The following is a 57,671-nucleotide window of genomic DNA, read 5'->3' as shown; positions in this document are numbered from 1 at the left end:
CGGACGCTGCGCCATCAGGGTGTAGCCGATGCGCACCGTCAGCGCCTTGTCGGCGGCCAGCCTGGCGATCGCCTGATAGTGCTCGGGGTAGTTCTGGCCGCCGCCGCCGGCGTCGATCAGGCTGGTCATGCCGAGCCGGTTCAGCTCGCGCATCATGTGCCGGGTCGAGGTGATCTGATCCTCGGGCGACAGCTTCGGCACCTTGGCGAACACCGACAGCAGACTGACCAGGCTGGTGGTGGCGATGACGAGCCCGGTCGGCATGCCGCTGCCGTCGCGGGCGATCACGCCGCCGAACGGATCGGGCGTCTCGGCCGTCCAGCCGAGCGCGCGCAGGCCGGCCTTGTTGACGAATCCGCGGTCGTAGAGATGCATCACGAAGCACGGCACGTCGCCGGTCGCGGCGTTGATCTCGGACAGCGTCGGCAGACGCTTCTCCTTGAACTGGTGCGGCGTCCAGCCGCCCATCACCTGCACCCAGTGCGGCGCCGGGGTGCGGGCCGCCTGCTCCTTCAGCATCTGCAGGGCGAGCGCCAGCGACGGCACGCCGTCCCAGCGGACCTCCTGCGAGTAGGTGAGGCCGCCGCGGATGAAATGCGTGTGGGCGTCGTTGAGGCCCGGGATCACGGTGCGGCCGCCGGCGTCGACGATCCGGGTCGAGGCGCCACGGAACGACTCCAGATCACGCCGCGCCCCGACGCCGACGATCTTGTCGCCGGCGATGGCGATCGCCTCGGCGCGCGGCGTCTTCGGGTCGAGCGTCACCACCTTGGCGTTCTCGATGATGATGTCGGCCTTGCCGTCCTGCGCCAGCGCGGCGACCGGCTCCAGCGTCCGGGCGGCGGCATAGAGACCGCCGATCGCGGCCGCGCCGCCCATGAAACGACGCCGCGACAGCGACGATGCCGTGAATCCGAACGGTTTTGTTCCGCAGAACAAGCACATGCGTTTCTCTCCCGAGCAGTTCTCGTTGCACGGACGCCGATGCGGGGAGCGTCCGAATTCGTTTGTTGGCCGGGAGAGTGCGTGACCGCGCCGACGCGGTCAACCGTCACGACGTCGCGACGTGAGAGATCGCGCCCACGCGGGACGACAGTGCTGGATCGTGAAACGCGTCCGGCCCGCCGCGCGGGGGCGACGGGCCGGATCGGATCCGACGGATGCGCGCGGCGCGATCAGCCGGAGGTCTTCAGCACGTAATCGGCGATCTCCTCGCGGGTCGCGACATGGACGTCATCGCGGCCCATGACGGTCTTCACGATCGCCTCGTAGGCCCAGGCGCCGTTCGGACGGCCGAACACGTGGCAGTGCGCCGTCACGTCGATGATCACCGACTCCTCCTCGGCGGCGAGCACGTTGGCGAGCAGGTCGTCGAACAATGTAACAAAATCGCGCGGCGAGCGGCCGAACCGCATGGCGTGCGGGAGATCGTTGATCTCCATGGTGAGCGGGATGGCGACGATGCGGCCGTTCTCGCAGGTTTGAATATAAGGCCGCTCGTCGTCGAACACGTCGCCCTGCCACAGATAGCCGGCGTCGATCAGCAGCCGCGAGCCGTCACGCGACGGCGTGCCGCGCGGGCTGATCCAGCCGACCGGCCGCTTGCCCGAGACGGACTCGATCGCCTGGGTGGTGCGGTCGATGTCGGACTTCACCTGCTCCAGCGTCAGGGTCGCCGGGATCACGTCCTGGGCCCAGCTGTGGGCGACGATCTCGTGGCCGGCGTCGACCATGCGCTTGAGCACGGCCGGGGTACGCTCGGCGAGCACGCCCGAGGTCATCACGCTGGCGCGCGCCTGATGGCGGTCGAGCTTGCGCAGCAGGCGGTCGATGCCGCGGGCGACGCCGTAATGGCCCCAGGAGAGCGCGTTGGTGTCGAAGGCGCCGGCCGGCAGCGGGTTGCCCATCGGACCGACGCCCGGGGCCTTGCCGTCCGACCACGCCTCGTAGGCGAGGTTGAGAATCACCGCGACGTGGCGGCCGCCGGGCCAGCGGAACGCGCGGTCGAGGCGCTTTACGCGCGTGTCGCGCGCGACGAAGTCGAGCTCACCTGACATGGAGTCTCTCGGAAGCGAGGGTTCTGGGCGGCGCGACTATAGAGAAGCCCGGTCGGCCGTCCACCCCGCGCCGCGCATGCCGCCTCGCCGCGGCCCGACGGCCGGTGCGCCATCCGAAACGGTGTCGCGATCGTCATCGCGACCACGCCGGGCCCGGAATTCCGCGCATTCCCGCGAAAGCGGGACTCCAGAACCACGCGTCGTTGCCGCCCCTTCGCGGGGACGAGCGGACTGGACGGCGATCTGCCGTCGCGTCGCCTCTCAGCTGCGCACCAGCGCGTGCACGGCGAACCACCTCTCGGGGTCCGTCCAGGTCTCGGCGAGGCGCCAGCCGGCGCCGGTGGCCAGCGTGCGGAACAGCTCCGCCGTGTACTTGTAGCTGCTCTCGGTGTGGATGGTCTCGCCGCGGCGGAACTCGAAGCAGCGGCCGTCGACACGCACGCGCTGGCGGGTGCGGCTGGCGAGATGCATCTCGATGCGGAGCTGCTCGCGGTTGTAGACGGCGCGGTGCCAGAAGGCGCCGAGATCGAAATTGCCGCCGAGCTCGCGATTGATCCGGCGCAGCAGGTTGAGGTTGAACTCGGCCGTGACGCCGGCGGCGTCGTTGTAGGCGCGGGTGAGGACGTCCGGATCCTTCACCAGGTCGACACCGATGATCATCCGGGCGCCGGGGCCGAGCAGCGCGCCGGCGTGGCGCAGGAAGGCCGCCGCCTCGTGCGGCTCGAAATTGCCGAGCGTCGAGCCCGGGAAGAAGCCGACCTTGGGCAGCGCGGCGATCTCGGCCGGCAGCGCGAACGGCGCCGTGAAGTCGGCCGGCACCGGCACCACCCGCAGGCCGGGGATCTCACGCGACAGCCGCTGCGCCGCGTCCTGCAGGAACGCGCTGGAGATGTCGACCGGCACGAAGGTCTTCACCGGCGCGGCGCCGAGCAGAAGGCGGACCTTGGTCAGCGACCCGGCGCCGAACTCGACGAGCGCGGCGTCCTTCGGCACGAAGGCGGCGATGGCGCCGGCCTCGGCGGTCAGGATGCCGGTCTCGGTGCGGGTCGGATAGTATTCGGGCGTGCGGGTGATCGCCTCGAACAGCTGCGAGCCGCGCTCGTCGTAGAAGTATTTCGGCGGAATCCGCTTCGGATCGGCCGAGAGGCCGTCGATCACGTCGACCAGAAAGGCGTGGCGCGCCGTGTCGTCGGGAGCGATCGTACGCGGCAGGCGAACATGAGCAGTCATCGGGGGTCCTCGTCGCTCGATACGCGGATCGGCGCGGCCGCGTCAGGACGGAAAGCTCGCCAGCCGCACGCCGGTGAACTGCCAGCGCGCCGAGGGCGGGAAGAAGTTGCGGTAGGTGGTGCGGGCGTGGCCCGGCGGGGTGGCGAGCGACGAGCCGCGCAGGACCATCTGGTTCACCATGAACTTGCCGTTGTACTCGCCGAGCGCACCGTCGGCCGCGCGATAGCCCGGATAGGGCGCGTAGGCGCTGCGGGTCCACTGCCAGACAACGCCGAACGCATCGGCGAGTTCTCCGCTGCGGACGCCGACCTCCCATTCCGATTCAGCGGGCAGATGGCGGCCGGCCCAGCGCGCGAAGGCGTCGGCCTCGTAGTAGCTGACGTGGCAGACCGGCGCGGCGGGATCGACCGGCTGCAGGCCGCCCAGCGTCATCACCTCCCAGCGGCCGTCCTGCTCGCGCCAGTAGCCGGGCGCCCGCCAGCCCTCCTGCTGCACGGCGGCGAAGCCGTCGGAGAGCCACAGGGCGGCGTTGGCGTAGCCGCCGTCCCGCATGAAGGCGAGCCAGTCGCCATTGGTGACGAGGCCGCGCGCGATCGCCACCGGGCCGACCAGGGCGCGGTGGGCCGGCCCCTCGTTGTCGTAGGAGAAGCCGTCGCCCTGGTGGCCGATGGTGTGGATGCCCTCGGGAATCGACAGGGTGCCGGGCGCCCGGGCCGCCGCGCGCCAGCGCCACTCGGGATCGTAGGCCGGCGCGATCGGGTTCTCGGAGAAGGCGTGCAGGATGTCGGTGAGGATCAGCTCCTGATGCTGCTGCTCGTGGTTGAGCCCGATCTCGACGATGCCGGCGATCCCGGGAGGCAGCGCCGTCTCGTCTGCCAGCAGGGCGTCGACCGCGGCGTCCACATGGGCCCGGTAGGCCGCGACGGTGGCGCCGTCGGGCCGGGTGATCAGGCCGCGCTTGGGCCGGGCGTGCCGCGGTCCGGCCGCCACGTAGTAGGAGTTGTAGAGATAGGCGAGCCGCTCGTCGAAGCGCCGGTAGCCCGGCACGTGCGGCTCCAGCAGGAACTGCTCGAAGAACCACGTCGTGTGGGCGCGGTGCCACTTGGTCGGGCTCGCGTCCGGCATCGACTGGATCACCTGGTCCTCGGCCGACAGCGGCCCCGCCAGTGCCCCGGTATGGGCCCGCACGCTGCGGAAGGCGGCGCGCAGGCCGACCGCCCGCGTCGCCGCCGCGGGCGACGGTTCCCGCCCCGATGGGTCCGAAGGCGGGGAGGCGCCGCGGCGCGGCGTCAGGGCCGTGATGCTCATGCTGGTTCCGCTGGTCGGGGTCGAAGCGGCCGCCCGGGCCCCCCTGAGGCGAACCCGATACCGGCCGTTCATCGAGAACCGGCTGGCAGCGCCCGGGTTCCCGCCCACGGGGCGGCAGCGCCGCCGTCGGGGTCGACCACCATCTAGAACGGGAGCGGCGGCGCGTCACCGCCCGTCGCGTTCACGGGCGGACACGAGACGGTGAACGGCGGTCGCAATTGGTCGCAGGCTCAGATGCCGGCGCCCCCCGACACGTCCGCCTCCAGGTCCGCCCGCACGGCGCGGGCGACGTGCTGGAGGCCGGGATCGGTGCGCCGCCGCGGATGCGGTGCCGTGATCACGTGGGTGGCGGCGATGCGGCCCGGCGTGCCGGCCAGCACCACGACCCGGTCGGCGAGATACGTCGCCTCGTCGATGTCGTGGGTGACGAACAGAATGGTCTTGCCGGTCTTCTCGCGGATGCGGATCAGCTCGTCCTGCAGGGTTTCGCGCGTGATCGCGTCGAGCGCCGAGAACGGCTCGTCCATCAGCAGCACGGCCGGATCGACGGCCAGCGCGCGGGCGAGGGCGATGCGCTGGCGCTGGCCGCCGGAGAGCTGGTGCGGCCAGCGCCGCGCGAGATCGGCGAGGCCGACCACGTCCAGCGCCGCCACCGCGCGCCGGCGTCGCTCGGCGCGCGGCACGTCGCGATGCTCGAGCCCGAAGGCGACGTTGTCGATCACGCGCCGCCACGGCATCAGCCGGGCGTCCTGGAACACCAGCGCGACCGGTCGCCGCCCAGGACCCGCGCCCGCCACCGCCACGGTGCCGGCGGAGGGCTTCGCAAGGTCGGCGACGACGCGCAGCAGCGTCGACTTTCCCACCCCCGACGGACCGACAATGGCCAAAAGCTCGCCGCGGCGGACGTCGAGATCGACGGTCTGCAGCACCTCGGTGTCGACGCCGTCGCGCGAGAAGGTCAGCGACAGGCCGCGCAGCGCGATCACGCTCTCCATCGCAGCACCCATCCCTGCAGGGCCACGAAGGCACTGTCGACCAGGCCGTAGAGGCCCGCCATGGTGAGCATGTAGACGACGACGATGTCGGTCGCGAGCAGGCTCGACGCCTGCATCATCCGCTGACCGAGCCCGAACACGCCGAAGATCTCCGCCGCCACCACGGCCATCCAGGCCTGGCCGAGCGCGGTGCGCAGGCCGACCAGGATGCCGGGCGTCGCGGCCGGCAGCAGCACCTTGACGAGACGCTGCGGTCCGGAGCGGAACCCGAAGGCGTCGGCGAGCTCGATCAGATCACGATCGACGGCGCGCACCGCGCCGTGCGCCGCGAAGTAGACGATCCAGAACACCCCGACCGCGATGATGAACACGGCGGCCGAGGGCGCGACGCCGAACCAGATGATGGCGAACGGCACCCAGGCGAGGCCCGGCACGGGGCGCAGCACGCGCACGATCCACGCCGAAACGTGCTCCGCGCCGCGATACATGCCGGTGAGCACACCGAGCGCGACGCCGAGTGCCGCGCCGACCACGAGGCCGATGGCGTAGTGGCCGAGGCTGGAGGCGATCGCCGAGGCCCAGACGCCGGACGCGAGCTCGCGCATGAACGCCGCCGGGATGACGCTCGGCGGCGGCAGGAACGCGGGGTTGACGAGCCCGAGCCGCGGCACGGCTTCCCACAGCGCCAAGAACGCCGCGAGGCCGAGGGGCGGGAGGAGATACTTGGAGAGGCGGACCGGAAAGCCCACGTCGAGAATTCCATCGCCGCACATGCAGTCTTCGTCATGGCCGGGCTCGTCCCGGCCATCCACGACCTTGCGGGCGGCAGATGCTGCAGGCGTGGATGCCCGGCACGAGGCCGGGCATGACGGGTGTGGAAGTTCGCCGCTGTCCGCTCGCTACTGGCTCGCCGCCGCCTTCAGGACGTATCCGGGCTCGAACAGGCCATCGAGCGGCAGCTCCTTGTCGAGCGAGCCGAGCGTCACCTGATAACGCTGCATGGCCGCGGTCGCGTCGACGATGGCACGCGGATCGGCGACGAACCTGGAGGCCGGCGAGGCGAGCGCCTTGCGGATGGTGGCGACGTCGGTGATGCCCTTGCCGAGCGCCGCCTCGATGTGCGGCGCGGCGCGGGCCGGCTCCTCCTGGATCAGCCGAACGGCCTTGACGATCGCGTCGACCAGGCCCTGCGCCTGCGTCGGGTGCTTGTCGAGGAACGCGCCGGTCGCCGCCACCACGGTGCCGGGCTGCCCCGGGAACATCTCGCCGCCGAGGGCCACGAGCTTGATGCCCGGATCGCGACCCTGGATGATGGTGACGGCGGGCTCGCGCACCGTCGCGCCCTCGACGGCGCCGACCAGCACGGCCTGCTGGGTGGCGTCGATGCCCATCGGCACCACGGTGACGTCGGCCCTGTCGACCTTGCCGACCTCCCACAGCCAGTGCTGCAGCGTGGTGTTGGGCACCGAGCCGGCCGGCTGGGTGGCGAGCCGGGCCGGCGCGCCGGCGGCCGCCCGATGGCGCCTGAACGCCTCGGCCGTGGAGACGCCCGGCGCGAAATGGCGGGCGAGCCTGCCGGTGGCGACGAAGGTCATCTCCTCCACGGCCGTCGCGGTGACGACCCGCACGTCGATGCCGCGCGAGCGGGCGACGATCAGCGGCGCGACGCCGGCCACATAGACGTCGATGGTGCCGGAGGCGAGCGCCTGGATCATGTTGGGGCCGGACTCGAAGATCGTGAAGGTCGCGTCGAGACCGGCCCGCTTCAGCCAGCCCTCCTTGTCGGCGACGAAGATCGGCGCGGCGCCGAGAATCGGGATGACGCCGATGCGCAGCTTCACGGGCGCGGCCTGGGCGGAGGCGGGCCCGGACCGCCCCGCCGTGACGGACAGGGCCGCAGCGGACAGTCCGGCCAGCAGGGCGCGGCGGGACACGGCGCCCGATCGGGCGAAGGGCGACGGGGCAGCGGACATGGGGGGCTCCGATGGAGGGCTCGGGACGTCTCCCCGCGGAGAAAGATACTTTTTCTACGCAGCGCAATATCGGCGACGAAATTCGCAAAGAGGTTCTATCCGGGGCCGAGACAGAAGAAATTCCTTGCGCCTCGCCACGGGCGGGGAGAACGCCTCGGGAGCCGGCGGCCACCGCCCGGGCCCTGGTCGCGGCCGCCCGCATGTGCTCTATGGCGGCGAACCGGCCGTCGCGTTCCGCGCCGCGGCCGCCCCCTCCCCCGGCCCCGGTCCCCCGACGCCCCGGCCAGACGAAATCCGCATCCGATGCTCGACAGCAAAGCCCAGCCGCCCGGCCCGCCCGCGCCGGACGCCCATCTCCATCCCGAGACCCGCCTGGTCCATGGCGGCATCCTGCGCTCGCAGTTCGGCGAGACGTCGGAGGCGCTGTTCCTGACCCAGGGCTTCGTCTACGACCGCGCCGAGACCTGCGAGGCGCGCTTCAAGAACGAGGATCCGGGCTACCAGTACACGCGCTACGGCAATCCGACGATCTCGATGTTCGAGGACCGGCTGGCGATGCTGGAGGGCGCCGAGGCGTGCCGCGCCGTCGCCACCGGCATGGCGGCCGTCAACGGCGCCCTGATGGGCCTCGTCAAGGCCGGCGACCACGTGGTGGCGCCGCGCGCCATGTTCGGCTCGTGCCGCTGGATCATCGAGGAGATGCTGCCGCGCTTCGGCGTGACCTCGACGCTGGTCGACGGCACCGACCTCGACCAGTGGCGCAAGGCCGCGGCGACCCCGAACACCACGGTGTTCTTCCTGGAGACGCCGTGCAACCCGACCCTCGAGGTGCTGGACATCGCGGCGATCGCGGCGATCGCGCACGAGGCCGGTGCGCTGCTGATCGTCGACAACGTGTTCGCGACGCCGCTCTACCAGCGGCCGCTGGCGCTCGGCGCCGACGTCGTCGTCTACTCGGCGACCAAGCACATCGACGGCCAGGGCCGCTGCATGGGCGGCGCGATCCTCGCCTCCAAGGCGCTGATCGAAGAGCGCATCCAGCTCTATCTGCGGATGACCGGACCGTCGATCTCGCCGTTCAACGCCTGGGTGCTGCTGAAGAGCCTGGAGCTGATGCCGGTGCGCATCGCCCGCCAGGCCGAGACCGCCGGCAGGCTCGCCGACGCGATGCTCGGCATTCCGGGCGTCACCAAGGTGATCTATCCGGGGCGCGAGGACCACCCGCAGGCCGACGTGATCGCGCGGCAGATGAGCGGCCCGTCGACCCTGATCGCCTTCGAGGTGACGGGCGGCAAGGACGGCGCGTTCCGCTTCCAGAACGCCCTGACGCTCGTCTCGATCTCAAACAATCTCGGCGACGTGAAGAGCCTGATCACCCATCCGGCGACGACCACGCATTCGCGCTTCAAGCCGGAGGAGCGCGCCGCTCTCGGCATCACCGACGGCACGCTGCGCCTCTCGGTCGGCCTGGAGCACATCGACGATCTGGTGGCGGATCTGAAGCAGGCCGCCGCGGTGCTGTAGCCTTCGTCATTCCGGGCCGCGGCAAAGCCGCGAACCCGGAATCCAGCCAGAATCTCGTTGCGGGCCGCTGGATTCCGGGTTCGCGCGTTGTCGCGCGCGCCCCGGAATGACCGGCTCTTCTACCCCGCCAGGCACCCGCGCAGGCCCGCCGTGACGGCCTCGCGGTCGAGCTTCTTGCCGATCAGCACGATGCGCGAGGAGCGCGGCTGCTTGCCCCACGGGTCGGCGGAGCGGATCTCCATCAGGCGGTGGACGCCCTGGATGACGTGGCGGCGCGGGTCGCCGGCCATCGCGACGATGCCCTTGAGCCGGAACACGTCGTCGCCGTGCGCGGCCAGGAACGCCCGCAGCCACGCCTCGAGCTTCTCCCGATCGAACGCGCCCGGATCGACGAACGACATCGTCTCCAGCCCGGGGTCGTGCTCGTGGTGATGATGGTGGACGTCGAGGAACTGCTCGTCGGCGGCGAGCGTCTTCGACAGGTCGAAGGCGCCGATGCCGAGAATCTTCTCCAGCTCCACCTTGGCGTAGCTGGAGCGGATGATCTCGGCCGTGGCGTTGAGGCCGCGCATGCGCGTCTCGATCGACTGCAGCTCGGGCTCGTCGACGAGGTCGACCTTGTTGACGATCAGCCGGTCGGCGGCGACGATCTGATCGACCGCCTGGTTGTCGACGCCGTGCAGGTCCGGGTCGTCGAGATGCCGGCCGATATGCATCGCATCGACCAGCGTGACGATGCCGTCGAGGCTCACCTGCCTCGCCACCTCGGCGTCGACGAAGAAGGCGGCGGCGACCGGGGTCGGATCGGCGATGCCGGTGGTCTCGACCAGGATGTGATCGAACTTCTCGCGACGCGCCATCAGCTTCTGCAGCACCTCGATGAGGTCCTGGCGGACGCTCGCCGTGCAGCAGATGCAGCCGTTGGTCATCTCGTAGATCTCCTCCTCCGAGGTGAGGACGAGACCGGAATCGATGTTCACCTCGCCGAACTCGTTCTCGATCACGGCGATGCGGTGGCCGTGCCGCTCGGTGAGGATGTAGTTCAGGAGCGTCGTCTTGCCGGCGCCGAGAAAGCCCGTGAGGATCGTGACGGGCACGGGGGTCGTGTTGGTCGCTTCGGTCATTGTCTCACCCGGCAGGGCTGGAAATCGATCGTTCCTGACTCAGAGCCCCGTCCTGAGATGCTCGACTGCAGGTCGAGCCTCGAAGGATGCGGCCCCGGATCGGCGGGCCGTCGCCCTTCGAGGCCCGGCTGCGCCGGGCACCTCAGGGTGACGGAGAGAGATCGTCACGCCGCCTGCGCCTCGTCCTTGTCCGCGAGGGCGGCGAGAATCTGCTCCGGCGTGATCGGGTAGTGGCGGAAGCGCACGCCGATCGCGTCGTAGATCGCATTGGCGATGGCGGGGCCGATGGCGATAATCGGGTCCTCGCCGACGCCCTTGGCGCCGAACGGCCCGCCGTCGGACGGCGCCGTCTCCAGGATGATGGTCCGGATCGGCGGCATGTCCATGGCGAGCGGCATCTTGTAGTCGACGAAGCTCGCATTGAGCGGGCGACCGTCGCGCTGGTCGACGACGAAGTCTTCGCTCAGCGTGTGGCCGATGCCCTGCTGGATGCCGCCCTCGATCTGCCCGGCCGCCGCGATCGGATGGATGATCTTTCCGATTTCGTGCACGGGCACGACCTGAAGAACTGAAACCTGCCCGGTCTCGGTGTCGACCTCGACCTCGACGAAATGCGCCGCGAAGGAATACGACTTGGTCGGGTGGTAGCTGCCCTCGCCGAGGAGCTGCGGTGCCGGGATGCCCTTCTCGGCCGCGATCGCGTCGCGCACCGTCATCGACATGCCGGGCACGCCCTTCACGGTGATGACGCTGTCGCGGATGTCGAGGTCGGCCGCCGACACTTCCAGCCGGTCGGCGGCGCGGGCCAGGACCTTGGCCTTCACCTGCGCGGCCGCCATCTGACAGGCGCGGCCGGCCATGAAGGTGGTGTGGCTGGCGAAGGCGCCGATGTCCCACGGCACCACATCAGTGTCGCCGTGCACCACGGCGACGTCCTCGAACTTCACGCCGAGCTCCTCGGCCGTGATCTGGGCGAGCGCCGTGTGGGCGCCGGTGCCGAGGCCGGTGGTGCCGGTCATCAGCGTCACCGAGCCGTCCTCGTTCATGCGGACGACGGCGTTGCCCTGCTCCTTGATGCCCGGATAGGCGGAGGAGCCGTGCATCTCGCAGCCCATGCCCCAACCGCGCCGCAGCCGGCCCGTCTGCTTCGCCGGCGGGCGCGACCCACGGGCGGCCCAGCCGGTCTCCTCGATGCCGCGGCGGATGCAGTCCTCCAGGCCGTGGCCGGTGATCGGATGATTGGAGGGCGCGATGTCGCCCTCGCGCACCGCGTTGAGGAGCTTCAGCGCGGCCGGATCCATGCCGAGCGTCTCGGCCGCCTCGTCCATCAGGATGTCGAGCGCGTAATAGGTCTGCACGACGCCGTAGCCCCGGAAGGCGCCGGCGATCGGCGTGTTGGTGTAGACGCAGCGGCCTTCGAGGCGGACGTTCTCGCAGCGGTACAGCGAGGTGAGCGCCGCGGTGCCGACCGCCGTCACGCCCGGACCGTGCGAGCCGTAGGCGCCGCTGTTGAACACCACCCGGGCCTCGCGCGCCGTGATGGTGCCGTCGCGCCGGAACCCTTGTCTGATCCAGACCGTGCCGGGATGCCGGGTGCGGCCGCCCAGGAAGGTTTCCTTCCGGGTGAACTCCATGCGCACCGGGCGCCGCGTGCGTTGCGCCAGGAGCGCGCACAGGAACTCGTGCTGGAAGAGATCCTGCTTGGCGCCGAAGCCGCCACCCATGTGGTCGACCAGCACCCGCACCTTGTTGAGGGGCAGGCCCAGCACCTCGGCGAGCGTGCCGCGGACCATGAAGGGGCTCTGGGTCGAGGTCCAGATGGTGAGCTTGCCGAGCGGATCCCACTGGCAGACGCAGACGTTCGGCTCCATGTAGGCCGGCGTCGGCCGGCCCATGCCGTACTCGCCCTCGACGATCAGGTCGGCCTCGGCGAATCCCTTCTCCGGGTCGCCGCGCGTGATCACGAAGGGATCGAGCACCAGGTTGCCGCCGGGGCCGACGTCGTGGATCGACGGCGCGCCGGGCTTCAGCGCGTCCTCGACCGTTAACACGGCCGGCAGCGGCTCGTACGCGACCTCGATCAGCTCGCAGGCGAGCTCGGCGATCTCCTCGGACGTGGCGGCGACCGCGGCGACGCCTTCCCCGTAGTATCGGACCTTGGTGTCGAGGATGTACTGGTCCTGCGTCACCGAGGCGGAGCGCGGATGCGGCGAGCCGTAGTGCAGCACCCGCGGCACGTCGGCATGGGTGAGGATCGCCTTGACCCCGGGCAGCGCCAGCGCCTTGCCGACGTCGATCGACTCGATCCGCGCGTGCGCGACCGTCGCGCGCTTCGTCTTCCCGTGCAGCATGCCGGGCAGCACCACGTCGCCGGCATAGACGGCCCCGCCCGTCACCTTGCCGAGCGTGTCGGTGCGCTTGACGCTCTTGCCGATCACGGAAGTCATGGCATCATCCTCGGTAACCTCGCCTGCGGCGCCCCGACCCTCTCCCGGAGGGAGAGGGTCGGGTGCGCACGCCAGTGCGCGCCCGGGGTGAAGGGTCAGGACGCCGATGGAGACCTCGGCACCCCCTCACCCGGCCCGCTCCGCGGTCCGACCTCTCCCCGCTGGGGAGAGGTGAGCCCGAGACCGGACGCGCGCATCCGACAATCACATTCTCACAGCTTCCGGTCCGCCGCCGGCGGCAGGTACTTGTTGGTGAACACGTCGATGGCGAACGGCTTGTTCTTGTACGTGTAGGTGACGCCGATCTGCTCGACCGACTTGGCGAGACGGGCCGGATCGACGTCGCCGACGCCGTTCTGCTTCACCCACGGGGTGACGATGTGCTCGCGCAGCACCAGCTCGAGGCGCTCGCGCTCCGTCTTCTCGTCGCCGGTCTCGTAGCGCTTCATCACCGACTTCACCGCCGCGGCCGGATCCTTCACGGTGTCCTGCAGGCCCTTGATGGTGGCGCGGATGAAGCCCTTCACGGCCTCCGGATTGTTCTTCAGGAAGTCCGGATTGACGATGATGCCGTTGCCGTAGAGCGACAGGCCGTGGTCCGACATCACCAGCATCCGGATCTGGTCGGCCGGAATGCCCTTCTGCAGCAGGTTGAAGTGCATCGAGAAGGTGAAGCCCGTGATGGCGTCGACCTTTCCGTCGGCCAGCATCGGCTCGCGCACCGGGAAGCCGACGTTCTCGATCTTCACCTTCGACTCGTCGATGCCGTTCTCCTGGACGAAGGCCTTCCACTGCGCGAAGGCGCCGTCGGCGGCCGGCGCACCGAGAATCTTGCCTTCCAGGTCCTTCGGCTTGGCGATGCCGGTCTTCTTCAGCGTCCCGATCGCGAAGGGCGGGCGGTCGTACAGCATCATCACGACCTTGATGTCCTTCTCGGGATTCTGGTCGCGGAAGCGGACGACGGAGTTGAGGTCGAAGAAGCCGAGCTGATGCGTGCCCACCGCGACGCGCGGAATGCCCGAGACCGAGCCCGCGCCGGTGTCGATGGTGACGTTGAGCCCTTCGGCCTTGTAGTAGCCCTTGTCGATGGCGACGAAGTACGGCGCCGTCGGTCCCTCGAACTTCCAGTCCAGGGCGAACTTGATGTCGGTGTCGGCGGCTGCGGGCACGGCCGACGCGGCGGCGGCCAGCGCGGCGAAGGCTCCGGCAAGAACTGATTTCATCATGTCTCACGCTCTCCCGAGGATCCCGACGGGGATCCGCTGCCGCGTTTGCAGGCAAGCGACATGCCATTGTTCACGACGCAGACTACCCGGATTCACGGGCCTTCACGAGCCGCGCCGGCGCATGGCGCGGCATCGAATCGCGGCGTCTGCATCGAATTCAGGCAGGCTTCCCGGCGTCCGCGGCCATCTGCCGCGCCGTCACCTGGATGGCCTCGACGATCTTGGTGTAGCCGGTGCACCGGCAGATGTTCCCGGCGAGGCCGAAGCGGATCTCCTCCTCGGTCGGGTTCGGATTCCGGTCGAGCAGCGCCTTGGCCATCACGATGATGCCGGGCGTGCAGAAGCCGCACTGCGAGGCGCCGAGCGCCATGAAGTTCTCCTGCAGCGGGTGGAGCCGGTCGGGATCCGGAGCGATGCCTTCGATCGTGGTCACGCGGCGCCCGTTCGCCTCCACGGCGAGCACCAGACAGGAGTTCACCGGCACGTCGTCGAGCAGCACCGTGCAGGCGCCGCAATCGCCGACGTCGCAGCCCTTCTTGGTCCCGGTCAGGCCGGCCTCGTTGCGCAGCACGTCGAGCAGGGTGCGGGAGGGCGCGACGCCGAGCTCGCGCGGCTCGCCGTTGATCGTGATGGTGACCGGGACGGTCGCGGTGGTCATGGCTGGATCTCCCGGCCGGTTCGCTCCCACGCGGCGGCGACGGCGCGGCGCGTCAGCACCGCCACCATGGCGCGGCGGTAGTCGGCGCTCGCCCTCACGTTGCTGATCGGCCGGGCCTCGTCGCGGGCGGCGCGGCCGGCGGCCGCGACCGTCGCCTCGTCCGGCGCCACGCCTTCGAGCAGGGCCTCGGCGGCGCGCGCCCGGATCGGCGTCGGCGCGACGGCGCCGAGCACGATGCGCAGGTCGCGGCAGACGTCGCCGTCGCGGCGCAGCGAGACGGCGACCCCGACGGTCGCGAGCTCCATGGCGCGACGACGGCCGTGCTTGATGTAGTCGGAGCCGGCCTGCGCGGCCGGCGGCGGCAGCACGATCGCGGTCACCACCTCGTCGGCGCCGAGCGCGGTCTTGCCGGGACCGGTGAAGAAGGCCTCGAGCGGCAGGCTGCGCGTCCCGGCCGGGCCGACCATCTCGACATGCGCGCCGAACGCGATCAGCGGCGGCAGCGTGTCGGCGGAGGGCGAGGCGCGGCAGACATTGCCGACGACGGTGGCGCGGTTGCGGATCTGGATCGACCCGATCTCTCGCGCGGCCCCGGCGAGCGCGGGATAGAGCCGCTGCACGGCGGGCGACGTCTCGATGGTACGGACCGTGACCAGGGCGCCGATGCGCAGGCCCGTCGCGGCGTCACAGGCGAGCTCCGCGAGCCCGGGAATCGTCTTGAGATTGATGACGGCGGCGGGCCGGCGGATGTGCTCCTTGATCTCGACCAGGAGATCGGTGCCGCCCGCCATCAGATCGGCCGCGCGGCCGTGCTGCGACAGGAGCGCGATCGTCTCGTCGAGGGTCTTCGGCTCGAAATAGGCGAAGGGATGCATGGGGCGGCGCGCCGGACAGGGAGACGGCGGGCGAGGATGTCCCCTCGTCCGCCGCCTGGACAGGAATCAAGAATCAGGCCGGAACCGGCCGGGGCTCGACCATGGCGTAGGTGTCCTTCAGACGCGCCAGCGCCTCCTCCTGGGTGCGCGGCGGCGGCGTCGTCGGGATGCCGCAGATGCGGGCGATGTTGTTGCCCATGTAGTCCTCGAGGCCGTCCTCGTCGAGATTCATGCCGTGGGGCGGCGGCGAGCACAGCACCTCGAGCTCGCGCAGCCACATGCCGGGCTCGTTCGGCGGCGAGTCGGTGCCGAACACCAGCTTGTGGCGCGGCAGCTCGTTGGCGAACTCGACGATGCGCGACTGGAAGCACCAGCCGGTCTCGCAGACGACGTTCGGCGTGTCCATCGCCATCCAGAACGCCTCGAACGAGTAGTTGCCGCCGGTCTGGATGCCGAAGTGGCCGATGATGAAGTTCACCATCGGGAACTCGCGGATCACCGGATAAAACATGGTCGGGATCGTGTACGGGCCGTCGCCGGTGTGGATCAGCACCACGACGCCGAGCTCGGCGCACTTCTTCATCGCGGGCCGCAGCCAGTCGAGCGCGCGGTCGGGCCGGTAGCCGTGCATGTTGGCGTGCAGCTTCAGCATCTTGAAGCCGTACTCCTTCACGTGGAACTCGAGCTCGGCGGCGCCGTTCTCCGGGCCCCAGCGCGGGTTGAACGTGAAGTTGCCGATGAAGCGGTCCGGATACTTCTGGCACAGCTCCGCGATGTAGCTCATGTAGTCGCGGATGCCCTCGCGACCCATGCGGTTGCCGTCGCGATAGCCGGTGTTGCCGGGCGGCGGCTGGATGAAGCCCATGTCGATCCGGCGCGGCTTGCCGTTGATCATGTAGGGGCCGTCCATCATCTTCAGCAGGCGCTCGCCCGTGAAGGGCGTGCCGGTGTGGCGCCACGCCTCGTCGACCAGGTTGGTGGGATGCAGGTGGGTGTCGATGATCATCGGGCTCTCTCCGGAATTGGTCAGGCCGCTTCGCGCTGCTTGCAGGCGGCGAGGTAGGCCTCGGCCTCCTCGCGGGTGCGCGGCGGCGCGGTCGGCTCGAGCCCGATCATCCGGGCGACGTTGTTGCCGAAATAGTCCTCGAGCGTCTCCTCGTCGAGGTTGAGGCCCTGCGGCGGCTCGGTGCACAGCACCTCGAGATGACGCAGCCACATGCCGGGCTCGTTGGGCGGCGTGTCGGTGCCGAACAGGATCTTGTTCTTGGGCAGATCCTTGGAGAACTCGACGATGCGCGACTGCAGGCACCAGCCCGATTCGCAGAAGATGTTCGGGTTGTCCATGGCGAGCTGGAACGGCTCGAAGCAGTAGACGCCGCCGGTCTGCACGCCGAAATGCGCCATGATGAAGTTCACGGTCTTGAACTCGTACATGATCGGCGTCCACTCGTTGGGGATCGAGTAGGGGCCGTCGCCGGTGTGCACCTTCACCAGCACGCCGAGCTCGGCGCACTTCTCCATCGCCGGGCGCAGCCAGTCCTTGGCGCGGTCGGGGCGGTAGCAGTGCATGTTCGCCTGGAACTGCACCATCTTGAAGCCGTGCTGCTTGACGTAGCGCTCGATCGCCTCGACGCCGTTCTTGACCCCGTAGCGCGGGTTGTAGACGAAGCAGCCGATGAACCGGTCCGGATACTTGCGGGTCAGCTCGAGCGTGTAGGCCATGTACTCGTCGATGCCCTCGCGCCCGGCCTTCTCGAGCACGCCGTCGGTGTAGAGCGTGTTGCCCTGGGGCGGCTGGATGAAGGCCTTGTCGACGCGGCGCGGCTTGCCGTTCACCCAGTACGGGCCGTCCATCATCTTCAGCAGGCGCTCGCCCGTGAACGGCTCGCCGTCGTGCCGCCAGGCGAGGTCGACGAGATTCGTCGGGTAGCAGCTGATATCGATGATCATCAGATCACTCCTTGCGGATCGCAGGGTCGCAGGCGGGACGGGACACGGGCCGAGTCGCGGCGGCGCCGCGCGGCGTCCGGGCGGACGCACGGCACGCGGGCACGCAGCACGCGACGATCACGAACCTTGATGGACGGCACGGCGAGCGTCCGGTCGAGACGGGTTGCGACGAGATCGGAACTCGCAGCTGCGAATTCCACGTGTCTGTCAGCAATCTCCGACTGAACCGTCACTGGCGCTCGGGAGGCGCAAGTGTTATAATGTTCAGCTGACCGCTTCTACCGACGTTCGCGTTGCATAGACGATCGCCCCGAACCGGTCAAGAACACGCGGCCGGATCGCGCCGCGTCGCTTCCGGACGACCGGCACCAGATCGCGCGCCGTCGTGAGTCACCGGTCCGTGTCGTGAGACGATCCGCCGTCGTCACGACAAGGCGAGACCGACGTGAGGAGCGACGTGAGAAGGACGATGGGCGCGACGGGTTCCGGAACCGCGCGCGGACGTGAGAAGAATCGTCGCGCCGAAAGCGACCGCGCGTGACAATCGTGTGTTGATCGGCCTCGGTGGTCTCACGGATACCGGGAGTTACGTCTTTCCTGTATCCCGACACTCGCAGGATGCTATCGGCTCCTGCGGTTTTTTTGTGCAGATGTGACGTGAATTGTGCGCTGCGGCCGGGCCGCGACGCACGATGCGATCCGAAGGATCGCGGGACGATCGGTGCCGAGGGCGAGCGCGGTCCGGATGCGGATCGCCCGAGCCGCAGTGGAGCAGCGCGACGGCCGAGACGCATCGGCTGTTGCACGGTGCGAGACGGGACGGCGACGGACCGACGGATCAGCAGGGCAAGAAGCCGGACCCCTGCGACGGTGACGCATGGACATGACGGACGCGCGATGTGCGCCGCCGTGTCGTGCTCGTCGCCGCTCCGTGCCCCGGGCCGGAGTTCGTCACGGCTCGGCACGGCACCTTTGTGTCAGGGGGCGGGTACCGCCGAACGCGGCGGCGATCCGACCGGGCGGCGCGACCGGCGACGGTCCGGGCCGCACCGAATGCCGACATAGGAGGACACGTGGAACATCTCCGGCCCAACTATCTGCGCGACGTCGCCTACATCTCCCGCGACTGGATCGAGCATCACGGCCTGCATCCGGCCGTCGGCGTGGCCATCGAGGTCGCGGCGGAAATCGAGCTCCCCGAAGACCGCTCGCCGAGCCAGATCGTCGAGGCGCCGACCGCGGAGGAGCGCGTCATCATCGAGCGCCTGGTGCGCGCCTACATCGCCAGCGGCGTCTTCCCGCCGTCCGAGGGCAACACCTACGGCTTCGCCGACTGGGAGTTCACGATCGAGCGGTGAGGCCGGACGGCGGCACCCGCCGCGCGGCCATCCGATGCGGCGGACATCGCGGGCGCACCGGCAGCAGCCGGCGCACCCGCGAAGCTGTCGTCGCACGCGCCCGCGCGGGCGGACCCGCGGGGCCCGGGCGTCCGGTGGTCAGCCGGCGCGCCGATAGGACTCGTAGCGCGGCTCCCACATCTGATCCTTCACCGCCTCCTCGGCCCGGCCCGGGTCGAAGCCGGGGGCGAGCCCTTCCTTGTAGGCCTGCAGCGCGACCGCGACGCCGACCTTGGCCGAGACCTCGCGCAGCGCATCGACCGGCGGCAGCAGCGTGCCGTTCGGATCGGTGCGGGCCGGCGACATGTCGGCGAGCGCCCGGGCGGCGGCCAGGAACATGGTGTCGGTGACGCGGCGCGCCCGCGCCGTGACGATGCCGAGCCCCATGCCCGGGAAGATGTAGGAGTTGTTGACCTGGTCGATGTGGACGGCGCGGCCGTTCACCGGCACGGGCGCGAACGGGCTGCCGGTGCCGATCACGGCACGCCCCTCGGTCCAGGCCATCACGTCGGCCGGCACCGCCTCGCTCTGCGAGGTGGGATTCGACAGCGGGAACACCACCGGCCGGGCGACGTGCTTCGCCATCTCGCGGACGACGCCTTCGCTGAACAGGCCGGTCTGGCCGCTGGTGCCGATCAGCATGGTCGGCTTCACGTGACGGACCACCTCCTCGAGGCTGATCGCCTCGCGGCTCTCGACCGTCCAGCCGGCGACGTGCTCGCGGGTGTGGGCGAACGGCGCCTGGTAGGGCTGCAGCCGGTTGCTGCCTTCGAGCAGCAGGCCGCGGCTGCCGAGCAGATAGAAGCGCCGCCGCGCCTCGTCCTCGGGCATGCCGTCCTCGACCATCGCCTTGACCAGCAGCGCGGCGATGCCGGAGCCGGCGCCGCCGGAGCCAGCCATCACGATGCGCTGCTCCTTCAGCGTCTGACCGGCGGCCCGCACGGCCGACAAGAGCGCTCCGCAGACCACCGCGGCGGTGCCCTGGATGTCGTCGTTGAAGGTGCACAGCCGGTCCCGATAGCGCTCCAGCAGGCGGGCGGCGTTGGGGCCGGCGAAGTCCTCCCACTGAAGCAGCACGTGCGGCCAGCGATTCGCCACGGCGTCGACGAAGGTCTCGACGAAGTCGTCGTAGTCCGGGCCGCGCAGGCGCTCGTGGCGCCAGCCGATGTAGAGCGGATCCTCGCGCCGCGCCTGGTTGTCGGTGCCGACGTCGAGCATGATCGGCAGCGTCCGCGAGGGATCGATACCGCCGGCCGCCGTGTAGAGCGACAGCTTGCCGATCGGGATGCCCATGCCGCCGGCGCCCTGGTCGCCGAGGCCGAGAATGCGCTCGCCGTCCGTCACCACGATAACCTGGACGTTGTCGAAGCGGCGCTGGCCGAGGATCTTGCCGATCTGATCCTTGTAGGGCGGGCTGAGGAAGAGGCCGCGCGGACGCCGGAACACCTGGCTGAACTTCTGACAGCCGAGCCCGACCGTCGGCGTGTAGACGATCGGCAGCATCTCCTCGAGATGCCGGGTCAAGAGCGCGTAGTGCAGCGTCTCGTTGATGTCCTGCAGGCCGCGCAGGAAGACGTAGCGGGCGAGGTCGTCCGGCAGCTCGCGGAACGCCGCGATGCGACGCTGGACCTGCTGGTCGAGGCTCGCGACGTGCGGCGGCAGCAGGCCGTGCAGCTCGAACACGTCGCGCTCGTGCTCGGTGAAGGCCGTCCCCTTGTTGAGGATCGGATTCGTCAACAGCTCGTAACCGGATCGATCGACCATGCGCATGTGTCCTCCTGCCCGCTCGCGTCGTGACTGGTGGGGGTGCGTCACGGTCGACGCAGGCTGCCGCGACCGTGAGCCGGCGCGGCGATGTCCGCGACCCCTGTCGCGGTCGGACCTGCACCGAACGTCCTGCCGCAGCCTTGCTTGGGGACGCGGCAGCACCCGCGTACGTCGCGCCGACGCCGCGTCGTGTCAACTCCTTCGGGTCGGCGCGGACATGAGTTTCGGGAAGGGCACGCCGCGGCGGCGCCGCGGCGCGGTCCTGATCAGAACGGTTCCGGATCCGCGGCGCGCGGCCCGGGGCGACCGCGGCGACCAGGACGAAATCCCCGGAAACACGCACGATCCTCGCGTCGGCCGGCGCGGCGCGCGTGCGGCCGGCCGGCCCGAATCACGTCGGATGGAGGACGAGACCGGCGGCACGCCGTCCGGCGTGCATAGCGGCCATCACGTCTCCCGCACCGGACGCGGCGGCGCCGGGAGTCCGGATTTCCGTCCGTCTCACGACGCCGAAGGACGGTTTTCCGGACGTGATCAGCGCACGCGCGACATCACCTCGCGGGCCCAGTCGAGCGCGTGCTGCGGCAGGCTGGTGCGCTCGCCCTCGAACTTGAGCGGCTTGGTCGCGTCGAGCGCCAGCTTGGCCGACATGCCGTCGACCGAGGACGGGTCGAGCCGATTGCAGAACACCTTCGGCACCATGAACATGTCGGTGTCGGACTGGAACCGGGTGGCGAGCGCCCACATCACCTCGGCCTCGTCGAAGACGTCGATGTCCTCGTCGACGGCGACCGCGAGCTTGATGTAGCTGTCGAGCCCCATCAGCAGCATCAGCGCCTGGCGCGCCTGCCCCTCGGCCGTCTTCCTGAACGACATGTAGGCGTGGAAGTGGGTGCCGGATTTCGGATAGTTCAGCGCCTTGAGGGTCGGCACCATCTCCTTGAGGCGGTGGAACACGTGCGCCTCGCGGGTGCAGCGGCTGAGCAGCAGGTGCTCGGCCGAGTAGCCCGGGATGATGTCGAGAAAGATGGGCTTGGACCGCCGGGTGATCGCCTTCACGTGGAACACGTTGCGGGTCGAGCGGTAGGTCGAGTAGCCGGTGTACTCGCCGTACGGCCCCTCGTCCTCGTGGATGCCGGCGAGGATCTCGCCCTCGATCACGTACTCGGCGGCGGCCGGCACCTCGACGTCGATGGTCCTGCACTTCACCAGCTCGACCGGCTGCTTCATCAGCGCGCCCGCGATGGCGAACTCGTCGACCTCCATGGCGACCTTGGCGCCGGCGGCGATGTAGATCGACGGATGACAGCCGATCACCACCGCCACCTCCAGGTTCTGGCCGCGGGCCTCGCAGCGCTGCAGGTGATCCCAGATGTGGCCGCGCGAGTGCAGGCTGACGCCGAACTTCTGGGGCCCCTTGAGCTGCATGCGCTGGAAGCTCAGGTTGCGCACGCCGGTGTCGGGATCCTTGCAGACCAGGATGCCGGAGCCGATGTAGCGGCCGGCGTCCGCCTCGAAGTGGCGCGAGATCGGCAGCTCGCCGGCGTCCGCCTCGTTGCCGAGCGCCACCACCTCCTGCACCGGGGCGCCGCCCTGGGTCACCACCGCCGGCACCAGCGCCGCCATCGCCTCGGTCCACGCCTGGGCGAAGCCGTTCGGCGCGGCGCCGGCCATGCGGGCGATGCGGCCCCGGTCGGCGAACAGGTTCGACACCACCGGGACGTCGAAGCCGTCCGGCCGCTCGATCACGACGACCGGAAAGCGCTTCTGCGCCTCCAGCTCCAGCACCAGCGCGGTGGGCAGGAAATCGAGGTCGGTCGGGCCTTTGATGACGAGCTTCTCGCTGTCGGGAAGCGCGTTCAGGAAGTCGGCGAGGCTTTGCATGGCAGGTCCGCGGTTCGGTCTCGGAGGCCGCCTCTCTTACATGGAGACGCGGGCCCTTGCACCTGCAGGGCCGCGGCTGCGGAGGGCGACGGAGACGCGCACCCCCGCCCGATGCAAACCGGACGTTAGTCAAGTCGTTGGATACTGGAACGGAAACCGCGACCGGCGCCCGCCTCGGCGCCGGATGCAACCGTTCGACAACGTTCCGGGAGGAAGACGTTCGCCGACCACGGAGACGCCGTGCGCTCCGCGCCACGCATAACGGCCCGTCAGATGGCCGAGGATGCGCTTGCGTAGAACTTGCATAGCTATCCGGCAGACCACCAGGAGACCCCCGATGCTGACTGCCATCATCGTGAACGACCGGGAGCCGCGCGCCGAGCTCGACTGCAGCGTGTGCGGCAAGAAGATCGGCCAGGGCTACACCCGCGATCTCGGGACCCGCATCATGTACGACTGCTTCCGCTGCTTCAGCATCGACGAAGTGGCGACCGAGGCGGTGATGGGAGCGGGTCAGACCAAGCGCGCCGCGCGGAGCTGACCGGGCCCCGATCGAGACGGTTCGACCCGCCCAGCCGGGGCACGGCCGGTCGCGGCGGCGCCCCTTCGCACAACCCCTGATCGCAGAGATGTGGTAACATGACCCTCCTTTGCGACGGGAGGGTGCAAATGGTCTACGCCTTCGATACGCTCGGCTATGCGACGCGGCTCCGGGAGGCCGGCGTTCCCCTGGATCAGGCGGAGGCGCACGCGACGGCGGGGCGGGACTTCATCATGAGCGAGCTGGTCACCCGGTCGGACCTGGCGGCGGCGACGGAGACGCTGCGCAATGCGATGGATATCCGGCACGGGCAACTGAGCGGACGCATCGACCTGCTCGATTCCCGGCTCGACAAGCTCGGCCTGCAGCTCACGGTGCGGCTCGGCGCCATGCTGGCGGCGGCGGTCGCCATCCTGGCGACCCTGCAGCGGCTGTCCTGACCGCAGCGGGTTCCGGCTTGCGGGCGCGCGGCACCGCGCCACAATGGCCCCTCCGGAACCGATCGAAGGTCGTCCCGTGTCGCCCGAAAAGCCCGCCGTCCTGTTCGTCTGCCTCGGCAACATCTGTCGCTCGCCGCTCGCCGAAGCGGCGTTCCGGGCCGAGGCGGAGCGCATCGGCCTCGCCGTCGAGATCGATTCGGCCGGGACCGGGAGCTGGCATGTCGGCGAGCCGCCCGACCGCCGCGCCCAGGCGGTGGCGCGCCGCTACGGCGTCGAGATCGGCCACTGCCGTGCCCGCCAGGTCACCCGCGACGACTTTTCCCGGTTCACCCACGTGGTCGCCCTCGACGAGTCGGTCCTCGTCACGCTGCACCGGCTGCGCCCGCGCGGCGCCCCGGCCGAGGTCAAGCTGCTGCTCGACTATGTCGACGGCCGCGCCGGCGAGGGCGTCGCCGATCCCTATTACGGCGGCGACGACGGATTCGAGATCACCTGGGCCGACGTGACCAGCGGCGCCGCCGCGCTGGCCCGCCGGATCGCCGGCGGATGAGCGCGCTGGCCGCAGCGGGCGCCGCGCTGCTCGGCGGGCGGCTCGCGCAGGCGCGGCCGCTCGGCGGCGGCGACCTTTCGGAGATCGTCGCCATCGCGCTCGCCGACGGCCGCACCGCCATCGTCAAGGGGAGCCCGGCGCCGCGGACGGAAGCGGCGATGCTGCGCGCCATCGCGGCCGCCGGCGCCCCCGCCCCGGCCGTGCTGGCGGCGAGCGACGAGGCCCTGGTGATCGCGGTGCTGCCGGCGGACGGCGGCGTCGGAACCGCCTGGGGCGATCTCGGCCGGGTTCTCGCCCGGCTGCACGCGACGACGGGCGATCGCTACGGCTGGCCGGAGGACTACGCCTTCGGTCCGGTCGCGATCGTCAACCGCGTCGCCGACGACTGGCCGACCTTCTGGGGCGAGCGGCGCCTCCTGGTGAACGTGCCGCACGTCCCCGCCGCCCTCGCCCGCCGCATCGAGGCGCTGGCCGCCGACCTGGCGAACCGCCTCCCGGCGCGGCCGCCCGCGTCGCTGCTGCACGGCGACCTGTGGGGCGGCAACGTGCTGGTCGCCGGCGACCGCGTCAGCGGACTGATCGACCCGGCCTGCTACCACGGCCACGGCGAGGTCGACGTCGCGATGCTCGGCCTGTTCGCCCGGCCGGACCGCGCCTTCTTCGAGGCCTACGGCCCGCTCGCGCCCGGCCACGCCGAGCGGCTGGCGATCTACAGCCTGTGGCCGGCGCTCGTGCATCTGCGGCTGTTCGGATCGGGCTACCGGACGATGGTCGAGCGCTGTCTCGCGGCCGCCGGCGCGTGATCGTCTCGGCGCGGCGTTCAGCGCATGCTCAGCACCCGGACGATCGATCCGGTGAGCCGGGCCAGATCGGCGGTGCCGATCGTGAAGGCCGGCGTCAGATAGACGATCCGGCCGAACGGGCGCACATAGACGCCCGCCTCGACGAACCGCGCCTTCAAGGCGGGGATATCGACGCGGTCGAGCTCGACGACGCCGATCGCCCCGCGCACCCGCACGTCGACGACGCCCGGCAGGCCGCGGCACGCCGCGAGCTCGGTCGTCATCTGCGCCTCGATGGCGCGCACCTGGTCGAGCCGCGGCTCGCGCTCGAACAGGTCGAGCGACGCGTTGGCGGCCGCGCAGGCGAGCGCATTGCCCATGAAGGTCGGTCCGTGCATCAGCGCGTGCATCGGATCGTCCGACCAGAAGCCGTCGAACACCCGCCGGCTCGCGACCGTCGCGGCGAGCGGCAGGGTGCCACCGGTGAGCGCCTTGGAAAGCGTGAGGATGTCGGGCACGACGCCGGCCGCATCGCAGGCGAACATGGTGCCGGTGCGGCCGAAGCCGGTGAAGATCTCGTCGAAGATCAGGAGCGTGCCGTGGCGGTCGGCGAGCGCGCGCAGGCGCTGCAGCACGGCGGCGTCGTGGAACAGCATGCCGCCGGCCCCCTGCACCAGCGGCTCGACCAGGATGCCGGCGATCTCGTCGCCGCGCTCCCCGAGCAGGCGCTCGAGCGCCGCCGTGGTCTCCTCGTCGCGCGGCAGGTCGGCGATGATCTGCTCCGGCAGCAGACCGTGGAACAGCCGGTGCATGCCGTCGTCGGGATCGCACACCGCCATGGTGCCGGTGGTGTCGCCGTGGTAGCCGCCGCGGAACGCGACGAACCGGGTGCGGCCGCGCACCCCGGAGTTGATCCAGTACTGGACGGCCATCTTCATCGCCACTTCGACGGCGACCGAGCCGGAGTCGGTGAAGAAGACGCGCTCGAGATCGGCTGGCAGCAGCGCCGCGAGCCGGGTCGCCAGCCGCGCCGCCGGCTCGTGCAGGAGGCCACCCAGCATCACGTGCGGCATCGCCCGAAGCTGGCGGGCGACCGCGGCGGCGATGTGGGGGTGATTGTAGCCGTGGCAGGCCGTCCACCACGAGGCGACGCCGTCGACCAGCTCGCGCCCGTTGGCGAGCACGAGGCGGCTGCCGTGGGTGGCGACGACCGGAAGGGGCGGCACCGCGGTCTTCATCTGCGCATAGGGCAGCCAGACATGGGCGAGACCGTCCGGGTACCAGTCCGGCGGCGACGCGGGGTCGCGCAGGGCCGGACCGGTGCCGGACCAGCGGGACGGTCGAACGAGTGCGGAGGGTCGTGCCATCGTTGTTCTCCGCCTCACAGGATGCCGAACTGCAGGAGCAGGAAATAGGTCGGGATCGTGAACAGGCCCATCACGGTGGTGATGGCCGTCATCACCGCGATGTAGTTCGCATCGGCGTTGTAGGCGCGCGCCGCGATCGACACCTGGGTCATCACCGGCATCGCCGCCTCGATGATGTAGACCTTGCGCATCAGCTCCGGTACCGGGATCAACGAGGTGACCAGGATCACCACGCCCGGCGCGATCAGGAAGCGCGCTGCGATCAGGATCCACATGTCGCGTGTCATCCGCACCGACTTGAGGTTCGACACGTGGATGGCGATGCCGAGGAACAGCATGGCGAGCGGCGTCGTCATGCCGCCCAGATACGTGAAGGTGCTGGCGAGGAAGGTGGGCAGCTTGATGCTGCCGAGGATCAGCACGACCGCGACCACGGAGCCGATCAGCGGCGGCGTCACGATGTTCCGCAGCGTCGAGAGACCGAACACGGGCCGCGGCACGATCACGGTCGAGCCGTTCTGCAGGCCGGCGAAGCGGGGCCCGTCGAGACTGAGGCTCCAGACCCCGATGGTCCAGAACAACATCGTCTGCAGGAGGTAGTAGATCACGGCGTAGGGCAGCGCCGCCTCGCCGAACAGCGCCACGTTCACCGGAAATCCGATGAAGCCGCTGTTGGAGACGAAGAACATCGCCTGGAAGGCGCCGCGCCGGTGCTCCGGCACACGCGCCGCGAACGAGACCACGACGCCGATCGCGTAGACGGTGAGCATGACCAGGATCGGCACCGCCGCCGCGGTCCCGGCCTGCAGCAGGTCCTGCTTGGTGTAGGACTTGGTCATGCTGACGATCATGTAGAGCGGGATCGCGATGGTCATCGCCATGCGCGAGAAGAGCCGTCCGGTCTCTGCCGTGAACCAGCCCCGGTGGGTCAGCCAGTAGCCGAGGCCGATCATCAGCATGCAGCTGAAGACGCCGCTCAGGGATTCGAAGATGTCCATGGTGGTTCGTCGGCCGGGGGGAGGCCGGGCGATGGCGGGCGGGTCAGCTCGTCAGCCCGGCGATGCGGACCGTCTCCTTCCAGATCGGGCGCTCGCGGGCGGCGCGCGCGGCCACCTGCTCGGGCGTCGACGACAGGGCGCGCGCCCCGACGATCGCGAAGCGCTGCCGCACCGTCGGGTCCGCGGCGATGTCGGCGAGCGTCGCGGCGAGCCGGTCGACGATCGCGCGCGGCGTGCCGGCCGGGACCGCGAAGGCGGCCCAGGAGGTCATGTCGAAGTCCGGCATGCCGGCCTCGGCCATGGTCGGCACCTCGGGCAGGGTCGGCCAGCGCTGCGTGCCGGTCAGCGCGAGCGGACGGATCTGCCCGCTCTCGATGTACGACATGTAGGACGTGAGATTGTCGATCGCGAAGGCGACGTCGCCCGACAGCATGGCCGGGATGGTCTGGGCGGCGCCGCGGAACGGCACATGGGCGGCGTCGAGGCCGGTGCGGGCCGCGAACAGGGTCGGGAACAGATGGGTCGAGGTGCCCACCCCGGAGCTGCCGAAGGCGAGCCGGCCCTGCCCCTTCGCCCAGGCGACGAACTCGGCGACCGTGGTCGCCGGCACCCGGCTCGGCACCACGAGCGCGTTCGGCAGCTCGTAGATCAGCGACACCGGGGCGAAGTCGCGCTCCGGATCGGCCGCCGCCTGGGTGTCGATGAACGGGTTGATGGCGAAGTGGCCGACCGTGGCGGCGGCGAGCGTGTAGCCGTCCGGCCGGCTCGCCACCATGGCGGCGACGCCGATGTTGCCGGCCGCGCCCGGCTTGTTCTCGATCACGAAGGACTGGCCGAGTCGCCGCTCGAGCCGCTCGGCGACGATCCGGGTGAGCAGGTCGACCGAGCCACCGGCCGGATAGGGCACGATCACCCGGACCGGCCGGTCCGGCCACACGGTCGGCCCGCTCGCCCGCACGGTGGCCGCGACGATGCCGGCCGCGCCGAGGGCGAGGCAGCCCGCCGCGACGGCACGCCGCGTCATCCAGGGTTTCGAATCCATCTCGGTCTCCGTCACGGCGCCGGGACCCGGCGCCGGCTCGGCGGGCGACGGCCCGCCGGAGGCGGGCTCAGCCGTGGCAGGCGCGCCCGGTCAGCAGCGGCTCGTCGCCGCAGCCGCAGCCCTCGGTCTCCGCCTCGGCGACCTCGCCCTGATCGACCGCCCCCATCGTGCTCATGCCGAGCGTCTGCAGCAGCTGCAGGTCGCGGTCCGGACCGGGGTTCGGGGTGGTGAGCAGCTTCGGGCCGTAGAACATCGAGTTGGCGCCGGCCAGGAAGCACAGGGCCTGGATCTCCTGGCTCATCTTCTCGCGGCCGGCCGAGAGGCGGACGAACGACTTCGGCATGACGATGCGGGCGACCGCGATGGTGCGGACGAACTCGAAGGCGTCGAAGTCCTTCTCGTCCTCGAGCGGGGTGCCCTTCACCTTCACCAGCATGTTGATCGGCACCGACTGCGGGTGCTCCGGCATGGTGGCGAGCGAGTGGATCATGCCGACCCGGTCCTCGCGGGTCTCGCCCATGCCGACGATGCCGCCCGAGCACACGTTGATGCCGGCCTCGCGCACCGCCGCGAGCGTGTCGAGGCGATCCTGGAAGGTGCGGGTCGTGATGATCTTGCCGTAGAACTCCGGCGAGGTGTCGATGTTGTGGTTGTAGTAGTCGAGGCCCGATTCCTTGAGCCGCAGCGCCTGCTCGGGAGACAGCATGCCGAGCGTCATGCAGGTCTCCATGCCGAGCTCCTTGACGCCCTCGACCATGGCGCAGACCACGTCGAGGTCGCGCTCCTTCGGGCTGCGCCAGGCGGCACCCATGCAGAAGCGCGTCGAGCCGGCCGCCTTGGCGCGGCGCGCCTCGGTCAGCACCTTCTCGACCTCCATCAGCTTCTCGGCCGGGAGCTTGTCCTTGTGGCGGGCGCTCTGCGGGCAGTAGCCGCAGTCCTCGGGGCAGCCGCCGGTCTTGATCGACAGGAGAGACGAGACCTGGATCTCGTTCGGGTCGAAATTCTGCCGATGGATGCGCTGCGCCTCGAACATGAGGCTCGGGAACGGCAGATCGAACAGCGCGCGAATCTCGGCCCGCGTCCAGTCGTTGCGAACGATGCAGCCGGCGCCGGGCGCGACGCTCGAGGCGAGATCGGTGGGGATGATGACAGTACGATCGTCCATGGGGCGAGACCTGGAACCTTGTGGCGTCGACGGCCGGGTAACGGGGGTGGTCCCCGGCCGCCGACAGTTGTTTCACGGATGTTCTATCCGAAGGTGCCGGCTGGCGTCGGCACACGTGCTCCGGCGGATCATCCGAAGATCATCCGCATGATGATATAGCAGATCGACGGGCAGACGAGACAGCCGAAACCCGTATAGAAGGTCGCCGTCAGGGCGCCGTAGGGCACCAGGCGGGGGTCGGTGGCGGCGAGACCGGCCGCGGTGCCGCTGGTCGTGCCCATCAGGCCGCCATAGACCATGGCGGCCGCCGGGTTGGTCAGGCCGAACGGCTTGGCCAGGAACGGCGTCAGGATCATCACGGCGATCGACTTGACCACGCCGGCGGCGATCGACAGCGCGACGATGTCGGAGCTCGCTCCGAGGGCCGAGCCGGTGACCGGGCCGACGATGAAGGTCACGGCGCCGGCCCCGATCGTGGTGAGGTCGACGGTACCGCGGTAGCCGAACGCGTAGGCGATGACGACACCGACCACGAAGGCCACGAAGGTGCCGACGACGAGCGACAGCACCCCGGCGAGGCCGGCCTTCTTCAGCTCCTCCATGCGAACGCCGTAGGCGGTCGCGATGATGCAGAAGTCGCGCAGCATGGCGCCGCCCATCAGAGCGAAGCCGGCGAACATCGGGATGTCGGCGATGCCGCGCTTGCCGTTGGTCAGCATGCCGCCGACGAAGGCGAGAATCAGCCCGACCACGATGGCGACGGCGGAGCCGTGCACCCGGCCGCGGGTGATCTTGGTGGAGAACTGGTAGCAAAGCCAGGTCAGCGCACCGACGAAGACAAAGGAGAAGATGAGCGCCCGCGGCTTCACCAGCTCCATCAGGAAAGCGTAGGTCTGGTCCATGATGCGGTCCTCAGGCCTTCTTCGGCTGCGCGCCGGCCGGCGCGTCCGCCTCCTCGTCGCCGAACGACGAGGTCGCGGCGCCCGCCATGGCGGAGAGGATGCGGATGAGCGGGAACAGAACCACCACCGACACGATGCCGGCGAGCAGCGCGACCAAGCCGCCGTTGAGCGCGGCGACGACGTTCTGGATCGACGCCATCGCGATGACGACCGGGATGTACATCGCGTTCCAGAACAGCATGCCCTGCTCGGTCGGCTTGGGCAGCATGCCCTTGCCCTTGAGCCAGTTCGTCAGGAACACCAGGAACAGCATGGCGAAGCCGACGCCGCCGATGTCGCCGGGGATTCCGAGCAGCTTGCCCAGGAGCAGGCCGACCGCCGTGCCCAGGAACATGCAGAGACCGAGAATCATAACCCCGTAGATGACCATTGTTACCCCCAGATGGCCGTTCGAGGATCGCGGTCCGGAGCGACGCTCCGGACCGATCGCCTGTTGTTATTCGATCACCATGATCAGGCCGCCCGGCTTCAGCCGGTCGCCGACCGCGACCGCGATCGACTTCACCGTGCCGTCGACCGGCGACAGCAGCGGCGTCTTCATCTTCATCGCCTCGATGACGGCGACCTCGGCTCCCTTGGCGACGGCGTCGCCGACGGCGACCTTCAGGGCCTCCACCTTGGAGGGCATCTTGGCTTTCAGATCCATGTTCAGACTCCTGGTTGACGTTCGAGAGGGCGCATCGGCGTGCGGGCCGCGGCCGGATCACGTCCGGACCCGACTGCCCGCAGCGCCTCGTCGCGGTCGAGGAGACGGACATCGGCCAGGCTGCGGCCCAGCACGGTGTTCGCCCCCGAGAGCAGCTCGGCGAGCTTGACGCCGTAGCCGTTGGCGAGATCGACCTCGGCGTCGAGCCGCAGCGCGTGCCGCCGCGCGATGGCGGCGGAAGCGGCGGCGAAGCCGGCGAGCGCGGCCGCGCCGGGAGCGCGGACGACGAGGTCGAGATCCGAGATCGCCTCGACGTAGCCGAGGCGGGTGGCGAGCTGCAGCGCCGTCGAGCCGAACACGCCGAGCTCGGCGCCGTGATACGCGGCGGCGTCGAGAAGCTCGTCGAGCACCGGCCCGAACGGCAGGCTGCGCGGACGCGGCAGCGCGAGCACCTCGTAGGGCGACCAGGCGCCGGCCACGGCGGCGGCCGGCACGTCGATCCGGGCCCGCACCCGCGAGCCCTCGTGGCGGAACGGGAAGGCGACGCCGAGCGCGACGTGCCCGGCCGGCACGGCGCCGTCGGGACGGCAGGCGATCCCGGGAATGTCGTCGTCGACGAAGGCGGCGGTGGCCCAGGCCTGCAGCGGCGGCCGGCGGAACTGCGGCAGCAGGCCGGCCGCCAGACGGTCGGCGAGGGCCGCGCGGGCCTCGGGCGCGATGAAGACCAGGGTGTGCCGGGGATGGATCATGGCGCCGCTCATCGGGTCTTGCGCCAGGCCGGATCGGTCTTGGCGGTCGCCTGCAGGTCGATCTGGGCCTGCACCAGGTCGTCGAAGAGCCGCGTCGCCACCGGGCCGACGATGCGCACCGGCGCCGCGGCGCCGTCGGCGGACCCGCCCGCGGCGGCGGGCAGGCTCGGCACCAGCTCGAGCTCGGTCGCGGCCGCGCCGGTGACGAGGCCGGGCGGCACCTTCACGACGCGTCCCTTGATGCGCAGGATGGTGCGGGCGGCCCGGTCCACCGTCTCGGCGACGTGCGGGGTGCGGCGCACCAGCACCTCGTATTCGGGATGCGTGCGCCGCCGGCGATAGGTGATGATGCGGCCCTGCGGGTTGCAGACGTGGCCGCTCTCCGCATAGGGGAAGCTGTCGGCGGTCGGCAGGCCGCCGCAGACGAGCTCGCGCCAGCCGGCGCCGGCCGGCGACGCGACCAGGCCGACGTCGTCGCGCAGCGGCACGCCGTCGAGGGTGAGCCAGCCGAACTCCTGGCAGCCGTAGAGATCGTGCACGGCGTATCCATGGCGCTCGGCGACCGGCAGCAGGTCGAGGTCGAGCGGCGTGCCCGCCACCATGACGACGAGACGCTCGGGGAGCCGGTCCGCGAGACCGAGCCTGGAGGCCTCTTCCAGGCTGGCGCGGATGAATGACGACTCCCCGAGCACCAGGGCCGGCCGCTGCCGGCACAGCGCGACGATGAACGCCTCGCGGCTGGAGCGCTCCAGGAAGAACCAGTCGATCCCGGAGCGCTGCAGCCCCTCCCGCGAGAACACGTTCACGAGCGGCGGATACGTGACCAGCATCCGCTGCCCGGCCGTCGCGCCGACGGTGTCGAAGACGCGGCGCGCGACGGCGCAGCGTCCCTCGATCTCGCTGAACGTCACGCCGACGATGTTCTGGAACGCCGACGATCCGGTCGTGAAGGTCACGTAGGCGAGGTTGAGGGGGGTGTGCACCTCCTCGACCACGTGGGCCGCCGTCGGCCCCGCGATGCCCTTGTCGGCCAGGGTCCGGCGCGGCATCTCGGCCAGCGACGGAACCGTGGCGAAGGCGGACGCCATCTCTTCGAGATCGTCGAGCGCGTCGGACATCGCGGGTGCCTCCGGGTTCTCGGCTCAGGCGTGCGGCCGGTACTTGTCGGCGACGGCGGCGAACTCCGCCGTCATCCTGGCCGCGACCTGCGGTCGGGTGACCCGGCCGCCGCGGGCGGCGCCGAGCGCGGCCCGGCCGACCGGGCCGGTCGCCTCGCCCTTCGCCTTGGCGGCGCGCAGCGCGGCGACCTGCTCGATCACCGCGCCGCGCAGGCCTTCGATCTCCGGCACCAGCGCCTCGACGCCGCCGAGCTGATAGAAGAACTGCGGGCCGGCGGCGAACACCGGGTTGCTCTTGGAGAGCTCCTCCAGCACCTCGATGTTCTTCTTGATGATGCGCGACACGCTGGTGAGCGGCATCACGTGGATCATGGTGCCGAACTTGGCGTCGAGCGCGACGATGCGGTCGGCCTGCAGACCGTGGCACAGGAAGGCGCCCGAGATGGCGCGGCCGACGACGGCGGCGACGATCGGGTGCCCGGCCATGCGGGCCTCGGCGAGGGCGAGCTGATAGGCGCCCGTCGCCTTGTTCATGCCGAAGATCTCCTCGACCTTGCCGGGGCCGTTCCCGGGCGTGTCGACGATCAGCACCAGCGGCCGCTTCTGGGCGGCCGGCTTGTCGACGTCGGCCGCGAGGGTCGCGTAGACGGCGGACGCCATCTTGTATCCCTCCTCCATGCCGATGATGCCGGCATAGACGACCGGGAACTTCTCGTTGAACGCCTCGGCGTCGGAGGCGATGACCGTCACGGTCTGGCCGTCCAGCGTCGCGGTGCCGACCACGGCGCCGGGGCCGTAGCTCTCGTCGGTGAACTCCTTGGCGCCGACACGGTCGCGCTGGAAGGAGCCGGGATCGACGATCATCTCGAGGGCGACCAGTCCTTGCCCGATCAGGGTGTCCATGGTGATCTCCAATCTTCTCTGCGCGGCGCGGGCTCAGACCGAGAGCCGCTGCGCCTGCTTGCGGAAGTCGTCGACGGGCGCGTCGCCGAGCCCGGCCGGATCGTTGTTGCCGGCGCGGCGCCACACGTCGTAGGCGTCCTTGGGCTGCATCTCGGCGGCGAGCGCGACGAGGCGCATCTGCTTCTCGACCAGCGCGGCCGAGCCGATGCGACGGAACTGCTCGAAGTCGGCGACCGGCAGCCTGCACAGCTCCGCGACCTGGGCCCGGAACGCGGCGACGCGGTCGTCGACCAGGAAGTTGCAGTCGCCCATGATGTACTTGTGGCGGCCGCCGGTGGTGCGATAGACGAGCGCGCGGTTGGACGCATCGAACTCGTCCTTGCCCATCTCCTCCTCGATCACCTCCGGCCCGGTGAGGCCCAGGCGGCCGAACTCGCTCATCACGATCACGTCGGTCGCGGCGGCGACGAAGCCCATGCCGCCGAAGCAGCCGATGCGCGAGCCGATCAGCGCGACCACCGGCACCTTGCCGCGGGCGCGCTGGAAGGCGTCCATCACCTCGGCATGGGCGAGCAGGCCGGCGTTCGACTCGTGCAGGCGCACGCCGCCGGTCTCAAACGAGATCGCCACCAGGGGCAGCTCGTCGGCCGCGATCTTCGGGTTGGCGGCGCGCAGCTCCTCGGCGAAGGCGACGGCGAGATCGATCGTCGTCACCATCTTGGCGCCGCCGACCTCGCCGACCGCGCCGCCGATGAAGCGGCCTTCCTGCGAGATCACGAAGACCGGTCGCTTGCCGATCCGGCCGACGCCGGTGACGACGCCGTCGTCGAACTCGACGGCCTCGCCGAGGGCGACGAGATGCGGGCTCGACATCCGGTCGAACGGACCGGCGAGCTCGGTGAAGGTGCCCTCGTCGACGAGCCCGAGGGCGCGCTCGCGCGCGCTGGACTCGAGGAAGCTGCGGGTCTGAAGTTTGCTCCAGTTCGGCATGTCAGTGCTCCTCCGCCGTCACGCCGCGGTTTCGGCGAGCGCCTGCTGCAGGCGCATGGAGACCACGGCCGGCGAGGCGTTGTTGTCGTTGATGTCGATGGCGACGTCGGCGAGCCTGGCGCGGTTGACGAAGGTCTCGACGACCTTGCGCCACACCGCGTCGAAGCCGGAGATCGGCGTCGTGACCTTGACCTTGACGCCGCCTCCGAGGTCGCACGGCTCCAGGATCACCTCCAGGTCGCCGGAGCCGACCACGCCGTAGTGCACGGGCGCCGCCAGCCGCACCGAGGCGGCCTCGGCCTTGCAGTCGAATTCGAGAGTGTTGAGGGCCATCGTCGTATCTCCGTGGCTCACCAGTTCCGGAAACGGGCGGGCGGGTTGTAGAGGCCGCCCGACCAGTCGACGAGGTCGCGCATGTTGCGCGCTGCGAGCCGGTCGCGGGTGGCGGTGTCGGGGTCGATGCCGAGATCCTCGGGCGTCTTGACGATGCCGTCGTCACGCAGCCGCTTCGTCTCCTCGGGCTTCGCCCGCAGGCCGATCTCGGTGTAGCCGGCGACCGCGCGGATCGCCGCCATGCGGGTGTCGAGATTGGCGCAGCGGTTGAGGTAGGCGATGCCCTCCTCGGTGACGAGGTGGGTGACGTCGTCGCCGTAGATCATCACGGGCGGCAGATCGAGCTTGGCGTTCTCGGCGAGCTTCCAGGCGTCGAGCCTGTCGACGAAGGCGGGGGCACGGCCCTCGCCGAACGTCTCCATGCCCTGCACGACGAGACGCTTGCCGCGCGGCATGTCGCCGATCAGCTCGTTCATGCTCGGCACCTCGCGGCCGCACTTGAGCCACGAGTCGGTCGAGTGACGCCGGCCCTTGGCATCGCAGCCCATGTTCGGCGCGCCGCCGAAGCCGGCGACGCGGTTGGCGGTCGCGGTCGACGAGTTGCCGTACTGGTCGATCTGCAGCGTCGAGCCGATGAACATGTCGAGGGCGTAGTGGCCGGCCGTCTGGGCGAGGGCGCGGTTCGAGCGCAGCGAGCCGTCCGGACCGGTGAAGAACACGTCGGAGCGGGCCCGGACGTAGTCCTCCATGCCGAGCTCGCCGCCGAAGCAGTAGATCGCCTCGACCCAGCCCGACTCGATCGCCGGGATCATGGTCGGGTGCGGGTTCAGCACCATCTGGGTGCAGGTCTTGCCCTTGAGGCCGAGCTCCTCGCCGTAGGTCGGCAGCAAGAGCTCGATCGCCGAGGTGAGGAAGCCGATGCCGTGATTGATCCGCTTCACGCCGTACTCGCCGTAGATGCCCTTCAGGCACATCATGGCGAGCAGGATGTGGCGCTCGGTGACGAGACCGGGATCGCGGGTGAACAGCGGCTCGATGAAGAACGGCTTCGGCGACTGCACGACCGCGTCGATCCAGTCGGCCGGGATGTCGACGCGCGGCAGCTTGTCGACGATCTTGTTCACCTGGGCGATGACGATGCCCTTGCGGAACTTGGTCGCCTCGACGATGACCGGCGTGTCCTCGGTGTTGAAGCCCGTGTAGAGGTTGCCCTCGCGGTCGGCCTCGTAGGCGCAGATCAGCGAGACGCGCGGCGTCAGGTCGAGGCAGTAGCGGCCGAACAGCTCGAGGTAGGTGTGGATGGCGCCGAGCTCGAGCTTGCCCTCGCGGATGAACTTGGCGACGCGGCCGGACTGCGGGCCGCCGAAGGCGAAGTCGAGCTTCTTGGCGATGCCCTTCTCGAACACGTCGAGATGGGCGGCGAGCGGCACCGACGACTGCACCATGTGCAGGTCGTGGATCTTCGCCGGGTCGACCTTGCACAGCGCCTCGGCCAGGAAGTCGGCCTGCTTCTGGTTGTTGCCCTCGACGTTGACCTTGTCGCCGGGCCGCACCACCGCCTCGAGCAGCGGCACGACGTCCTCGACCTTCACCTGCTTGCCCGGACCGATGAAGCGTGCGGCGGCTTCCATTCGCTGCGCCGTGTCACGCTCCAGCGTGTTCCATTGACGTTCGGCTTTCATGTAGAACCCCCTTGAGGATGTCTTCACCCGCGCGGCCCGGGCCGCCCGACCGGCGCCCGCCCGTGACAGATGTCTCCGGAGTGGATGTGATGCTCCCGCCCGGCGTCGTCGCGCAGGACGAGGGCGCCGTCGGCGGCGAGCGCGACCGCCGTGCCGGCGAGCGGCGTGCCGGCATCGGCGACCACGACCCGGCGGCCGAGCGTGCCCGCCCGCCGGCGCCACGCCTCGGCGACCGGCGCGAAGCCGTGCTCCTCCCAGATCGCGACCCAGTCCGACAGCGCCGCGAGGCAGACGTCGAGAACCGAGCCGCAGTCGAGCGGCCGGCCGGCCGCCTGCTGCAGCGACGTCGCGGTGTCGTGCAGTGCCGGCGGAAAGCTCTCCGGCGCGATCGCCACGTTGAGGCCGAAGCCGACCACGACGAAGTCGATCTCGCCGTCGGCCGCCGGCGCCGCCTCGGCCAGGATGCCGCAGACCTTGCGGTCGCCGACCAGGATGTCGTTCGGCCACTTGATCGAGGCGGCGACGCCGAGGCGCGTCACCGCGTCGTGCAGCGCGACCGCGGCGAGGAGCGTCGCCTGGCCGAGGTCGCGCCGCGACGAGCGGCGCAGCAGGAACGAGACGCACAGGCTCTCGTCGCGACTCGAGAACCACGTGCGCTCGCCCTTGCCGCGGCCCGCCACCTGCTCGTCGGCGACCAGGACGGTGCCGTCGGTCGCGCCGCCGCGCCCCAGCTCGATCAGCATCGCGTTCGTCGAGTCGGCGACCGGGATGCGCAGGACGGTGTGACCGATCCTGCGGTCCGCGTGATCGGCCGAGCCGAGCGGCGCGACGAGCCTGTGGTGAGCCGGGGCGTGCACGGTGCGGACCCTTCCGGCTCAGTGACCGGCCACCAGGCCGATCGTCGAGGCGAACACGCCGACGGCGATCGCCGAGACGATCAGGCCGCAGATGTTGGCGCCCATGGCGACCGGCAGGATCATGGCGTACGGGTTGGACTCGCCGACGATCTTCTGGGCGATCTTCGCCGTGGTGGGCACGCAGGACACGCCGGCGATGCCGACCACCGGGTTGAAGTTGCCGCGCGACAGCGCCCAGATCAGCCAGCCGCCGGCGAGACCGCCGATGCCGGAGAACAGGAGCGCCGTCATGCCGAGGACGAGCAGCAGCAGGACGCGCACGTCGAGCAGCGTCGAGGCCTCGCACAGGATGCCGAGCACCAGGCCGAGGATCAGCGTCGACATGTAGGTGATGGTCTTCTCCAGGAGCTCCTGGTAGGGCTCGATCTCGGCCTCCTTGATGGCGACGCCGAGGAAGAAGGAGAGGATCAGCGGCGCGGCGACCGGCAGCAGCAGACAGAGCAGCGCGGCGGCCACGATGGTGAAGATGAACTTCGACTTCTGGGTGACCTCCGGGAACTCCATCTCGATCTCGGCGCCGCGATACTTGGCCGGGACCAGGAGCTTGATCAGGTAGGGATAGCCCGCATAGGTCAGCGACAGGTACAGATAGGCGATGATCGAGATCGGGACGAAGAGGTCCTTGGCCATCACCAGCGAGGCGAACAGCACCATCGGGCCGTCGGCGCCGCCGATCGAGCCGACCGCGGCGGCCTGGCCCGGCGTGAGGCCGCAATAGTAGCCGATCACCAGGGTCACGAAGGTGCCGAGCTCGGCGAAGATCGCGATCGTGATCGAGGCCCACGGACGCGCCAGGATGAAGGTGATGTCCGACATCGAGCCGATGCCGAAGAACAGCATGCAGGCGACGAGCGAGTTCGAGAAGGTGAAGTTGTAGATCGGCTGCAGGAAGTAGACCTGCATCGCGTTGACGAGCTCGGCCGGGTCGGCGATCAGCGGCGACAGCATCAAGGTGCCGATCTTCTGGCCCTCGAGGAACATCACGCCGGCGTTCACGCACATCATGGCGACGCCCATCGGCACCATGATCAGCGGCTCGAGGGTGCGCTTGAAGCCGAGATAGGCGAGGCCGAAGCCCATGCCGATCAGCGCCACCCGCGTCACCGCGATGACCGGGTCCTGGACGAACATCGTGGCGATGCCCGGGAAGACCGCGAAGAGTTGCTCCAACATCGTATTGTCCTTGTGAGTGTCAGTCGGCCCGGGCGGGCCGGCGGACGCGGGGGCTCACGCCCCCTCGCCCCGATTCAGCGCCTTGTTCAGCAGCACGATCACGCCGATCACGGCGTACGAGATCACCGCGGTGATCGCGTAGGCGGCCAGCGTGTAAACGATGACGTTCATCGTCGGTCTCCATCGGGTTTCGGGTGGTGTCGGTCGCCGTCGAGGCAGAAGCCGCGGGTGGCGGTCTCGGGAAAGACGCGGTGCTCGACGAGATGCGCGCCGACCGTGACGGACAGCAGATCCGCCGAGCCGCCGGGGCTCACCCGCCGCGCGACGCAGGCGGCGTCGAAGCGGCGGACGGCATCGACGCCCTCCGGCGTGAGCGCACCGCCGAGATCCATCACGTGGCGGGCTTCGGCGCGCACGAAGGCGAGCGCCTCCGGGCCGCCGCGCCACATCACCGTGGTGTCCTCGGCCACCGCGATCAGCGCGACGAGCGCGTGGACGAGCGCCCGGTTGAGGCCGTGGCCGGCGGCGAGCGCGGTGCGCAGCGCCGGCAGGCCGCAGTCGAGCACGCTCGGGAAGCCGGCCTCGACCTCGCCGCGGATGCCGAGCACGCCGTGGCGGCGGAACAGAATCTCGCCGGCGGTACGCGGCTCGCCAGTGCGGCCGCGCAGCTCGCGGTCGCACAGGCCTTCGGTGATCTCGCCGACCGTCCTCAGCACGTTCTCGGCCGGCAGCGCGTCGGTCTCGCGGCTCAGGCAGCCCGCGGCGGCGGCGAGCAGGCCGGCGCAGAACAGCGCGCCGCGCTGGGTGTTGACGCCGTTCGTCGCGGCGAGCAGCGCGGCGTCGTGATCGCGTCCGACGGCGCGGACGGCGGGAAGCAGATCGGCGGGCGCGCCGCGGTGCGAGCGGCCCAGCGCCGCGCACTGGAACAGGCACGGCGCGATCGCCGCCGACGACAGCATGAAGGTGCGGACGTCCATGTCCGCGTGCGACCCCATCGAGAGCGGCGTCACCAGCCCGGGTTTCGGGTGGGAGCAGACCTCGAGGAGAAGGCCCGTCAGCGCCGCCGACCCGACGCGCCAGGCGGCGGCATCGAGAAGCGCGGGAACCAGGGGCGTTTCCGAAAAGGCGGGAGAGCAACCCACGACGACACTCCTGCGCCGTGGCAGGCCCGGACGAGATCGTCGCCGGACGCGGCACGAGGCGCAGCGCGGCGTGCCCGAGGCACGTCACTGCTGGAGATGCACCGTCACGAAGGTCGCGTGTTCACTCGGTGGGAACCGGACCGGCTCTCGCGTCCAGGGACGCGGGGGCCCGGGGAGACTTGTGGCCGATCGCTTCCGTCTCGCGTGCCCGGCGACGGCGGCCACACCGTCTCAGGCGGCGCGACTGTGTTCTCGCCCGCCGGCCGTGTCAATCGACATCCATGCAAGCAGAATCCCGGATGCCGGGCTCGGGATGGTCCTGATTTGTCAGGACGTTCGGCGGAGCCCCTCCGAAAACGCACAGCGGAAATGATCAGAACGAAGACCGCTTCAACGTGGGGAGGCACTGCGGTATCTCTCGACTTCGACGCCGGCGCGGGACACGGCGCCCCGTTCCCCCGGTCCCGAGGTGATTCCATGGACATCGCCACCAACCGCATCGGCAAGCTGGCCATGATCGCGGCCATGTCGAGCGACGACGAGGAAATCAGGATCAAGGAGCAGGTCGCCGCGGACCACCGGGTCAGGCTGACCGTGACCTATGTCAGCGGCCGCAAGGGCGACATCGAGCGGGTGTTCGTCCGCTCGCTGATCGGCGCCGCGCTCAAGGCCGACACCGTCCAGGAGCGGGCCGGCGCCATCCACGCGGTGATCCACGCCGGGCTGGAGGCGTGGCACGGGCTGACGAACGCGGTCGTCGACAGCTCGAGCCTGAAGATCAAGGTGGCGATCGTCTCCGACGGCAAGTGGGTGGCGATCGCCGCCTACGGCGATTCCGCCATGCACCAGCTCACCAATCACGAGCGGATCGGCCTCGGCGTCATGCATCTGTGACGGCGGTCCGGCCGGGATCCGCCGTCGACGGAGCCGGCCGGACCGGCCCGTTCAGCCGGCGCCGCGGCGGCTCGCGCGTACCGCCATCAGCCGCGCGTCGTCGGGGAGCGGCCGCACCGCGTCGCGGCGGGCGAGCTTGTCCAGCCACCAGCCGTGATAGTCGGCGATGGTCTGCACCTCGGTCTCCTCGTGGTCGACGCCGACGCCGACCTCGAAATAGGCGTCCAGATTGAGGAGGTCCGGCCGCGGCAGCGCTCCGTTTCGGTAGTCGTTCCACATCCGGCCGTAGAGATCCTCGAGCCCGCGCACCAGCCCGGGCGTGTCGAACAGCGTGCAGGTGTCGCGTCCGGCCAGGATGCGCTCGCGCAGGGCGGCCAGCCGGGCGCGGTCGCGGCCGAGCGCGATGCCCTGCGCGACGAAGCTCTCCGCCGACTCGCAGACGAGCTCCGGAACCCCGGCGGCCCGGATCAGGCTGCCGCAGACCCGCGACGCGAAGGACCGGCCCGCGCAGGTCAGCACCGGCACGCCCATCCACAGCGCGTCGGAGGCCGTCGTGTGGGCGCCGTAGGGCGTCGAGTCGAGGAACAGGTCGGCGAGCGGGTAGCGCGCCATGTGCTCGGGATTGGCCATCTTGGCGGCGAAGACGAGCCGCTCCGGCGCGATGCCGCGGCTCTTGGCGTAGGACCGCAGCCGCTCGTGGACGGCCTCGCTGCCGCTGAGCAGCCACAGCACGCTGCCCGGCACGCCGCCGAGGATGGCCAACCAGCGGTCGAAGGTGAAGCGCGTCAGCTTGTGGGTGCCGTTGAACGAGCAGAACACCGTGCCGTCCCCGGGCAGGCCCATCTCGGCCCGCGTCGGCGTCTTCTCGGCGATCACGCGCTTGCGGTTGTTCGGCTGATAGCAGGGCAGCCGCAGCACCTTCTCCGTGTAGTAGAGCTCGTGACTCTCCGGAATCACGAAGTCGTCGGCGACGATGTAGTGGTGATACGGGCTCGCCATGGTGCCGGGATAGCCGAGCCAGTTGACGATCACGGGTGCCGGCCGGGCCGCGAACAGGCGGGTGCGGGCGTCCCGCGTGTAGCCGTTGACGTCGACCAGAATCTGGATGCCGTCGTCGGCGATCCGCCGGGCCGCGCTCGCGTCGTCCATCTGGCTGATCGAGACGAACTGGTCGGCGGTCGCCTTGTAGTGCTCGTGCAGCGGATCGGCGGCCGGCACGCCGCAGTAATAGGCGAACACCTCGACCCTGGACCGGTCGTGCAGGCCGAACACCTCGGCCATCAGATGGCCGACCGCGTGCTCGCGCAGATCCGAGGACACGTAGCCGATCCGCAGCGGGCCCTCCGCCGCGCGGGCGCGCGGCCAGTCCTCGATCACCACCGGGGGCATGCCGACGTCGGTCTTGTTGTAGTGCCAGGCGCCGGCGAGATGGAAGATCGGGTCGTCCGTGTAGGCGGCCGCCGACAGTGGCGACATGCCGCGCGCCAGCGTCTCGCGGCCGACCCGCTCCCACGGCACGATCACGGGCCACTCGCACTGGCGCTGCCGCGCCGCGACGTAGTGCTGCGCCACCTCGCGCTGGTGCGGGTCGATGTCGAGGCTCTGCCGCAGCACGTCCTCGGCCGCCGCGTCCTGATTGACCGCCTCGAGGGCGCGCGCGGCCTGGTTCAGCGCGGTCGTCTTGTAGGAGACGTTGGTGCCGGTGATCACGCCGAGCTTCTCGGTGACGGCGAGCCACTGCCCGACCGCGTCGCCGATCGCGCCGGAACGCTCGTGGATGCGGCCGAAATTGATGTAGGCCGGCATGAAGTCCGGGTTGAGCGAGATCGCCCGGCGCAGGCACTCGCCGGCCTGGACCAGATTGCCGGACTCGGTCAGCAGCACCGAGTAGTTGAACAGCACGGCATAGAGCAGCGTGTCGTCCGGATTGTCCTGGATCCAGCCGGCGTAGAGGCTCTCGGCGGCCCGATGCTGGCCGGTCTGCTTGAGGGTCTCGGCCGCCCGGATGAGGTCCATCACCCCGAAGGCCGCGCCGGGCACGGGAACGACGGAAGCGGCGGCGAGCGTGTCGGTCATGTCATGTCTCTCCGGACTGGACGCGGCGCCGGCCGCGCGTCGACACAGGGCGGAAACAAATCACCGATTTCGGACGCCTGATGTTTCGGACCGTGACGGCGAAGTTTCCGTCGCGTCGGAAACCGGGCCGGCGGGCGGCGGATCCGGCGAGCGGAGGCATCGGGTCTCTCAGGTCAGGGCGGCGTTCAGGGCGGCGAGCTGCTCCTCGGACATGCTCGCTAGTTGAGTCGTGGTCAGCGCGTCAATTTGCGTCGCGTTGAACGCCTCGATCTGCTCGAGCGAGAGCTGGTCGAAGAACGTCTCGCCGAGCAGCGCCATCGTCGTCGTGGTCAGGCCGCTGAGCTGGACGGCGGAGAGCTGCGAGACCGTCGTCTGGTCGAGGCTGGTGAGGGCCAGTGCCGAGATGCCGGCGATCTGGGTCGAGGTGAGCGTCGCGAACTGCGCCTCGCTCAGCGACTCGAGCTCCGTCACGGTCAGCGAGCCGACCTGGGTCTCGGTCAGCGAGGCGATCTGGGTGGTGGAGAGCGCCGCGAGCTGCTCGTCCGAGAGCACCCGCAGCTGCATGCGCACCAGGCCGGCGAGCTGGGTCACGCTCAGGGCCTCGATGTCGGTCGTGTCGAGCCAGCCGATCGCCGTCGTGGTGAGCGAGCCGATCTGGGTGGAGGTCAGGCCGCTGATCTGGGTCACGGTGAGCGCGTCGATCTGCTCCTCGGTGAGACCCGTGATCGCCACGGCGGACAGCCAGCCGATGTCGCTCGCCGAGAGCTCGGCGATCTGGGTGGTGGTGAGCGCCGACACCTGCGCGGCGGTGAGGCCGCTGATCGCCGTCGAGGTGAGCTGGTCGATCTGGGTGGTGGTCAGGCCGGCGACCTGGGTGGTGGTGAGCCCGGCGATGCCGGAGGCCGAGATGGCGGAGAACTGGGTCGTGGTCAGCGCCGCGAACTGCGTCGTGGTGAGCCCGGCGATGGCCGTGCTGGTCAGCGACGCCACCTCGGTCGCGGTCAGGGCGCCGAGCTGGGTGGTCGTCAGGTCGGCGATCTGGGTCGCGGTGAGGCCGGCGATGCCGGTGGTCGACAGGCTGGCGATCTGGGTGGTGGTCAGCGCCGCGATCTGGGTGTCGGTCAGGGCCCCGACCTGGGTCGAGGTGAGGCCGGCCATCTCGGTCGCCGTCAGGAGGCCGATCTGGGTGGTGGACAGGGCGGCGACCTGGGTCGCGGTGAGGGCCGAGACCTGGGTGGTGGTCAGGCTCTTGAACTGCGTGTCGGTGAGCGCGGCGAGCTCGGTCGCCGTCAGGCTGGTGATCGCCGTGGTGGAGAGCGCGCCGATCTGGGTGGTGGTCAGCGACTCGAGCTGGGTGGTGGTCAGCGCCGCGATCTGCTCCGCCGTCAGGCCGCCGATGCCGGTCTTCGACAGGCTGGCGAGCTGGGTCGTCGTCAGCGCGGCGAGCTGCGCCGTGCTCAGCGCCGCGACGCCGGTGTCGGTGAGGCCGGCGAGCTGCGTCGTCGTCAGGGTACCGAGCTCGGCCGTGGTCAGCGCCGCGACCTGGCCGGTGGTGAGCGCGCCGATCTGGGTCGCCGTCAGGCTGGTGAGCTGCGTGGTGGTGAAGGCGGCGATCTCGGTGGTCGTCAGCCCCTTCACGGCCGTGGTGGTCAGGTTGGCGATCTGGGTGGTGGTCAGCGCCGCGATCTGGGTGGTCGAGAGGCTCGCGACCTGGGTCGAGTCGAAGCCGGCGATCGCCGTGGTGCCGAGGGCCGCGATCTGCTTGGTGCCGAGCGCGGCGATCTGGTCCGCCGTCAGGGCCCCGACCTCGGTCCGGGTCAGGCCGGCGAGCTGGGTCGTGGTCAGCGCCGCCACCTGGCTGGTCGACAGGCCCGCCACCTGGGTGGTGGTCAGGCTGCCGATCTGGGTCGCGGTGAGGGCGGCGAACTGGCCGGTGGTCAGCCCGGCGAGCGCGGTCGCGGTCAGGCCGGCGATGGCCGAGGTCGACAGGGCGGCGACCTGCGTGGTGTCGAGCCCGGCGAGCTGGGTCGCCGACAGCGCCGCCACCTGGGTCGAGGTGAGCCCGGCGACCGCCGTGGTGCCGAGCTGGTCGAACTGCGTCTCGGTCAGCCAGGCGAGCTGGGTCGTCGTCAGGGCGCCGACCTGGGTCGAGGTCAGCGCGGCGAGCTGGCGGGTGGTCAGCACCTCGAACTCGTCCGCGGTGAGGCCGCGGATGCCGGTGGTCGAGAGGCCGGCGATCTGGGTCGTGGTCAGGGCGCCGAGCTGCGTCGTGGTCAGCGACGCCACCTGGGTCTCGGTGAGGCCGGCGATCGCCGTCACGCTCAGGCCCGCCACCTGCCTGGTGGTCAGCGCGCCGAGCTGGGTGACGGTCAGGGCGCCGAGCTCGGTCGCGGTCAGCCCCTTGAGCTGCGTCGTCGTCAGCGACGCGATCTGGGTCTCGGAGAGGCTGCGGATCTGCGTGGTGGTGAAGTTGGCGATCTCGGTCGCCGTCAGGGCGCCGAGCTGGGTGGTCGAGAGCGCGGCGATCTCGGTGGTGGTCAGCCCCTGCACGGCCGTCGTGGTGAGTGCCGCGATCTGCGTCGTGGTGAGGACGGCGAGCTGGGTGGTCGTCAGCGCCGCGATCTGGGTGCCGGTCAGGCCCTGCACGGCCGTGGTGCCGAGCGCCGCGATCTGGTCGACCGTCAGGGCGGCGATCTGGGTGACGTCGAGGGCGGCGATCTCGGACGAGGTCAGGGCGGCGACCTGGGTGGTCGACAGTGCGGCGATCTGGGCCTGGGTCAGGCCGTCGATCGCGGTCGTCGACAGCGCCGCCACCTGCGTGGTGGTCAGGCCGGCGAGCTGGGTCGTGGTCAGCGCCGCCAGCTGGGTGTCGGTCAGCCCGCCGACCTGGGTGGTGGTGAGAGCCGAGAGCTGCGCCGTCGACAGCGCCGCGATCTGGGCCGTGGTCAGGGCCGAGACCCCGGTCGCGGTGAGGCCGCGCAGCTGGGTGGTGGTCAGCGCCGCCAGCTGGGTCGCCGTCAGGGCGGCGACCTGGGTGGTCGACAGCGCGCCGAGCGCGGTCGCCGTCAGGCTGGCGAGCTGGGTGACGCTGAGGGCCTGGATCTCGCTGGTCGTCAGGCCGGCCGCGGCCGTGGTGGTGAGCGCCGCCAGCTGGGTGGTGGTCAGTGCCGCCAGCTGGGTGGTGTCGAGCGCCGCGATCTGGGTCGCCGACAGCGCCTTCACCTGGGTGGTGGTCAGCGCGGCGATCTGCTCGCCGGTCAGCGCCTCGATCTGGGTCTCGTCGAGCGACGCCACCTGCGTGGTGGTCAGCGCGGCGATCTGGGTGGTGGTGAACGCGGCGAGGTCGTCGGTCTCCAGCCCGTCGAGCCCGTCGGTCGCGAGCGCGGCGATCTGCGAGGCGGTCAGGAGCGCGAACTGGTCGGCGGTGAGCGCCTCGACCTGGGTGTCGGTCAGACCGGCGAGCTGCGTCGTCGTCAGCGCGGCCAGCTGGGTCGCCGACAGCGACTCGATCTCGGTGGTGGTCAGGCCGGCGATCGCCGTGGTGGTCAGGGCCGAGAACTGGGTGGTGCTCAGCGAGGCGAGCTGGGTCGTCGTCAGCGCCGCGACCTGGGTCGCGGTCAGGCCCTTGATCTCGGTCGTGGTGAGGGCGGCGAGCTGGGCCGTCGACAGCGCCGCGAGCTGGGTGTCCTTCAGGGCGGCGACCTGGGTCGCGGTCAGGGCGGCGACCTGGGCGGTGCCGAGCGACGCCACCACCGTGGTGGTCAGCGCCGCGACCGCCGAGGTCGACAGCGCCGCGAGCTGCGTCTCGTCGAACGCGGCGAGCTGCGTCGAGGTCAGCGCCTTCGCCTGGGTGGCGGTCAGGCCGGCGATCTGGGTGGACGCGAGCGCGGCGAGCTGGCTGGTCGAGAAGGCAGCGAGCTGAGTCGTGGAGAGATATCCGACCTCGGTCGCCGTCAGGCCGGCGAGCTGGCTGCTCTTCAGCGCCGCGATCTGGGTCACGGTCAGCGCCGTCACCTGGGTCTCGGAGAGCGCGGCGATCTGGGTCTTGGTGAGCGCCTGGATCTGAGTGGTGGACAGGGTGGCGACGCCGGTCGCCGTCATCCCCGCCAAAGCCGTCGTCGTGAGGGCGGACACCTGCGAGGCGCTCAGGCTCGCGACCTGGGTCGCGGTCAGCGCCTCGACCTGGACCGACCCGAGGCCCGCGATGGTCGTCGCCGTCAGGGCCTCGATCTGCGCCGTGGTGAGCGCCGCCACCTGGGTGGACGCGAGGCTGCCGACCTGGGTCGCGGTCAGCACCGCGACCTGCGAGGTGCCGAGCGCCGCGACCTGGGCGGCCGTGAGCCCGTCGAGCGACGTGGTCGCCAGCGCCGCCACCTGGGTGGTCGTCAGGGCGGCGATCTGGGTGGTCGAGAACGCCGCCATCTGGGATTCGAGCAGGCCGGCGATGGCGGTCTCGGTGATGGCGCGGAGCTGGGCCGTGCTCAGCGCCGCGATCTCGGTCGCGGTGAGGCCGCTCACCGCGTCGGACGACAGGGCGCCGATCTGGGTCGACGACAGGGCCGCGAGCTGCGTCGTCGTCAGGACGGCGACCTGCTCGGCCGTCATGCCCTTCAGCTCGGTGGTGGTCAGCGCGGCGAGCTGGGTCGCCGACAGCGCCCCGATCTGGGCCGTGGTCAGCGCCGCGAACTGGGTCGAGGTCAGGGCCGCGAGCTGCGTGGTGGTGAGCGACGCGAAGGCGTCGGCGTCGAGATCGCCCAGGCTGGTCGTCGCGAAGGCGGCGAGCTGGGTCGACGACAGCACGGCGAGCTGGGTCGCGGTGAGCGCCGCGATCTGGTCGGCGTCGAGCCCCTTGATCTGCGTGGTGGTCAGCGCGGCGACCTGCGCCGTGGTCAGCGCGGCCACCTGGGTGACGGTCAGGGCCCCGATCTCGGTCGAGGTCAGCCCCTTGAGCTGGGTCGTGGTGAGCGACGCGATCTGGGTCTCGGACAGCGCCGCGATCTGCGTGGTCTTCATCGCCCCGAGCTGGGTCGAGGTCAGGGCGGCGAGCTGGGTGTCGCTCAGCGAGGCGAGATCGGTCGTGCTGAGGCCGGTCACCGCCTTGGTCGACAGCGCGGCGATCTGGGCCTTGGAGAGGACGGCGAGCTGGGTGTCGTCGAGGGCCGCGACCTCGGTCGAGGTCAGCCCCTTGAGCGCGGTCGTGGTCAGGGCGGCGAGCTGGCTGGTGGTCAGCGCCGCGACCTGGGTGTCCTCGAGGCTGCCGAGCTGGGTGGAGGTGAGGGCGGCGAGCTGGGTCGTGGTCAGCGCCGCGATCGCCTCGGTGGTCAGGGCGGCGAGCGCCGTGGTCGACAGCGCGGCGACCTGGGTGGTGGTCAGCGCCGCGATCTGGGTGGTGGTGAGGGAAGCGGCGTCGGCCGTCTCCAGTCCCTTGACGGCGGTCGACGTCAGTGCCGCGATCTGGGTGGTCGACAGCGCCGCGAGCTGGGTCGAGGAGAGCGCCGCCACCTCGGTCGAGGTCAGCCCCCTGAGCTGCGTCGTGGTCAGGGCGGCGAGCTGGGTGGTGGTCAGCGCCGCGACCTGGGTGGTCGTCAGGGCGCCGAGCTCGGTCGAGGTCAGGCCGGCGAGCTGCGTCTCGGAGAGGGCGACGATCTGCTCGGTCGCGAGCCCCTTCACCTGGGTGGTGGTGAGCGCGGCGAGCTGGGTGCTCGACAGCACCGCGAGCTGCGTCGTCGTCAGGGCGCCGATCGCCGTGCTGGTGAGCCCCCTCATCTGGGTGGTGCTGAGGGCGGCGAGCTGGGTCTCGGTGAGCGCCGCCACCGTGGTGGTCGTGAGCGCCGCGATCTCGGCCGAGGTGAGCGCCGCGAACTGCCGGCTGCTCAGCGAGACGATCTGGGTCTGCGTGAGGCCGGCGATGCCGGTCGCGGTGATCGCCGCAATCTGGGTCGTCGCGAAGGCGGCGAGCTGCTCCAGCGAGAGCGCGGCGACGCCGGTGCCGGTGAAGCCCTTGATCTGGGTCGTGGTCAGCGCGGCGAGCTGGGTGGTGGTCAGCGCCGCGATCTGGGTGGTGTCGAGCGCCCCGATGCCGGTGCTGGTGAGGCCGCGGATCTGCGTCGTCGTCAGCGCCGCGAGCTGCTCCTCCGACAGCCAGTCGATCTGGGTCGTCGTCAGCCCGGTCAGCTCGGTCGAGGTCAGGGCGGCGAGCCGCGTGCCGGTGAGCGAATCGATCTGCTCCTCGGTCAGCCCCTTCACCTGGGCGGTGCTCAGCACCCCCAGCTGGGTCGCGGTGAGCGCCGCGAACTGCGTCTCGGCCAGCGTGCCGATCGTCGTGCTCGACAGCGCCTTGACCTGGGTCGTGGTCAGGCTGGCGATCTGGTCGGTCGACAGCGCCGAGACCGTGGTGGTGGTCAGCTTGGCGACCTGGGCGGCGGTCAGCGACTGCAGCTGCTTGGTGGTCAGCGCCGCGATCTGCTCCTCGGTCAGCCCGGCCATCGCGGTCGCCGTGACGGCGGCGATCTGGGTGGTGGCGAGCGCGGCGACCTGGCTGCTGGTCAGCGCCGCGATCTCGGTGCTGGTGAAGCTCCGGAGCTGGGTCGCGGTGAGGGCGCTCATCTGGGTGCCGGTGAGCGCCTGCAGCTGCTCGGTCGACAGCGCCGCGATCGCCGTCGCGGTGAGGCCCTTCACCTGGGTCGTGGTCAGCGCCGCGATCTGCTCGGTCGCCAGCAGCCCGATCTGGGTGGTGGTGAGGCCGGCGAGCTCGGTCTGGGTCAGCGCCGCGAGCCGCGTGCCGGTCAGCTCGGCGATCAGGTCCCCGGTGAGGCCCTTGATCTGGGTGCCCGTGAGGGCGGCGAGCTGGGTGGTGACGAGCCAGTCGAACTGGGTCGTGGTGAGCGCGCCGATCGCCGTGCTGGTCAGCCCGCGGAGCTGCGTGGTGTTGAGCAGCGCGATCTCGGTCGCGGTCAGCGCGTCGACCTGGTCGGCGGTCAGGCCGGACAGCTGGGTCGAGGTCAGCGCCGCGACCTGGGTGGCGGTCAGGCCAGCGATCTGGGTGTCGGTCAGCCCGGCCATCGCCGTCTTGGTCAGCATCGCGATCTGGGCCGCTGACAGCGACGCGACCTGGGTCTCGGTCAGCGCCGAGACCTCGGTGCTGGTCAGGGCCTTGATCTGCGTCGTGGTGAGGGCGGCCAGGACGGTGGTCGACAGGGCCGCGATCTGGTCCTCCGACAGCGCGCCGACGGCGGCGGCGCTCAGGCCCGCCGCCTGGGTGGCGGTGAGGGCGGCGATCTGCGCGGTCGAGAGATAGGCGATCTGGGTCGCCGTGATCCCGGCCAGCGTGGTGGTCGTCAGCGCCGCGAGCCGGTCGCCGGTCAGCGTCTCCAGCTGGTCGCCGGTGAGCCCCTTCACCTGGGTCGACGACAGCCTGGCGAGCTGGGTGGTGGTGAGGGCGGAGAACTGCTCGACGCTGAGCGAGCCGAGATCCGTCGAGGTCAGGCCGGCGAGCTGGGTCGACGTCAGCGACGCGATCTCGGTGGTGGTCAGGGCGCCGAGCGCCGTCGCCGTCAGGGCGTTGAGCTGCGCCGCCGTCATCGCGGCGATCTGGGTGCTGTCGAGCGCGGCCACCTGCTCGGCGCTCAGTGCCGCGATCGCCGTGGCCGAAAGCGCCGCCACCTGGGTCGCGGTCAGCAGGGCCAGCGTGGATTCGGACAGCGAGGCGGCCTGGGTCGAGGTCAGTCCGCCGAGCTGCGTCGCGGTCAGGCTCGCGATCTGGGTCGTGCTCAGCGCCGCGAGCTGCTCCTCGGTCAGCGCCGCGGTGCCGACGGCCGTCAGGCCGGCGAGCTGCGTGGTGGTCAGGGCGGCGATCTGGTCGGTCGACAGCGAGGCGATCTGGGTGCGGGTGAGGCCGGCGATCTGGGTCGAGGTCAGCGCCGCGAACTGCTCGTCGCTCAGCGCCGCGAGCTGGTCGACCGTGAGGCCCTTCACCTGCGACGCCGTAAGCGCCTCGATCTGCGTCGTGCCGAGCGCCGCCAGCTGGGTGGTGGTCAGGCTGGCGAGGCCGGTGGCGGAGAGGCCCTTGATCTGGGTCGTGGTCAGGGCGGCGAGCTGGTCCGGGCTCAGCCCGTCGAGTGCCGTGGTGGTGAGGGCGGCGAGCTGGACCGCCGTCAGGCCGGCGAGCTGGGTGGCGTCGAGCGCCTCCAGCTGGGTCGAGTCGAAGCCTTTGACGGCGGACGAGGTGAGGGCGGCGACCTGGGTCGCCGACAGGGCGGCGATCTGGGTGAGGTCGAGCGAGGCGACCTGGGTCGAGGTCAGGCCCTTGATCTGGGTGGCCGAGAGGCTGGCGAGCTGCTCGGTGGTCAGCGCGTCGAGCTGGGTGGTCTTGAGACAGGAGATGTCGGTCGAGGTCAGCTTCGAGAGCTGGGCCGTCGTCAGCTCCTCGATCTGGGTCGTGGAGAGGACGGCGAGCTGGGTCTTGGTCAGCGCGTCGAGCTGGGTGGCGCTCAGCGAGGCGAGCTGGGTGCCGGTGAGCGAGGCGATCAGCGTGGTGGTCAGCGCCGCCACCTGCTTGGTGGTCAGCGCGGCGATCTGCGCCTCGGTCATGTCCTCGAACTGGTCGAGGGTGAGGGCGGCGATCTGGGTGGTGGTCAGGCCGGCGACCTGGGTGGTCGTCAGCGCGGCGACGTCCTCGTCGTCGAAGGCCTGGACCTGGGCGGCGCTCAGCACCGCGAGCTGGGTGACCGAGAAGGAGAGCTGGTCGGGCTCGAGCGCCGTGATCTGCGAGGTGGTCAGCGCCTTCATCTGGGTGGTCGAGAGCCCGGCCAGCTGGGTCTCGCTCAGCCAGGTGATCTCGGTGGTCGTGAAGGCGGCGATCTGGGTCGCGCTCAGGCCGTCGATGTCGGCATCGGTCAGCGACTCGACCTCGGACTCGGTCATGCTCGCGATCTGCGTGACCGTGTAGGACGAGTATCCCGAGACGGACGAAATCGTGCTCACCTGCCCTCACCACGACGCTGCGGAGGGCCGACCGGCGCGTGACGCGCCTGACCGAAGATCCAGGTCTGCCCTTGGGCTTATACGGGCGACGCGGCCGCTCCGGATCGGCAAATTTTGCCGATTTACAAGTAATTTCTGTGACTTGGGAGGAAAAACATGCCTCCCGGAGACGCTCGCCCGGACCGCCGCGGCGTCGGGTCCCCCGCCGTCCGACCCTGGCCGGGCCGGCCGGCGGCGCAGAACGATTGGCCCGGCACCGGCGCGGGCCTATAACGCCCGAGGGGCGGCCTGCACGAGGAGTCCGGCGTGTCCGCGAAGCTGCGCATCCTGCTCGCCGACGATCACCCGGTCGTGCTCGCCGGCATCAAGGCGCTGCTCGTCGCCGAGCCGGGCCTGGAGATCGTCGGCGAGGCCCGCAACGGCCGCACGGCGGTCAAGCTGGCGATCGAGCTCGCGCCCGACATCGCCGTCATCGACCTGTCGATGCCCGGTCTCACCGGCATCGAGGTCGCACGCGACATCCACGACGCGTGTCCGAGCTGCAAGGTCCTCGCCCTCACGGTGCACGAAGACGGAGCCTATCTGCGCCAGCTGCTCGAGGTGGGCGGGGTCGGGTACGTGCTCAAGCGGTCGGCCAGCGAGGAGCTGCTGCGGGCGATCTCGGTCGCCGCGGACGGCGGCGTCTACCTCGATCCGGCGATCCGCACCCGCCTCGCCGGCCAGGGCGTGGCGCGGCCGGCGAGCCCCGAGGGCCCCGCCGAGCCGGATCTGAGCGAGCGGGAAATCCGGGTGCTCCGGCTGACCGCGGCCGGCTACAGCAACAAGACGATCGCCGACAAGCTCCGGATCGCCGTGAAGACGGTCGAGACCTACAAGGCCCGCGCCATGGGCAAGCTCGGCTTCCACTCGCGGGTCGAGATCGTGCGGTACGCCCTCGGCAAGAACTGGCTGGCCGAGGAGTGAGCGGGGCGCGGCACGGCCGGACCCCGCGGCCGGGCGGCATCAGCCGGATGGACGCGGCGTCCGGGCCGGCATAATCATGGCGGCGCAGTTGTCGCAACGGGCCCTCTGAAGGAACCCCATGCAGGACGGTCGTGTCCCGGTCGAGCCGGACGGCTCCGGCGTCGTGGACCTCACGAGTTGCGACCGCGAGCCCATCCACGTTCCGGGCGCCATCCAGCCGCACGGCCTGCTGTTCGCCTGCGCCGAGGGCGACTTCCGGATCATCAGCGTCAGCGCCAACCTGCCGGCGCTGCTCGACCTCGATCCGAAGGACGTGGTCGACCGGCCGATCGAGGTGACCTTCGACGAGGCGAGCCTGGGGCGCTTCCGCCTCGCGCTGCGGCAGAGCGAGGGGCCGTCCGGCGTCCCGATCCTCATGCAGTTCCGCGGCGGCGGCGGTGCCGGCCTCGACAGCGTCGTGCACCGGCACGACGGCCTGGTGTTCCTGGAGTTCGAGCCGCGCGGCGACGAGAGCGAGGGCGCGCACGCCTTCTTCCGCCGCACCAGCGGGGCGATCCGTCGCCTGCAGGCGGCCCGCACGCTGGCCGACGCCTGCGCGGCGGCGGCCCGCGAGGTCCGCAACATCACCGGCTTCGACCGCGTGAAGGTCTATCGCTTCGCCTCCGACTTCAGTGGCGAGGTCATCGCGGAGAGCCGCGACGACGGAATCGAGTCCTTCCTCGGGCTGCACTTCCCGCCGTCCGACATCCCGGCCCAGGCGCGGGCGCTCTACACCCTCAACCCGATCCGGATCATCCCGGACATCGACTACCGTCCCACCCCGATGGTACCGAACCGCCATCCCACGACCGGGCGGCCGATCGACCTGAGCTTCGCGGTGCTGCGCAGCGTCTCGCCGATCCATCTCGAATACATGCGCAACATGGGCATTCGCGGCACCATGTCGATCTCGATCCTGCGCGGCGACCGGCTGTGGGGCCTGATCGCCTGCCACAACCGGCTGCCGCGCCATGTCGGACACGACGCGCGCCAAGCCTGCGAGATGGTCGCACAGGTGCTGGCCTGGCAGATCGGCGTGATGGAGGAGGACGCCGTCACCCGCCACAGCCTCAAGGGAAAGGCGATCCAGCGCCGCCTGCTCAGCGACATCGAGGAGCTGCGCGACCACCGGGCCGGACTGATCGGCAACAGCGAGGCGCTGCTCGACCTGATGGGCGCCTCCGGCCTCTGCCTGTACGGGCGCGACGGCGTCACGACGATCGGCCGGACGCCGCCGATCGCCGCGATCGAGCGGATCGTCAACTGGACGATCCGGGCCGACGGCGCCGAGCTGTTCCAGACCGACCGCCTGCCGCTGCTGTTCCCCGAGGCCGCGGAGTACGCCGACGTCGCCTCGGGCGTGCTCGCCGTCCCGCTGTCGCGTTCGCCGCCGCGCCGGGTGATGCTGTGGTTCCGCCCGGAGGTCACCCAGACGGTGCGGTGGGGCGGCAACCCGGAGAAGCCGGTCGAGCCGGGCCCCGACGGCGGTCGCCTGCAGCCACGGAAATCCTTCGCGGCCTGGACCGAGGAGTCGCGGGGACGGGCCGTCCCGTGGCTGCCGCACGAGATCGTCGCCGCGGTCGAGCTGCGCGAGCTCGTCATCGACGTGATCCTGCGCAAGGCCGAGGAGCTGGAGAGCGTCAACGTCCAGCTCGCCCGCAGCAACGAGGAGCTCGAATCCTTCGCCTATGTGGCGTCGCACGATCTCAAGGAGCCGCTGCGGCACATCGAGGCCTTCGCCGGCCTGCTCGGCGAGACGATCCGCGGAACCGGGGACGCGCGGCTCGGCGCCATGGTCGGAGGGATCGAGAGCTCGTCGCGGCGCCTGCGCAACCTGATCAACGACCTCGCCGAGTTCTCCCGGCTAGGCCGGCACGCCCAGCCGCTCGCCCCGGCCGCCCTCGACGAGATCGTCCGCGAGGTGATGGACGACATGCGGCAGCGGATCGAGGAATCCCGGGCGACGGTCTCCTGCGAGCCCCTGCCCACCGTCGAATGCGACCGCAACCAGATGCGCCAGGTGCTGCAGAACCTGCTGTCGAACGCCCTGAAGTACCGGCATCCGGGCCGCCCCTGCGAGATCCGGATCTTCGCCCGGACCGACACGGTCGGCGAGCACCGCGATGCCGACGCGGACGCCTTCGTCCGCGTGTTCGTCGCCGACAACGGCATCGGATTCGACCCGAAATACGCCGAGCAGGTGTTCGAGCCGTTCCAGCGCCTGCACGGCCCCGACGAGTACGAAGGCAGCGGCATCGGCCTCGCGATCTGCCGCAAGATCATCCAGCGGCACGGCGGCAAGGTCGGGGTCGAGGCGGCCCCCGACGAGGGCGCGACCTTCTGGTTCTCGCTGCCGCTGCCCGCCGGGCGGGACGGACCGTCCGCCCCGCCGGCCATGACGTCAGGCGTCGACTAGGTGCGACCATGGGCGAGCATGCTGTTCCCGACGACGATGCGCCAGCCGTCGACCTGACGAGCTGCGACCGCGAGCCGATCCACATCCCGGGCCGCATCCAGCCGCACGGCGTCCTGCTGGCCTTCGTCGAGCCGGCGCTCCGCCCCGTGTCGGTCAGCGCCAATGTCGAGACGTTCGCCGGCCTGCCGGTGAACGCCGTGCTCGGCGCGCCGCTCGCGGCCTGCATGACCGGGCCGAGCATCGCCCGCCTGGAGGCCGTGCTCGCCGGCGACGATCCCGCCGCCGCGAACCCGATCGCCATCACGCTGCGCGCCGCGGACGGCGCGCGCGAGGTCGACGGCATCCTGCACCGCCACGACGGGCTCGCCATCCTGGAGCTCGAGCCGCGCGGCGAGGACCCCCGCCCGTCGAGCGCCTTCTTCCGCGGCATCCGGGCGGCGATCCGGCGGCTGCAGACCGCCGCCGACCTTCCGCAGGTCTGCGCCATCGCGGCCCAGGAGGTGCGGCGGATCACCGGATTCGACCGGGTGAAGATCTATCGCTTCGCCGCGGACTGGACCGGCCAGGTGATCGCCGAGGATCGCGGCGGCGGCATCCCGTCGCTCTACGACTTCCACTTCCCGGCGTCCGACATCCCGGCCCAGTCGCGGGCGCTGTACACGGTCAACCCGGTGCGGATCATCCCCGACATCGGTTACACGCCGGCGCCGCTGGTGCCCGACCGCAACCCGCTCACCGGCGGACCGATCGATCTCAGCTTCTCGGTGCTCCGCAGCGTCTCGCCGGTCCATGTCGAGTACATGGTCAACATGGCGGTGCACGGCGCCATGTCGGTGTCGATCGTGCGCGAGGGGCGGCTGTGGGGCCTGATCTCGTGCCACCACACGCTGCCGCGCTTCGTCGCCTACGAGGTCCGGCAGGCCTGCGAGCTGATCGCCCAGGTGCTGACCTGGCAGATCGCGGTGCTCGAGGAGGCGGCGATCGTCCGCCACAGCGTGCGGGTGCGGGCCGTCCAGCAGCGCCTCCTGCACGGGCTCGGCAGCAGGCGGGACGTGAATGCCGGTCTCGTCCGCGGCGGCGACGAGATGCTGTCGCTGATGGACGCGGCCGGGTTCGCGCTGTCGGGCTTCGACGGCGTCACCACCTATGGCCGCACGCTCTCCGAGCCGGAGATCACGGCGCTGGTGGGCTGGCTGTCGCGCAGCGACTCGCGCGACGTGTTCCAGACCGACTGCCTCGGCGCCGCCGTCCCGGCCATCGCCGCCGATCCCGCGCGGGTGAGCGGCGTCCTGGCCGTCCCGCTCGGCCGCGCCTCGACCTACTACATGCTCTGGTTCCGGCCGGAGGTGGCGGAGACGGTCACCTGGGGCGGCGATCCGCACAAGCCGGTGCGCATCGGGCCGCTCGGAGAGCGGCTGCAGACGCGCGCCTCGTTCGACGCCTGGCGCGAGGTGGTGCGCGGCCGGTCGCGTCCGTGGCAGCCGCACGAGATCGTCGCCGCGATCGACATCCGCGATCTCGTCGTCGACGTCATCCTCAGCAAGGCCGAGGAGCTCGAGGGGGTGAACCGCCAGCTCGCCCGCAGCAACGACGAGCTCGAGTCGTTCGCCTATGTCGCGTCGCACGACCTCAAGGAGCCGCTGCGCCACATCGAGGCCTTCGCCGGGCTGCTGAAGGAGTCGCTGCCGAAGGATCCGGACGGACGGCTCGGCGCCATGGTGGGCGGCATCGAGACCTCGTCGCGGCGGCTGCGGGCGCTCATCAACGACCTCGCCGAGTACTCCCGGGTCGGACGGCAGGCGCGGCCGCTGGCCGCCGTGCCGCTCGACGAGGTGCTGGCCGACGTGCTGGCCGACCTGCGGCCGGTGCTGGAGGAGACCGGGGCGAGCGTCTCGGCGGTGAGCCTGCCGGTGGTGATGTGCGATCGCAGCCAGATCCGGCAGGTGCTGCAGAACCTGATCTCCAACGCCGTCAAGTATCGCCACCCGGACCGCACGCCGGCGGTCGCGGTGCGTGGCACGGTGGAGACCGGCCCGACCGGCGAGGCGGAGCGGCCGGCGGGCGCCGAGCCCGGCCGCCACGTGCGGATCACCATCGCGGACAACGGCATCGGCTTCGACGAGAAGTATCGCGAGCAGATCTTCGAGCCGTTCCAGCGGCTGCACGGCCCCGACGAATACGAGGGCACCGGCATCGGGCTCGCCATCTGCCGCAAGATCGTGCAGCGCCACGGCGGATCGATCTCGGCCACCAGCACCGCCGACACCGGCGCGACGTTCACCTTCACGCTGCCGATGCGCAGCCTCGACGACGGAGACCGAGCGTGACGACCCGCGAGGCCGCATCCCCGACCGTGCTGGTCGCCGAGGACCACAACCACGACAAG

Annotated in this window: 45 protein-coding genes (2 of these 45 running past the window's edge); 11 read left to right on the top strand and 34 right to left on the bottom strand. The window is 70.6% G+C overall.

Annotated elements, in window-relative coordinates:
• From J2S22_RS03700 to J2S22_RS03670, 7 genes are all read right to left on the bottom strand, one after another.
• Positions 1-945, bottom strand: the 5' end (the start) of a protein-coding gene (locus tag J2S22_RS03700; RefSeq protein ID WP_272775785.1) for an amidohydrolase. 1,038 nt of this gene lie to the left of the window's left edge; only the first 945 of its 1,983 coding nucleotides appear in the window; its start codon is at positions 943-945; its stop codon lies off the left edge, out of view.
• A 230-nt stretch (positions 946-1,175) separates the two neighbouring features.
• Positions 1,176-2,057, bottom strand: a complete 882-nt coding sequence (locus tag J2S22_RS03695; protein WP_272775786.1) for a polysaccharide deacetylase family protein — start codon at positions 2,055-2,057, stop codon at positions 1,176-1,178.
• Between the two features lie 261 nt (positions 2,058-2,318).
• Entirely contained in the window at positions 2,319-3,287 is a 969-nt protein-coding gene (gene egtD / locus J2S22_RS03690) for an L-histidine N(alpha)-methyltransferase (protein WP_272775787.1), read from the bottom strand.
• Positions 3,288-3,329: 42 nt separating this feature from the next.
• Entirely contained in the window at positions 3,330-4,595 is a 1,266-nt protein-coding gene (gene egtB / locus J2S22_RS03685; protein ID WP_272775788.1) for an ergothioneine biosynthesis protein EgtB, read from the bottom strand.
• Between the two features lie 230 nt (positions 4,596-4,825).
• Positions 4,826-5,590: an ABC transporter ATP-binding protein gene (locus J2S22_RS03680; protein WP_272775789.1), complete on the bottom strand. Its 765-nt coding sequence runs from the start codon at positions 5,588-5,590 to the stop codon at positions 4,826-4,828.
• Positions 5,578-6,363, bottom strand: coding sequence for an ABC transporter permease (locus tag J2S22_RS03675; protein WP_272775790.1), 786 nt, complete (start codon positions 6,361-6,363; stop codon positions 5,578-5,580). The genes J2S22_RS03680 and J2S22_RS03675 overlap by 13 nt, the downstream gene beginning before the upstream one ends.
• Before the next feature lie 126 nt (positions 6,364-6,489).
• Complete coding sequence (locus J2S22_RS03670) at positions 6,490-7,563, bottom strand: ABC transporter substrate-binding protein (protein WP_272775791.1); 1,074 nt, start codon at positions 7,561-7,563, stop codon at positions 6,490-6,492.
• 303 nt (positions 7,564-7,866) lie between these two features.
• Between J2S22_RS03670 and metZ the strand changes: the two genes are divergently transcribed.
• Positions 7,867-9,087, top strand: a complete 1,221-nt coding sequence (metZ, locus tag J2S22_RS03665) for an O-succinylhomoserine sulfhydrylase (protein ID WP_272775792.1) — start codon at positions 7,867-7,869, stop codon at positions 9,085-9,087.
• Positions 9,088-9,206: 119 nt separating this feature from the next.
• Here metZ and J2S22_RS03660 read toward each other — a convergent pair whose 3' ends face one another.
• The 7 genes from J2S22_RS03660 to J2S22_RS03630 form a co-directional block, all read right to left on the bottom strand.
• Entirely contained in the window at positions 9,207-10,211 is a 1,005-nt protein-coding gene (locus J2S22_RS03660) for a CobW family GTP-binding protein (protein ID WP_272775793.1), read from the bottom strand.
• A gap of 164 nt (positions 10,212-10,375) precedes the next feature.
• Positions 10,376-12,658: a xanthine dehydrogenase family protein molybdopterin-binding subunit gene (locus J2S22_RS03655; RefSeq protein WP_272775794.1), complete on the bottom strand. Its 2,283-nt coding sequence runs from the start codon at positions 12,656-12,658 to the stop codon at positions 10,376-10,378.
• A 212-nt stretch (positions 12,659-12,870) separates the two neighbouring features.
• A complete protein-coding gene (locus J2S22_RS03650) occupies positions 12,871-13,884 on the bottom strand; it encodes an ABC transporter substrate-binding protein (protein WP_272775795.1) in 1,014 nt (337 codons plus the stop codon).
• A gap of 157 nt (positions 13,885-14,041) precedes the next feature.
• On the bottom strand, positions 14,042-14,542 hold the full coding sequence (locus J2S22_RS03645) for a (2Fe-2S)-binding protein (protein WP_272775796.1): 501 nt from the start codon (positions 14,540-14,542) through the stop codon (positions 14,042-14,044).
• Complete coding sequence (locus J2S22_RS03640) at positions 14,539-15,417, bottom strand: FAD binding domain-containing protein (RefSeq protein WP_272775797.1); 879 nt, start codon at positions 15,415-15,417, stop codon at positions 14,539-14,541. The genes J2S22_RS03645 and J2S22_RS03640 overlap by 4 nt, the downstream gene beginning before the upstream one ends.
• A 73-nt stretch (positions 15,418-15,490) precedes the next feature.
• Positions 15,491-16,423, bottom strand: coding sequence for an amidohydrolase family protein (locus J2S22_RS03635; RefSeq protein ID WP_272775798.1), 933 nt, complete (start codon positions 16,421-16,423; stop codon positions 15,491-15,493).
• Positions 16,424-16,443: 20 nt separating this feature from the next.
• Positions 16,444-17,367, bottom strand: coding sequence for an amidohydrolase family protein (locus J2S22_RS03630; protein ID WP_272775799.1), 924 nt, complete (start codon positions 17,365-17,367; stop codon positions 16,444-16,446).
• 1,073 nt (positions 17,368-18,440) lie between these two features.
• Here J2S22_RS03630 and J2S22_RS03625 point away from each other — a divergent pair.
• Positions 18,441-18,725, top strand: a complete 285-nt coding sequence (locus J2S22_RS03625) for a hypothetical protein (protein WP_272775800.1) — start codon at positions 18,441-18,443, stop codon at positions 18,723-18,725.
• Between the two features lie 138 nt (positions 18,726-18,863).
• Here J2S22_RS03625 and J2S22_RS03620 read toward each other — a convergent pair whose 3' ends face one another.
• A complete protein-coding gene (locus J2S22_RS03620) occupies positions 18,864-20,528 on the bottom strand; it encodes an NAD-dependent malic enzyme (RefSeq protein WP_272775801.1) in 1,665 nt (554 codons plus the stop codon).
• Between the two features lie 537 nt (positions 20,529-21,065).
• On the bottom strand, positions 21,066-22,415 hold the full coding sequence (locus J2S22_RS03615) for a UbiD family decarboxylase (RefSeq protein ID WP_272775802.1): 1,350 nt from the start codon (positions 22,413-22,415) through the stop codon (positions 21,066-21,068).
• A 337-nt stretch (positions 22,416-22,752) separates the two neighbouring features.
• Here J2S22_RS03615 and J2S22_RS03610 point away from each other — a divergent pair, with 337 nt between their 5' ends.
• From J2S22_RS03610 to J2S22_RS03595, 4 genes are all read left to right on the top strand, one after another.
• Positions 22,753-22,956: an LIM domain-containing protein gene (locus tag J2S22_RS03610; RefSeq protein ID WP_272775803.1), complete on the top strand. Its 204-nt coding sequence runs from the start codon at positions 22,753-22,755 to the stop codon at positions 22,954-22,956.
• Positions 22,957-23,084: 128 nt separating this feature from the next.
• Positions 23,085-23,396, top strand: coding sequence for a hypothetical protein (locus J2S22_RS03605; protein WP_272775804.1), 312 nt, complete (start codon positions 23,085-23,087; stop codon positions 23,394-23,396).
• Between the two features lie 76 nt (positions 23,397-23,472).
• Positions 23,473-23,946, top strand: a complete 474-nt coding sequence (locus J2S22_RS03600; RefSeq protein WP_272775805.1) for a low molecular weight protein-tyrosine-phosphatase — start codon at positions 23,473-23,475, stop codon at positions 23,944-23,946.
• Positions 23,943-24,749: a fructosamine kinase family protein gene (locus tag J2S22_RS03595; protein WP_272775806.1), complete on the top strand. Its 807-nt coding sequence runs from the start codon at positions 23,943-23,945 to the stop codon at positions 24,747-24,749. The genes J2S22_RS03600 and J2S22_RS03595 overlap by 4 nt, the downstream gene beginning before the upstream one ends.
• A 17-nt stretch (positions 24,750-24,766) precedes the next feature.
• Here J2S22_RS03595 and J2S22_RS03590 read toward each other — a convergent pair whose 3' ends face one another.
• From J2S22_RS03590 to mdcB, 16 genes are all read right to left on the bottom strand, one after another.
• Positions 24,767-26,095 carry an adenosylmethionine--8-amino-7-oxononanoate transaminase gene (locus J2S22_RS03590; protein WP_272775807.1) on the bottom strand — a complete coding sequence of 443 codons (1,329 nt, stop codon included), beginning with the start codon at positions 26,093-26,095 and terminating at the stop codon, positions 24,767-24,769.
• Positions 26,096-26,109: 14 nt separating this feature from the next.
• A complete protein-coding gene (locus J2S22_RS03585) occupies positions 26,110-27,093 on the bottom strand; it encodes an AEC family transporter (protein ID WP_272775808.1) in 984 nt (327 codons plus the stop codon).
• A gap of 43 nt (positions 27,094-27,136) precedes the next feature.
• A complete protein-coding gene (locus J2S22_RS03580) occupies positions 27,137-28,135 on the bottom strand; it encodes a Bug family tripartite tricarboxylate transporter substrate binding protein (RefSeq protein WP_272775809.1) in 999 nt (332 codons plus the stop codon).
• 67 nt (positions 28,136-28,202) lie between these two features.
• Positions 28,203-29,300 carry a biotin synthase BioB gene (bioB, locus tag J2S22_RS03575; RefSeq protein WP_272775810.1) on the bottom strand — a complete coding sequence of 366 codons (1,098 nt, stop codon included), beginning with the start codon at positions 29,298-29,300 and terminating at the stop codon, positions 28,203-28,205.
• 128 nt (positions 29,301-29,428) lie between these two features.
• Positions 29,429-30,202, bottom strand: coding sequence for a malonate transporter subunit MadM (gene madM / locus J2S22_RS03570; RefSeq protein WP_272775811.1), 774 nt, complete (start codon positions 30,200-30,202; stop codon positions 29,429-29,431).
• Between the two features lie 10 nt (positions 30,203-30,212).
• Positions 30,213-30,632, bottom strand: coding sequence for a malonate transporter subunit MadL (gene madL, locus J2S22_RS03565; protein WP_272775812.1), 420 nt, complete (start codon positions 30,630-30,632; stop codon positions 30,213-30,215).
• 66 nt (positions 30,633-30,698) lie between these two features.
• Positions 30,699-30,908, bottom strand: coding sequence for a biotin/lipoyl-containing protein (locus J2S22_RS03560; RefSeq protein ID WP_272775813.1), 210 nt, complete (start codon positions 30,906-30,908; stop codon positions 30,699-30,701).
• Positions 30,909-30,910: 2 nt separating this feature from the next.
• Positions 30,911-31,657 (bottom strand): malonate decarboxylase holo-[acyl-carrier-protein] synthase, encoded by a 747-nt coding sequence (gene mdcG / locus J2S22_RS03555; protein WP_272775814.1) that lies wholly within the window; start codon positions 31,655-31,657, stop codon positions 30,911-30,913.
• 8 nt (positions 31,658-31,665) lie between these two features.
• Positions 31,666-32,775, bottom strand: coding sequence for an acyl carrier protein (locus J2S22_RS03550; protein ID WP_272775815.1), 1,110 nt, complete (start codon positions 32,773-32,775; stop codon positions 31,666-31,668).
• A 24-nt stretch (positions 32,776-32,799) separates the two neighbouring features.
• Positions 32,800-33,678 carry a biotin-independent malonate decarboxylase subunit gamma gene (gene mdcE, locus J2S22_RS03545; protein WP_272775816.1) on the bottom strand — a complete coding sequence of 293 codons (879 nt, stop codon included), beginning with the start codon at positions 33,676-33,678 and terminating at the stop codon, positions 32,800-32,802.
• A gap of 33 nt (positions 33,679-33,711) precedes the next feature.
• The gene (locus J2S22_RS03540; RefSeq protein WP_272775817.1) at positions 33,712-34,668 is read right to left on the bottom strand and encodes a biotin-independent malonate decarboxylase subunit beta; all 957 of its coding nucleotides are present in this window, start codon (positions 34,666-34,668) and stop codon (positions 33,712-33,714) included.
• 18 nt (positions 34,669-34,686) lie between these two features.
• Entirely contained in the window at positions 34,687-35,001 is a 315-nt protein-coding gene (gene mdcC, locus J2S22_RS03535; protein ID WP_272775818.1) for a malonate decarboxylase acyl carrier protein, read from the bottom strand.
• Between the two features lie 17 nt (positions 35,002-35,018).
• Positions 35,019-36,683 carry a malonate decarboxylase subunit alpha gene (gene mdcA / locus J2S22_RS03530; protein WP_272775819.1) on the bottom strand — a complete coding sequence of 555 codons (1,665 nt, stop codon included), beginning with the start codon at positions 36,681-36,683 and terminating at the stop codon, positions 35,019-35,021.
• Positions 36,684-36,706: 23 nt separating this feature from the next.
• Positions 36,707-37,540, bottom strand: coding sequence for a biotin--[acetyl-CoA-carboxylase] ligase (locus J2S22_RS03525; RefSeq protein ID WP_272775820.1), 834 nt, complete (start codon positions 37,538-37,540; stop codon positions 36,707-36,709).
• A gap of 18 nt (positions 37,541-37,558) precedes the next feature.
• Complete coding sequence (gene madB / locus J2S22_RS03520; protein ID WP_272775821.1) at positions 37,559-38,773, bottom strand: Na+-transporting malonate decarboxylase, carboxybiotin decarboxylase subunit; 1,215 nt, start codon at positions 38,771-38,773, stop codon at positions 37,559-37,561.
• Positions 38,774-38,940: 167 nt separating this feature from the next.
• Positions 38,941-39,915, bottom strand: coding sequence for a triphosphoribosyl-dephospho-CoA synthase MdcB (mdcB, locus tag J2S22_RS03515; protein WP_272775822.1), 975 nt, complete (start codon positions 39,913-39,915; stop codon positions 38,941-38,943).
• A gap of 477 nt (positions 39,916-40,392) precedes the next feature.
• On the opposite strand from mdcB, the gene J2S22_RS03510 reads away from it, so the two are divergent.
• Positions 40,393-40,809, top strand: a complete 417-nt coding sequence (locus J2S22_RS03510; protein ID WP_272775823.1) for a HutP family protein — start codon at positions 40,393-40,395, stop codon at positions 40,807-40,809.
• A gap of 51 nt (positions 40,810-40,860) precedes the next feature.
• On the opposite strand, the gene J2S22_RS03505 is transcribed toward J2S22_RS03510, so the two are convergent.
• Entirely contained in the window at positions 40,861-42,885 is a 2,025-nt protein-coding gene (locus J2S22_RS03505) for an O-linked N-acetylglucosamine transferase, SPINDLY family protein (protein ID WP_272775824.1), read from the bottom strand.
• A gap of 168 nt (positions 42,886-43,053) precedes the next feature.
• Positions 43,054-51,867: a beta strand repeat-containing protein gene (locus J2S22_RS03500; RefSeq protein WP_272775825.1), complete on the bottom strand. Its 8,814-nt coding sequence runs from the start codon at positions 51,865-51,867 to the stop codon at positions 43,054-43,056.
• Positions 51,868-52,173: 306 nt separating this feature from the next.
• On the opposite strand from J2S22_RS03500, the gene J2S22_RS03495 reads away from it, so the two are divergent.
• From J2S22_RS03495 to J2S22_RS03480, 4 genes are all read left to right on the top strand, one after another.
• On the top strand, positions 52,174-52,830 hold the full coding sequence (locus J2S22_RS03495; RefSeq protein WP_272775826.1) for a response regulator: 657 nt from the start codon (positions 52,174-52,176) through the stop codon (positions 52,828-52,830).
• A gap of 118 nt (positions 52,831-52,948) precedes the next feature.
• The gene (locus tag J2S22_RS03490) at positions 52,949-55,285 is read left to right on the top strand and encodes an ATP-binding protein (RefSeq protein WP_272775827.1); all 2,337 of its coding nucleotides are present in this window, start codon (positions 52,949-52,951) and stop codon (positions 55,283-55,285) included.
• A gap of 8 nt (positions 55,286-55,293) precedes the next feature.
• On the top strand, positions 55,294-57,612 hold the full coding sequence (locus tag J2S22_RS03485; protein ID WP_272775828.1) for an ATP-binding protein: 2,319 nt from the start codon (positions 55,294-55,296) through the stop codon (positions 57,610-57,612).
• Positions 57,609-57,671, top strand: the 5' end (the start) of a protein-coding gene (locus J2S22_RS03480) for a response regulator (RefSeq protein ID WP_272775829.1). Its footprint extends 402 nt past the window's final position; only the first 63 of its 465 coding nucleotides appear in the window; the start codon lies at positions 57,609-57,611; its stop codon lies beyond the right edge, outside the window. Before J2S22_RS03485 ends, J2S22_RS03480 begins: the two co-directional genes overlap by 4 nt.

This window comes from Rhodoplanes tepidamans (assembly GCF_030813915.1).
Lineage (GTDB): Bacteria > Pseudomonadota > Alphaproteobacteria > Rhizobiales > Xanthobacteraceae > Rhodoplanes > Rhodoplanes tepidamans.
This window is presented reverse-complemented; position numbering and strand designations above follow the sequence as displayed.

Coding starts and splice junctions, on each gene's coding strand:
- J2S22_RS03505 (WP_272775824.1), bottom strand. CDS start 42,885: ATGACCGACACGCTCGCCGCCGCTTCCGTCGTTCCCGTGCCCGGCGCG.
- J2S22_RS03630 (WP_272775799.1), bottom strand. CDS start 17,367: ATGATCATCGATATCAGCTGCTACCCGACGAATCTCGTCGACCTCGCC.
- madL (WP_272775812.1), bottom strand. CDS start 30,632: ATGGTCATCTACGGGGTTATGATTCTCGGTCTCTGCATGTTCCTGGGC.
- J2S22_RS03510 (WP_272775823.1), top strand. CDS start 40,393: ATGGACATCGCCACCAACCGCATCGGCAAGCTGGCCATGATCGCGGCC.
- metZ (WP_272775792.1), top strand. CDS start 7,867: ATGCTCGACAGCAAAGCCCAGCCGCCCGGCCCGCCCGCGCCGGACGCC.
- J2S22_RS03650 (WP_272775795.1), bottom strand. CDS start 13,884: ATGATGAAATCAGTTCTTGCCGGAGCCTTCGCCGCGCTGGCCGCCGCC.
- J2S22_RS03550 (WP_272775815.1), bottom strand. CDS start 32,775: ATGTCCGACGCGCTCGACGATCTCGAAGAGATGGCGTCCGCCTTCGCC.
- madB (WP_272775821.1), bottom strand. CDS start 38,773: ATGTTGGAGCAACTCTTCGCGGTCTTCCCGGGCATCGCCACGATGTTC.
- J2S22_RS03615 (WP_272775802.1), bottom strand. CDS start 22,415: ATGCAAAGCCTCGCCGACTTCCTGAACGCGCTTCCCGACAGCGAGAAG.
- J2S22_RS03660 (WP_272775793.1), bottom strand. CDS start 10,211: ATGACCGAAGCGACCAACACGACCCCCGTGCCCGTCACGATCCTCACG.
- J2S22_RS03590 (WP_272775807.1), bottom strand. CDS start 26,095: ATGGCACGACCCTCCGCACTCGTTCGACCGTCCCGCTGGTCCGGCACC.
- J2S22_RS03680 (WP_272775789.1), bottom strand. CDS start 5,590: ATGGAGAGCGTGATCGCGCTGCGCGGCCTGTCGCTGACCTTCTCGCGC.
- J2S22_RS03620 (WP_272775801.1), bottom strand. CDS start 20,528: ATGGTCGATCGATCCGGTTACGAGCTGTTGACGAATCCGATCCTCAAC.
- J2S22_RS03540 (WP_272775817.1), bottom strand. CDS start 34,668: ATGCCGAACTGGAGCAAACTTCAGACCCGCAGCTTCCTCGAGTCCAGC.
- J2S22_RS03645 (WP_272775796.1), bottom strand. CDS start 14,542: ATGACCACCGCGACCGTCCCGGTCACCATCACGATCAACGGCGAGCCG.
- mdcE (WP_272775816.1), bottom strand. CDS start 33,678: ATGGACACCCTGATCGGGCAAGGACTGGTCGCCCTCGAGATGATCGTC.
- J2S22_RS03560 (WP_272775813.1), bottom strand. CDS start 30,908: ATGGATCTGAAAGCCAAGATGCCCTCCAAGGTGGAGGCCCTGAAGGTC.
- J2S22_RS03635 (WP_272775798.1), bottom strand. CDS start 16,423: ATGATCATCGACACCCACCTGCATCCCACCAACCTGGTCGACGAGGCG.
- J2S22_RS03585 (WP_272775808.1), bottom strand. CDS start 27,093: ATGGACATCTTCGAATCCCTGAGCGGCGTCTTCAGCTGCATGCTGATG.
- J2S22_RS03670 (WP_272775791.1), bottom strand. CDS start 7,563: ATGTCCGCTGCCCCGTCGCCCTTCGCCCGATCGGGCGCCGTGTCCCGC.
- J2S22_RS03490 (WP_272775827.1), top strand. CDS start 52,949: ATGCAGGACGGTCGTGTCCCGGTCGAGCCGGACGGCTCCGGCGTCGTG.
- mdcA (WP_272775819.1), bottom strand. CDS start 36,683: ATGAAAGCCGAACGTCAATGGAACACGCTGGAGCGTGACACGGCGCAG.
- J2S22_RS03655 (WP_272775794.1), bottom strand. CDS start 12,658: ATGACTTCCGTGATCGGCAAGAGCGTCAAGCGCACCGACACGCTCGGC.
- J2S22_RS03610 (WP_272775803.1), top strand. CDS start 22,753: ATGCTGACTGCCATCATCGTGAACGACCGGGAGCCGCGCGCCGAGCTC.
- egtD (WP_272775787.1), bottom strand. CDS start 3,287: ATGACTGCTCATGTTCGCCTGCCGCGTACGATCGCTCCCGACGACACG.
- bioB (WP_272775810.1), bottom strand. CDS start 29,300: ATGGACGATCGTACTGTCATCATCCCCACCGATCTCGCCTCGAGCGTC.
- mdcC (WP_272775818.1), bottom strand. CDS start 35,001: ATGGCCCTCAACACTCTCGAATTCGACTGCAAGGCCGAGGCCGCCTCG.
- J2S22_RS03580 (WP_272775809.1), bottom strand. CDS start 28,135: ATGGATTCGAAACCCTGGATGACGCGGCGTGCCGTCGCGGCGGGCTGC.
- J2S22_RS03485 (WP_272775828.1), top strand. CDS start 55,294: ATGGGCGAGCATGCTGTTCCCGACGACGATGCGCCAGCCGTCGACCTG.
- J2S22_RS03595 (WP_272775806.1), top strand. CDS start 23,943: ATGAGCGCGCTGGCCGCAGCGGGCGCCGCGCTGCTCGGCGGGCGGCTC.
- madM (WP_272775811.1), bottom strand. CDS start 30,202: ATGGACCAGACCTACGCTTTCCTGATGGAGCTGGTGAAGCCGCGGGCG.
- J2S22_RS03675 (WP_272775790.1), bottom strand. CDS start 6,363: ATGTGCGGCGATGGAATTCTCGACGTGGGCTTTCCGGTCCGCCTCTCC.
- J2S22_RS03605 (WP_272775804.1), top strand. CDS start 23,085: ATGGTCTACGCCTTCGATACGCTCGGCTATGCGACGCGGCTCCGGGAG.
- egtB (WP_272775788.1), bottom strand. CDS start 4,595: ATGAGCATCACGGCCCTGACGCCGCGCCGCGGCGCCTCCCCGCCTTCG.
- mdcG (WP_272775814.1), bottom strand. CDS start 31,657: ATGATCCATCCCCGGCACACCCTGGTCTTCATCGCGCCCGAGGCCCGC.
- J2S22_RS03640 (WP_272775797.1), bottom strand. CDS start 15,417: ATGCATCCCTTCGCCTATTTCGAGCCGAAGACCCTCGACGAGACGATC.
- J2S22_RS03695 (WP_272775786.1), bottom strand. CDS start 2,057: ATGTCAGGTGAGCTCGACTTCGTCGCGCGCGACACGCGCGTAAAGCGC.